The sequence below is a fragment of the Clostridium sp. Cult2 genome (assembly GCF_021655075.1).
Lineage (GTDB): Bacteria > Bacillota > Clostridia > Tissierellales > Tepidimicrobiaceae > Schnuerera.
The window spans coordinates 1-57671 of record NZ_PPXX01000050.1 but is presented as its reverse complement, the minus strand read 5'-3'; the positions used below and the strand labels follow the sequence as shown (position 1 = coordinate 57671).

Annotated in this window: 65 protein-coding genes, 2 tRNA genes and 1 pseudogene (1 of these 68 running past the window's edge); 62 read left to right on the top strand and 6 right to left on the bottom strand. The window is 31.2% G+C overall.

Annotated features, from left to right (window positions below; translation table 11 throughout):
* The 39 genes from coaE to C3E90_RS05590 all read left to right on the top strand — a co-directional run.
* Positions 1-57: the 3' end of a dephospho-CoA kinase gene (gene coaE, locus C3E90_RS05780; protein WP_236914716.1), read on the top strand. It extends 558 nt beyond the left edge of the window; the window shows 57 of its 615 coding nt (coding positions 559-615); its start codon lies off the left edge, out of view; its stop codon occupies positions 55-57.
* 18 nt (positions 58-75) lie between these two features.
* The gene (locus tag C3E90_RS05775) at positions 76-732 is read left to right on the top strand and encodes a lytic transglycosylase domain-containing protein (protein WP_236914715.1); all 657 of its coding nucleotides are present in this window, start codon (positions 76-78) and stop codon (positions 730-732) included.
* A gap of 16 nt (positions 733-748) precedes the next feature.
* Entirely contained in the window at positions 749-2575 is a 1827-nt protein-coding gene (locus C3E90_RS05770) for a peptide ABC transporter substrate-binding protein (protein ID WP_236914714.1), read from the top strand.
* A tRNA-Leu gene (locus C3E90_RS05765) sits at positions 2540-2626 on the top strand. The genes C3E90_RS05770 and C3E90_RS05765 overlap by 36 nt, the downstream gene beginning before the upstream one ends.
* A 61-nt stretch (positions 2627-2687) precedes the next feature.
* Entirely contained in the window at positions 2688-3734 is a 1047-nt protein-coding gene (locus tag C3E90_RS05760; RefSeq protein ID WP_236914713.1) for a DNA polymerase IV, read from the top strand.
* 330 nt (positions 3735-4064) lie between these two features.
* Complete coding sequence (gene rsxC, locus C3E90_RS05755; RefSeq protein ID WP_236914712.1) at positions 4065-5399, top strand: electron transport complex subunit RsxC; 1335 nt, start codon at positions 4065-4067, stop codon at positions 5397-5399.
* Positions 5400-5410: 11 nt separating this feature from the next.
* Positions 5411-6448, top strand: a complete 1038-nt coding sequence (locus tag C3E90_RS05750; RefSeq protein WP_236914711.1) for an RnfABCDGE type electron transport complex subunit D — start codon at positions 5411-5413, stop codon at positions 6446-6448.
* The gene (locus C3E90_RS05745; protein WP_236914710.1) at positions 6449-7024 is read left to right on the top strand and encodes an RnfABCDGE type electron transport complex subunit G; all 576 of its coding nucleotides are present in this window, start codon (positions 6449-6451) and stop codon (positions 7022-7024) included.
* A 22-nt stretch (positions 7025-7046) separates the two neighbouring features.
* A complete protein-coding gene (gene rsxE / locus C3E90_RS05740; protein ID WP_236914709.1) occupies positions 7047-7673 on the top strand; it encodes an electron transport complex subunit RsxE in 627 nt (208 codons plus the stop codon).
* The gene (rsxA, locus tag C3E90_RS05735) at positions 7670-8242 is read left to right on the top strand and encodes an electron transport complex subunit RsxA (RefSeq protein ID WP_236914708.1); all 573 of its coding nucleotides are present in this window, start codon (positions 7670-7672) and stop codon (positions 8240-8242) included. The genes rsxE and rsxA overlap by 4 nt, the downstream gene beginning before the upstream one ends.
* Positions 8243-8253: 11 nt before the next feature.
* Entirely contained in the window at positions 8254-9069 is an 816-nt protein-coding gene (locus C3E90_RS05730; protein WP_236914707.1) for an RnfABCDGE type electron transport complex subunit B, read from the top strand.
* A gap of 153 nt (positions 9070-9222) precedes the next feature.
* Complete coding sequence (locus tag C3E90_RS05725) at positions 9223-9603, top strand: NusG domain II-containing protein (protein WP_236914706.1); 381 nt, start codon at positions 9223-9225, stop codon at positions 9601-9603.
* A 10-nt stretch (positions 9604-9613) separates the two neighbouring features.
* Positions 9614-10138 (top strand): Gx transporter family protein, encoded by a 525-nt coding sequence (locus C3E90_RS05720; protein ID WP_236914705.1) that lies wholly within the window; start codon positions 9614-9616, stop codon positions 10136-10138.
* Positions 10139-10147: 9 nt separating this feature from the next.
* A complete protein-coding gene (locus C3E90_RS05715) occupies positions 10148-10729 on the top strand; it encodes a Maf family protein (RefSeq protein WP_236914704.1) in 582 nt (193 codons plus the stop codon).
* Positions 10730-10747: 18 nt separating this feature from the next.
* Positions 10748-11449, top strand: coding sequence for a RadC family protein (radC, locus tag C3E90_RS05710; RefSeq protein ID WP_236914703.1), 702 nt, complete (start codon positions 10748-10750; stop codon positions 11447-11449).
* Positions 11450-11489: 40 nt separating this feature from the next.
* Positions 11490-12521, top strand: a complete 1032-nt coding sequence (locus tag C3E90_RS05705; RefSeq protein WP_236914702.1) for a rod shape-determining protein — start codon at positions 11490-11492, stop codon at positions 12519-12521.
* Positions 12522-12532: 11 nt separating this feature from the next.
* On the top strand, positions 12533-13369 hold the full coding sequence (gene mreC, locus C3E90_RS05700) for a rod shape-determining protein MreC (protein WP_236914701.1): 837 nt from the start codon (positions 12533-12535) through the stop codon (positions 13367-13369).
* 16 nt (positions 13370-13385) lie between these two features.
* Positions 13386-13886, top strand: a complete 501-nt coding sequence (mreD, locus tag C3E90_RS05695; RefSeq protein ID WP_236914700.1) for a rod shape-determining protein MreD — start codon at positions 13386-13388, stop codon at positions 13884-13886.
* An 11-nt stretch (positions 13887-13897) separates the two neighbouring features.
* Positions 13898-17233, top strand: coding sequence for a penicillin-binding transpeptidase domain-containing protein (locus C3E90_RS05690; RefSeq protein ID WP_236914699.1), 3336 nt, complete (start codon positions 13898-13900; stop codon positions 17231-17233).
* A gap of 94 nt (positions 17234-17327) precedes the next feature.
* Complete coding sequence (locus C3E90_RS05685) at positions 17328-17948, top strand: septum site-determining protein MinC (protein ID WP_236914698.1); 621 nt, start codon at positions 17328-17330, stop codon at positions 17946-17948.
* Positions 17949-17967: 19 nt separating this feature from the next.
* Positions 17968-18762: a septum site-determining protein MinD gene (gene minD, locus C3E90_RS05680; protein ID WP_236914697.1), complete on the top strand. Its 795-nt coding sequence runs from the start codon at positions 17968-17970 to the stop codon at positions 18760-18762.
* A 13-nt stretch (positions 18763-18775) separates the two neighbouring features.
* Positions 18776-19054, top strand: a complete 279-nt coding sequence (gene minE / locus C3E90_RS05675) for a cell division topological specificity factor MinE (RefSeq protein ID WP_236914696.1) — start codon at positions 18776-18778, stop codon at positions 19052-19054.
* Positions 19055-19169: 115 nt separating this feature from the next.
* Complete coding sequence (locus C3E90_RS05670; RefSeq protein WP_236914695.1) at positions 19170-20045, top strand: FMN-binding protein; 876 nt, start codon at positions 19170-19172, stop codon at positions 20043-20045.
* Between the two features lie 60 nt (positions 20046-20105).
* Positions 20106-21161, top strand: a complete 1056-nt coding sequence (locus tag C3E90_RS05665) for an FAD:protein FMN transferase (protein ID WP_236914694.1) — start codon at positions 20106-20108, stop codon at positions 21159-21161.
* 59 nt (positions 21162-21220) lie between these two features.
* A complete protein-coding gene (locus tag C3E90_RS05660; protein WP_236914693.1) occupies positions 21221-21904 on the top strand; it encodes a murein hydrolase activator EnvC family protein in 684 nt (227 codons plus the stop codon).
* A gap of 91 nt (positions 21905-21995) precedes the next feature.
* Positions 21996-23840, top strand: coding sequence for a TIGR03960 family B12-binding radical SAM protein (locus tag C3E90_RS05655; protein WP_236914692.1), 1845 nt, complete (start codon positions 21996-21998; stop codon positions 23838-23840).
* Positions 23837-24556, top strand: coding sequence for a TIGR03936 family radical SAM-associated protein (locus C3E90_RS05650; RefSeq protein ID WP_236914691.1), 720 nt, complete (start codon positions 23837-23839; stop codon positions 24554-24556). Before C3E90_RS05655 ends, C3E90_RS05650 begins: the two co-directional genes overlap by 4 nt.
* A gap of 18 nt (positions 24557-24574) precedes the next feature.
* The gene (locus C3E90_RS05645; RefSeq protein ID WP_236914690.1) at positions 24575-25831 is read left to right on the top strand and encodes an Rne/Rng family ribonuclease; all 1257 of its coding nucleotides are present in this window, start codon (positions 24575-24577) and stop codon (positions 25829-25831) included.
* Between the two features lie 89 nt (positions 25832-25920).
* Positions 25921-26232 carry a 50S ribosomal protein L21 gene (gene rplU / locus C3E90_RS05640; protein ID WP_236914689.1) on the top strand — a complete coding sequence of 104 codons (312 nt, stop codon included), beginning with the start codon at positions 25921-25923 and terminating at the stop codon, positions 26230-26232.
* Positions 26233-26234: 2 nt separating this feature from the next.
* Positions 26235-26582: a ribosomal-processing cysteine protease Prp gene (locus C3E90_RS05635; protein ID WP_236914688.1), complete on the top strand. Its 348-nt coding sequence runs from the start codon at positions 26235-26237 to the stop codon at positions 26580-26582.
* A gap of 3 nt (positions 26583-26585) precedes the next feature.
* Positions 26586-26876 carry a 50S ribosomal protein L27 gene (rpmA, locus tag C3E90_RS05630; protein WP_236914687.1) on the top strand — a complete coding sequence of 97 codons (291 nt, stop codon included), beginning with the start codon at positions 26586-26588 and terminating at the stop codon, positions 26874-26876.
* A 169-nt stretch (positions 26877-27045) separates the two neighbouring features.
* Positions 27046-28320 (top strand): GTPase ObgE, encoded by a 1275-nt coding sequence (obgE, locus tag C3E90_RS05625; RefSeq protein ID WP_236914686.1) that lies wholly within the window; start codon positions 27046-27048, stop codon positions 28318-28320.
* A 20-nt stretch (positions 28321-28340) separates the two neighbouring features.
* Positions 28341-28523: a hypothetical protein gene (locus C3E90_RS05620; protein WP_236914685.1), complete on the top strand. Its 183-nt coding sequence runs from the start codon at positions 28341-28343 to the stop codon at positions 28521-28523.
* 19 nt (positions 28524-28542) lie between these two features.
* Positions 28543-28833: a ribosome assembly RNA-binding protein YhbY gene (gene yhbY / locus C3E90_RS05615; RefSeq protein ID WP_236914684.1), complete on the top strand. Its 291-nt coding sequence runs from the start codon at positions 28543-28545 to the stop codon at positions 28831-28833.
* 81 nt (positions 28834-28914) lie between these two features.
* Entirely contained in the window at positions 28915-29526 is a 612-nt protein-coding gene (gene nadD / locus C3E90_RS05610) for a nicotinate-nucleotide adenylyltransferase (protein WP_236914683.1), read from the top strand.
* Positions 29527-29534: 8 nt separating this feature from the next.
* The gene (yqeK, locus tag C3E90_RS05605) at positions 29535-30107 is read left to right on the top strand and encodes a bis(5'-nucleosyl)-tetraphosphatase (symmetrical) YqeK (RefSeq protein WP_236914682.1); all 573 of its coding nucleotides are present in this window, start codon (positions 29535-29537) and stop codon (positions 30105-30107) included.
* 6 nt (positions 30108-30113) lie between these two features.
* On the top strand, positions 30114-31070 hold the full coding sequence (locus C3E90_RS05600; RefSeq protein WP_236914681.1) for an LCP family protein: 957 nt from the start codon (positions 30114-30116) through the stop codon (positions 31068-31070).
* Positions 31071-31089: 19 nt separating this feature from the next.
* On the top strand, positions 31090-31443 hold the full coding sequence (gene rsfS, locus C3E90_RS05595) for a ribosome silencing factor (protein ID WP_236914680.1): 354 nt from the start codon (positions 31090-31092) through the stop codon (positions 31441-31443).
* Between the two features lie 53 nt (positions 31444-31496).
* The gene (locus C3E90_RS05590) at positions 31497-31877 is read left to right on the top strand and encodes a RidA family protein (RefSeq protein WP_236914679.1); all 381 of its coding nucleotides are present in this window, start codon (positions 31497-31499) and stop codon (positions 31875-31877) included.
* Between the two features lie 28 nt (positions 31878-31905).
* Here C3E90_RS05590 and C3E90_RS05585 read toward each other — a convergent pair whose 3' ends face one another.
* Positions 31906-33177: a D-alanyl-D-alanine carboxypeptidase family protein gene (locus tag C3E90_RS05585; protein ID WP_236914678.1), complete on the bottom strand. Its 1272-nt coding sequence runs from the start codon at positions 33175-33177 to the stop codon at positions 31906-31908.
* A 235-nt stretch (positions 33178-33412) separates the two neighbouring features.
* Between C3E90_RS05585 and C3E90_RS05580 the strand changes: the two genes are divergently transcribed.
* The 6 genes from C3E90_RS05580 to C3E90_RS05555 all read left to right on the top strand — a co-directional run bounded on the left by C3E90_RS05580 (position 33413) and on the right by C3E90_RS05555 (position 41529).
* Positions 33413-33949, top strand: a complete 537-nt coding sequence (locus tag C3E90_RS05580; RefSeq protein ID WP_236914677.1) for a helix-hairpin-helix domain-containing protein — start codon at positions 33413-33415, stop codon at positions 33947-33949.
* 14 nt (positions 33950-33963) lie between these two features.
* Positions 33964-34995 (top strand): selenide, water dikinase SelD, encoded by a 1032-nt coding sequence (selD, locus tag C3E90_RS05575; RefSeq protein ID WP_236914676.1) that lies wholly within the window; start codon positions 33964-33966, stop codon positions 34993-34995.
* Positions 34996-35009: 14 nt separating this feature from the next.
* Entirely contained in the window at positions 35010-36440 is a 1431-nt protein-coding gene (gene selA, locus C3E90_RS05570; RefSeq protein WP_236914675.1) for an L-seryl-tRNA(Sec) selenium transferase, read from the top strand.
* The gene (gene selB, locus C3E90_RS05565) at positions 36437-38344 is read left to right on the top strand and encodes a selenocysteine-specific translation elongation factor (RefSeq protein ID WP_236914674.1); all 1908 of its coding nucleotides are present in this window, start codon (positions 36437-36439) and stop codon (positions 38342-38344) included. Before selA ends, selB begins: the two co-directional genes overlap by 4 nt.
* A gap of 44 nt (positions 38345-38388) precedes the next feature.
* Positions 38389-39099, top strand: coding sequence for a response regulator transcription factor (locus C3E90_RS05560; protein ID WP_236914673.1), 711 nt, complete (start codon positions 38389-38391; stop codon positions 39097-39099).
* Between the two features lie 1194 nt (positions 39100-40293).
* Entirely contained in the window at positions 40294-41529 is a 1236-nt protein-coding gene (locus C3E90_RS05555; protein WP_336513010.1) for a metal-dependent hydrolase family protein, read from the top strand.
* Between the two features lie 199 nt (positions 41530-41728).
* Here C3E90_RS05555 and C3E90_RS13585 read toward each other — a convergent pair whose 3' ends face one another.
* The 3 genes and pseudogenes from C3E90_RS13585 to C3E90_RS05540 all read right to left on the bottom strand — a co-directional run bounded on the left by C3E90_RS13585 (position 41729) and on the right by C3E90_RS05540 (position 44336).
* Entirely contained in the window at positions 41729-41899 is a 171-nt protein-coding gene (locus C3E90_RS13585; RefSeq protein ID WP_442870566.1) for a transposase, read from the bottom strand.
* Positions 41900-41914: 15 nt separating this feature from the next.
* Positions 41915-42325, bottom strand: a pseudogene (locus C3E90_RS13580) (IS256 family transposase); the annotation flags it as partial.
* A gap of 298 nt (positions 42326-42623) precedes the next feature.
* Positions 42624-44336, bottom strand: a complete 1713-nt coding sequence (locus tag C3E90_RS05540; protein ID WP_236914672.1) for an IS1634 family transposase — start codon at positions 44334-44336, stop codon at positions 42624-42626.
* A 225-nt stretch (positions 44337-44561) separates the two neighbouring features.
* Between C3E90_RS05540 and C3E90_RS05535 the strand changes: the two genes are divergently transcribed.
* The 7 genes from C3E90_RS05535 (at position 44562) to C3E90_RS05505 (ending at position 47333) form a co-directional block, all read left to right on the top strand.
* Positions 44562-44658, top strand: a tRNA-Sec gene (locus tag C3E90_RS05535).
* A gap of 231 nt (positions 44659-44889) precedes the next feature.
* Entirely contained in the window at positions 44890-45099 is a 210-nt protein-coding gene (locus C3E90_RS05530; protein ID WP_236914671.1) for a small, acid-soluble spore protein, alpha/beta type, read from the top strand.
* Positions 45100-45220: 121 nt separating this feature from the next.
* Entirely contained in the window at positions 45221-45601 is a 381-nt protein-coding gene (locus tag C3E90_RS05525; RefSeq protein WP_236914670.1) for a universal stress protein, read from the top strand.
* Between the two features lie 45 nt (positions 45602-45646).
* Positions 45647-46255, top strand: coding sequence for a DUF3841 domain-containing protein (locus C3E90_RS05520; RefSeq protein ID WP_236914669.1), 609 nt, complete (start codon positions 45647-45649; stop codon positions 46253-46255).
* Positions 46255-46503 (top strand): GNAT family N-acetyltransferase, encoded by a 249-nt coding sequence (locus C3E90_RS05515; RefSeq protein ID WP_236914668.1) that lies wholly within the window; start codon positions 46255-46257, stop codon positions 46501-46503. The genes C3E90_RS05520 and C3E90_RS05515 overlap by 1 nt, the downstream gene beginning before the upstream one ends.
* A gap of 58 nt (positions 46504-46561) precedes the next feature.
* Positions 46562-47017: a hypothetical protein gene (locus C3E90_RS05510; RefSeq protein ID WP_236914667.1), complete on the top strand. Its 456-nt coding sequence runs from the start codon at positions 46562-46564 to the stop codon at positions 47015-47017.
* Complete coding sequence (locus tag C3E90_RS05505; RefSeq protein ID WP_236914666.1) at positions 47001-47333, top strand: hypothetical protein; 333 nt, start codon at positions 47001-47003, stop codon at positions 47331-47333. Before C3E90_RS05510 ends, C3E90_RS05505 begins: the two co-directional genes overlap by 17 nt.
* Here C3E90_RS05505 and C3E90_RS05500 read toward each other — a convergent pair.
* Entirely contained in the window at positions 47314-47793 is a 480-nt protein-coding gene (locus C3E90_RS05500) for a superoxide dismutase family protein (RefSeq protein ID WP_236914665.1), read from the bottom strand. The genes C3E90_RS05505 and C3E90_RS05500 overlap by 20 nt on opposite strands.
* A 74-nt stretch (positions 47794-47867) precedes the next feature.
* Here C3E90_RS05500 and C3E90_RS05495 point away from each other — a divergent pair, with 74 nt between their 5' ends.
* The 8 genes from C3E90_RS05495 to C3E90_RS05460 all read left to right on the top strand — a co-directional run bounded on the left by C3E90_RS05495 (position 47868) and on the right by C3E90_RS05460 (position 55126).
* Complete coding sequence (locus tag C3E90_RS05495) at positions 47868-48746, top strand: patatin-like phospholipase family protein (protein ID WP_236914664.1); 879 nt, start codon at positions 47868-47870, stop codon at positions 48744-48746.
* Between the two features lie 66 nt (positions 48747-48812).
* Positions 48813-49748 (top strand): DUF5700 domain-containing putative Zn-dependent protease, encoded by a 936-nt coding sequence (locus C3E90_RS05490; protein WP_236914663.1) that lies wholly within the window; start codon positions 48813-48815, stop codon positions 49746-49748.
* A 17-nt stretch (positions 49749-49765) separates the two neighbouring features.
* The gene (locus C3E90_RS05485; protein ID WP_236914662.1) at positions 49766-50113 is read left to right on the top strand and encodes a hypothetical protein; all 348 of its coding nucleotides are present in this window, start codon (positions 49766-49768) and stop codon (positions 50111-50113) included.
* A 45-nt stretch (positions 50114-50158) separates the two neighbouring features.
* Entirely contained in the window at positions 50159-50650 is a 492-nt protein-coding gene (locus C3E90_RS05480; protein ID WP_236914661.1) for a PTS sugar transporter subunit IIA, read from the top strand.
* A 168-nt stretch (positions 50651-50818) separates the two neighbouring features.
* On the top strand, positions 50819-51676 hold the full coding sequence (locus C3E90_RS05475; RefSeq protein ID WP_236914660.1) for a MurR/RpiR family transcriptional regulator: 858 nt from the start codon (positions 50819-50821) through the stop codon (positions 51674-51676).
* Between the two features lie 9 nt (positions 51677-51685).
* On the top strand, positions 51686-52576 hold the full coding sequence (gene murQ, locus C3E90_RS05470; protein ID WP_236914659.1) for an N-acetylmuramic acid 6-phosphate etherase: 891 nt from the start codon (positions 51686-51688) through the stop codon (positions 52574-52576).
* 100 nt (positions 52577-52676) lie between these two features.
* The gene (locus C3E90_RS05465) at positions 52677-54026 is read left to right on the top strand and encodes a PTS transporter subunit EIIC (protein WP_236914658.1); all 1350 of its coding nucleotides are present in this window, start codon (positions 52677-52679) and stop codon (positions 54024-54026) included.
* Between the two features lie 62 nt (positions 54027-54088).
* Positions 54089-55126 carry a MupG family TIM beta-alpha barrel fold protein gene (locus tag C3E90_RS05460; RefSeq protein WP_236914657.1) on the top strand — a complete coding sequence of 346 codons (1038 nt, stop codon included), beginning with the start codon at positions 54089-54091 and terminating at the stop codon, positions 55124-55126.
* 48 nt (positions 55127-55174) lie between these two features.
* On the opposite strand, the gene C3E90_RS05455 is transcribed toward C3E90_RS05460, so the two are convergent.
* Complete coding sequence (locus C3E90_RS05455; protein ID WP_236914656.1) at positions 55175-55939, bottom strand: SDR family NAD(P)-dependent oxidoreductase; 765 nt, start codon at positions 55937-55939, stop codon at positions 55175-55177.
* A gap of 266 nt (positions 55940-56205) precedes the next feature.
* Between C3E90_RS05455 and C3E90_RS05450 the strand changes: the two genes are divergently transcribed.
* Together C3E90_RS05450 and C3E90_RS05445 are read left to right on the top strand one after the other, a co-directional pair.
* A complete protein-coding gene (locus C3E90_RS05450; RefSeq protein ID WP_236914655.1) occupies positions 56206-56598 on the top strand; it encodes a BRcat domain-containing protein in 393 nt (130 codons plus the stop codon).
* 65 nt (positions 56599-56663) lie between these two features.
* Positions 56664-57440: a J domain-containing protein gene (locus C3E90_RS05445; protein WP_236914654.1), complete on the top strand. Its 777-nt coding sequence runs from the start codon at positions 56664-56666 to the stop codon at positions 57438-57440.
* The last annotated feature ends 231 nt before the right edge of the window (positions 57441-57671 follow it).

Here is a 57671-nt window from a genome sequence, read left to right as displayed (position 1 = left end):
AAAGACATTAAAAGTTTAGAGGAACAAGTAGAAAAAATAATAGATGAAGTAATATGATTCTCTGGAGGGTTTAATTTGACATGGATAATAAAAAAATTGCTAAAAAATCTTATCTATACAATAATAATCTTTTCATTAATCATTATGGGAGTATTCATATATATTAAAATTACATATCCATTGGGATATCTAGATTTAATTGATAAGTACTCTAATGAATTTAATGTTGACCCCTACTTGGTAGCAGCAATTATCAATGTGGAGAGTAGATATGACAAGGAGGCTATATCTCCTAAGGAAGCTAGAGGACTTATGCAAATATCAACTATTACGGGAGAATGGGCTTCTAAGGAATTATCCCTAGAAGGTTTTAGTTTGGAAAAGCTATTTGAACCAGAGACTAATATAATGATTGGTACTTGGTATTTAAAGGTTCTTTCTGAGGAGTTTGGCAATAATCTTCAATTAATTTTAGCAGCATATAATGGTGGAAGTGGAAATGTATCTAAATGGCTAGAAAGTGAAGAATATTCAAGGGATGGACTGGTTTTAACTAAGATACCTTTTAAAGAAACAGAAGAATATATTAAAAAAGTGGAAAAAAACATTAAGATATATAAAATTATTTATAAGTCTCAATTTAGTAATGCCTCATTTCATGGGGAGAATAATTTAATTGGTTTTATTCACAATTTTAGAAAAGTAATTAAAGGTTTGGTAGTATATAAATAGCTAAGGGGGAATAAGTTTGAAATACAAAAGAATGTTAATTATCCTATTAATTACTGTAACATTATTTACATTAATAGGATGTGAAAAAAATGAATCAAACAACACAACAGAGGCTTTCGAATCCAATACCGCTAATGTTAAAGAATATGAACCTGAATACGGTGGTCAGTTAATTTTACCATTGACTACTTTAAACACTTTAAATCCCCTAGTTACCGAAAATATTAGCTATTATCATTTTAGTAAACTTGTATTTGAAAGCTTATTTGAGCTGGACGAAAAATTGGATATTAAAAATCAATTAGCGGAAGATTATATTATCAAAGAAGATGGAACAATAAGTATTAAGTTGAAAGACAATGTATTATGGCATGATGGAGAAAAATTTACAGCAGAAGACGTGGCTTTTACAATAAATGCCATTAAATATGCAAAGGATGACATCACCTATAAAAAAATGTGGCATAGCATAACAGGAAACTTTTATCCTTCCAATATTAATAGGATTATAGATGTAAATGTAATTGACCCTTACAATTTAGATATAAAATTTGATATAGATTTCAGCAATAGTTTGGAAACATTAATTTTTCCAATCATTCCTAAGCATAGATTTGTAATGGGAAGAGAGGATAAAAGTTCTTATATAAGAGCATTGGATGAAGAGGATTATATTCCTATTGGAACTGGGCCTTATAAATTTTCAAATTATGATAAATATAAGGAAATCCACTTAGAATACTTCCAAGACTATAGAGAAGGTAGACCTTATATAGATAATATTGTTGGGAAGATACTAGAGGAAGATGAATTAGCTCTAACGGCCTTTGAAGTTGGTCAAATAGATTTGACTATAGCATTAGGTGTAGATTGGGAAAAATTTAATCAAAACAATAGAGTTAGAATACTTGAGTTTGTTTCACAAAACTATGAATTTTTAGGATTTAACTTTACTAATCCAGTTTTCAACGATGAAAATGGACACAGGTTAAGGAAGGCTATGGCTTACGGTATAGATAGACAAGCTATAATTCAGAGAGTATATTTAGGTCATGCTACACAAATGGATTTACCAATCCATCCTAATTCTTGGTTAATTTCGGATGAGGCAAATGTTTATGGATATAATTTATCAAAAGCAAAAGAAGAAATGGAAAAATTAGGTTGGAAGGATATAAATGGGGATGGGTTTTATGAAGACCAAAATGGAAATCAAGTTACCTTAAGACTTACAACCAATTCATATAATCCTTTGAGACTTAAAGTAGCAGATATGATAGTTGAGGATTTAAACAAAATGGGGATTCGTATTGTTAAGGATTATCCAGAAAGAATGCCAGACAATTTAACAGAAGAGATGATAGAAAACCAATGGGAGGAATTGAATAATCAGATTTTAAAAGGTGATTATGATATTATATTATTAGGGTGGAGTTTACCTTCAATACCCGAATTATCATTTGCATTCCACTCTAGCCAAATTAAATCGGGTAGCAACATCATCAGATACAGTAATGAAGCTATGGATGAAGCTTTATCAGAGGCTTTTAGTGCTGCTAATAGGGATAACAAATTTAAAACTTATGAAAAACTTCAATCTATTATTATAGAAGATTTGCCTTATTTAAGTTTATTTTTTAAAAACAAAGCATTGTTAATGGACAAAAAAATCATGGGAGACATAGATCCTACATTCTACAATATATATAGGAATATTGATAAATGGTATATTCCTAAAGAATTCCAGGAAGAAGTAGTTGAAAAAAATAGAAAATTATTTATAATAGGATTACAAGAATATATAATTGCAGAGGTGGTGGAACTGGTAGACACGTATGTTTGAGGGGCATATGGTAGTAATACCATGAGGGTTCGAGTCCCTTCCTCTGCACCAAATCATATACACAATATAGTATATGATTTTTTTATCCAATATTTAAAAGGGTGGTATAGGAATGGATAGAGAAATAATTCATATAGATATGGATGCCTTTTATGCATCTGTTGAACAAAGGGATAATCCAAATTTAATCAATAAGCCTGTCATAGTAGGAGGAGTACGCAGCAGGGGAGTTGTATGCACTGCTTCCTATGAAGCTAGAAGGTATGGAGTTCACTCAGCAATGCCAATAAAGACTGCTAAAAGATTATGTCCAAAGGGTATTTATCTACCAGTAAATATGGAAAAGTATAAAGAGGTGTCCAAAAAAATCCATAAGATTTTTGGAAGATACTCAACTAAAATAGAGCCCATTTCCATAGATGAAGCCTTTTTAGATGTGACAGGCAAAAATTCTTATACTATAGCCAAAAACATAAAAAGAGATATTAAAAAGGAACTTCAACTTACTGCCTCAGTTGGAATATCTATCAACAAGTTTTTAGCAAAGCTTGCATCAGATATTAACAAGCCTGATGGTCTAACAGTTATAAAAAAAGATAGAGTAATAGAATTCTTAAGACCTTTACCAGTGAACAGACTTTGGGGGGTTGGTCCAAAGATGGAGAGGGAGTTTAATAAACTAGGCATATATTATATTGGTGATATACAAAGATATGATGTAAAGGTTCTTATATCACTTTTTGGTAAAAGAGGAAAAGAACTATATGATTTTTCTTATGGCATAGATTCAAGACCCGTGGAAGAACATATAATCAACCAATCCTTGGGAGAAGAAGAAACCTTTCAAGAAGATATTAGAAATTCCAAAATATTAGTTAATAGATTAGAATTATATTCCATTAATTTAGCAAATAAATTGATAACCAAAGGTTATTTGATAAAGACCATTACTGTAAAAATTAAGTATAATGATTTTTCTGTGGAGACTAGAAGTATAACCTTAAACATACCTACTAATGATGAACGTACTATTTTTGGAATTAGTAAGTATATATTGTTGAATAAATTTAGTTTAGATAAGAGTATTAGACTTATTGGATTGACCCTTTCAAACATAATATACCCAGAAGATCCAATCCAGTTAAGCATGGAAATATGACAAAATATATATTAAACCAAAACAAGTATAATATTTAACAATATACAACAAAAATCATCAATAATAAAATAAAATTAATCTTTTTTCGGAAATGCAAAATATCTATAATTGCGAATATAAACGGTGAGAACCGGGGAAACCTTATCAAAAGAACCATTGTTAAAAAAATACCAATACGTCTATAGGGTATACAATCAAAAGAAATAATGTTATAATTGACAATGGAAACAAATAGCCTTAACCCTTTTTGTAGAGGATTTGCTTAATTATTGTTTATTTTTAATTGCTATTTTTAAACAACTAAAGAATAATAAAAGAGGTGGAATAAGGATGAAGCTTGAAAATCTCACTTTCAGAGGTGGGGTAAATGTACCACATTTTAAAGATTTGACAGATAATTTATCTATAGAGAAAGCAAAAGAGCCAGCTTTTGTAATAATTCCATTGCACCAACATACTGGGGCACCTTGTGAACCATTGGTAAAGGTGGGGGATACGGTAAAAGTTGGCCAAAAAATTGGACAATCTGAGGCTTTTGTATCTGCACCAGTACACTCATCAGTATCTGGTATAGTAAAAGGTATTACTACTATGCCGATTCCTACTGGTCTTACTGTGAATTGTGTAATAATTGAATCCGATGGGAAGAATGAGTTACACGAATCGATAAAACCAAAGGGAAATTTGGATGACTTATCTTCTAAAGAAATTATTAATATAATCAAAGAGGCAGGTATTACAGGAATGGGCGGGGCAAGTTTTCCAACTCATGTTAAATTATTACCTCCTTCAGAAAAGAAGATTGACACTATTCTCATAAATGGAGCAGAGTGTGAACCCTATTTGACAGCAGACCATAGAATAATGATTGAAGAACCTGAGAAGATAATATTTGGATTAAAAGCTATTATGAAGGCTGTAGGTGTAGAAAAAGGAATTATTGGAATTGAAAAAAACAAACCAGATGCAATAATAGCCCTAAGAGAAGCAAGCAAAGATGAAAAAAGTATTAGCGTAGCTTCTTTAAAGGTAAAATACCCTCAAGGAGATGAAAAAAGGTTAATCAATGCAATATTAGGACGAGTGGTTCCATCTGGTGGATTGCCAATGGATGTTGGTGCTGTAGTGTGTAATATTTCAACTACCAAAGCCATTGCAGAAGCTATTTTAGAAGGAAAACCTTTGTTTGAAAGGATAACAACTGTTACTGGCCATGGCATTAAAGAACCTAAAAATCTTCTGGTAAAAATTGGAACGCCTTTCAAGGACCTACTTGAACAATGTGGAGGATTTAATGAAGGTTCTCCAGGAAAAATCCTCATGGGTGGTCCAATGATGGGGTTGAGCCAATATTCAATTGATGTACCAGTAATTAAAGGTACAGGTGGCATATTGATATTGACAGAAGAGGAAGCAAAACCAGAACCTGTACAACCTTGTATAAGGTGTGGTAAATGTGTAGAAGTATGTCCTGTAAAATTACAACCATTATACATTAGTGGTTTTGCTTTAAAGAAAAATTTTGATAAAGCAGAAGATTTTCATGCTCTAGATTGTGTTGAATGCGGGGCGTGTTCATATATTTGTCCAGCTAAAAGACCATTAGCAGAGTCTATTAGAATGGCTAAAAGGGAAATATTGGCTAAAAGAAAGCGAAATAGTTAGGAGGATATGAAATGGATAGTAAAGTAATGGATACTTCTAAAGCTCAAGAATTAGCCTTAGAAAATAAGTTGTTAGTTTCTTCATCTCCTCATATAAGATCTAATGAATCTGTACAGAGGATAATGCTAGATGTGATTATTGCGCTTATTCCAGCTATTGTTGGTAGCGTATACTTTTTTGGAATAGATGCATTAAAATTGATTTTGATTTCTGTGGCTTCATCAATTCTTTTTGAAGCAATTATTCAGAAAATATTTGGTAAACCTATAACAATAAATGATTTTTCAGCTATTATAACGGGTATTTTAATTGCATTCAACTTACCTGCCAGTGCCCCTTGGTGGTTACCAATAATGGGTTCTGCTTTTGCAATTATTATCGTTAAGCAATTTTTTGGAGGAATAGGTTCAAACTTTATGAATCCAGCATTAGCTGCAAGGGCAATGCTTCTTACTTCATGGCCAACACATATGTCAAGTTTTACTGGAACTAGGCCCGATGTTATTGCAACTGCTACACCATTGGCAATAATGAAATATGGAATGGTAGCCGATGGAACTGCCTCTGCAACAGTTGAAGCTGCTACATCTGCTTCTCAAGCCGCAGGAGCAGAGCTTCCTACATTATGGAATATGTTTATAGGAAATATTCCAGGGGCAATAGGAGAAACTTCTGTATTGTTATTATTAATTGGTGCTGCATATTTGATAATTAGGCAAGTTATTGATTGGAAGATTCCAGTATTTTATATAGGCACGACTTTTATCATGTTGGTTTTGCTAGGGGTAGAGACTGAATTCTTACCCTATCATATTCTAGGCGGAGGATTAATACTTGGAGCTTTTTATATGGCTACAGACTATGCTTCTTCACCAGTTACTCCAGTGGGAAGAATTATATTTGGTATCGGGGCTGGAATATTGACAGCTCTTATTCGAGTTAAAGGTGGTTATCCTGAAGGAGTATCCTATTCAATTCTATTGATGAATGTAGCAACTCCTTTAATAGAGAGATTTACAAGACCTAAAATATTTGGGGAGGTGAAGTAGATGAATGAAACCTTAAAATTAGGATTAATATTATTCATCATAACTGCTGTAGCTGCCTCTATTTTGGGTTTATCAAATAGCGTAACATCTGAAAGAATTGCAGAGGCTGATAAAATAGCTAAGGAACTAGCAAAAAAAGAAGTATTAGAAGTAGCAGAGAACTTCAGCCTCTTAGACGAGGGAAGATTAAAAGAAATTATTGATTCAAATACAAATATTGTAGAAATAAACGAAGGTTATAATGGTTCGGATTTAGTTGGATATACTTTTAATATTAAAGTTAATGGCTATGGAGGAGAAATTACCTTCATGACGGGTATATCTACAGAAGGCAAAATTACTGGTTTAAAGGTATTAAACCATGGAGAATCTCCTGGACTTGGGGCTAATTCAACTAAACCTTATTTCTCCAACTCCTTTAAGAATAAATCGGTAGCTAGTGAAATAACAGCAGCCAAAAAGCCGCAGGGAGATAGTGAAGTCCAAGCTCTTACTAGTGCTACTGTAACAACAAATGCAATAGTTGATGGAGTTAATTTAGTTCGCCAAGTATATAATGAGAAATTATCTAATTAGATAATTTATGGAGGTGTAAACATTGAAGTTGTCTAAAGTTTTTTATAATGGAGTAATAAAAGAAAATCCCATATTTGTTCAATTAATAGGAATGTGTTCAGTTTTAGCAGTTACAACTTCTGCCATTAATGGCATAGCTATGGGCCTTGCAGTCACAGGTGTATTAATTGGCTCTAATGTAGTAATCTCTTTACTGAGAAAGGTAATTCCTGATAAAATTCGTATACCTGCTTTTATTGTTGTAATTGCAACTTTTGTAACTATTGTAGAAATGTTTATGAAAGCATATACCCAAGATTTATATAACGCTTTAGGAATATTTATTCCTTTAATAGTTGTTAACTGTATTATATTGGCTAGAGCAGAAGCATTTGCTTCTAAAAATAATGTTCTAGCTTCAGCAGTTGATGGATTAGGGATGGGTGTTGGATATACCATAGCATTATTGTTATTAAGTATTTTAAGAGAAATTTTAGGAGCTGGAAGCATATTTGATAAGCAACTATTTGGTCCTTCTTTTGAACCTGCAATAATTTTTATAATGCCACCAGGAGCATTTATACTACTTGGAATTTTGATAGCAGTTTTTAATAGTATTATGAAAAAGAAGGATAAAAAGGAAGCTTTGTTAAAGGAGGAAGCTAGATGAGCATTTTTACTATATTGATTAGTACTATTTTTGTTAACAATTATGTATTAGCTCGTTTCTTAGGAATATGTCCTTTTCTAGGTGTATCCAACAAGACTGAAACTGCAACTGGTATGGGGATAGCTGTAACCTTCGTCGTTACACTATCATCAATAATAACCTATGTAATACATCATTACATTTTACATTTATTGCATCTAGAATATTTACAAACTATCGTTTTTATCCTTGTTATAGCAGCGCTGGTACAATTTGTTGAAATGGTACTAAAAAAGATGAGTCCAACTTTATATAATGCATTGGGAGTATATCTTCCATTAATCACTACAAACTGTGTAGTGCTTGGAGTAGCTATATTAAATATTCGAGAAGGATTTACTTTGATACAGACAATTTTTAATGCCTTTGGTGCATCCATTGGTTTTGGCTTAGCCCTAGTTTTAATATCAGCAATTAGAGAACAGTTTGAAATAATAGATATACCAGAAGCCTTGAAGGGTTTTCCAATTGCATTAATAACAGCAGGTCTTATGTCCATTGCGTTTTTAGGATTTAATGGACTTGTATAGGAGGTAATAAGATGATAGAAATATTATATCCAATTACTGTATTAGGTGGTTTGGGACTTTTATTTGGCTCAAGTCTTTCATTGGCATCTAAGTTTTTTTCCGTAGAAATAAATCCAAAGGTTGAAGAAGTTAGAAAAGCACTACCTGGAGCTAATTGTGGCGCTTGTGGTTTTCCAGGTTGCGATGGGTTAGCAAATGCTATTGCAGAGGGGAAAGCTCCAGTAAATGCATGTAGCGTTGGAGGTAATCCGGTGGCTGAAGCTGTAGCTGATATTATGGGGGTAAATCCAGCAGAGACCATTAGAGAAGTAGCTACTGTTTTATGTCAAGGTGATTGTCATAAGGCAAAAGATAAATATATTTATGAAGGCATTAGAGATTGTAGAGCACAAAATATATTAGCAGGAGGAAGTAAATCCTGTTCCTATGGATGTTTAGGTTGCGGTACTTGTAAAGATGTTTGCGAATTTGATGCAATTGAAATTATAGATGGGATTGCAGTTATAGATAAGGACAAGTGTACATCTTGCAAGAAATGCCTAAGTGTTTGTCCAAAGGGAATAATTGAACTTGTACCTTATGATAATGAAGTAGTAGTTAAATGTAAAAGCAATGATTCAGGAAAAGTAGTTAGAGGTAATTGTAATATTGGGTGTATTGGATGTCAAATCTGTGTAAAAAATTGTCCAGTAGATGCCTTTACCTTTGAAAATTATCTTGCAAGGATAAACTATGATAAATGTATTAATTGTGGTATTTGTGCAGAAAAATGTCCTACAAATGCAATATTTTCAAGTTTAAAAAAGCCAGAAGTAGCAATTCAATAAAAAGAGCCTAAAATTTAGGCTCTTTTAATTTTAGAAGAATTCATTTATAATAAAGAAGGTAAGGTTATTATTCTAGCTTGTAAATGAAAAGTATAAATGATAAACTAATTGTAATATACACAGAATCAATACAAATACTAAAGGGTGAAAAAGTTGACAAAAGGTGATAAATACTTAATGGTTTTTATCGTAGTTATTAGTATATTATCTTTATCCTACGTAAAAAAATCAGCCTTTAATAATAAAGAAAAGTATATAAGTATACAGGTTAATGGAGAAGAAATAAAAAAGATAATATTCGATACCAATTTAATAGGGAAAACTATTCCGGTGGAAACCGAATATGGATATAATCTAATAGAGATAGATGATGAGAAGGTTCGAGTAATTGAAGCAGATTGTCCTGATCAATTAGATGTAAAACAAGGCTATATTTCAAAAGTTGGAGAAGTTATCGTTTGTTTACCCAATAGATTAGTAATTGAGATAAAGGGTATAGATGACGAAGTAGATATAGATCATATTAGCCGTTAGAGGTGAAAAGATGAAAGGTATTAAAAGATTAATTTTTTTGTCATTATTAGTTTCTATTGGGTTAGGTTTAAGCATTATTGAATCAATGATGCCAGTACCCTTTGTAGCTCCTGGAGCAAAATTAGGACTATCAAATATGGTCATATTAATAACGTTGGTAATTTTTGGCTTTAAGGAAGCTTTTATAGTGAGTATACTTAAATCCGTTATTTTTACTTTAGTTTCGGGAAGTGTAACAAGTCTATTCTATAGTCTTTCTGGATCTGTATTAAGTTGTATTTTAATGTTTATTATATATGATAATTTTTCTAATATTTTTAGTTTAATTGGAGTTAGCATTTTTGGTGCATTAGCCCATAATTTTGCTCAAGTAACAGTGGCTAGTCTAATGATGAAAAACTTTAGGATATTTTCGTATCTTCCCATATTATTATTGACTAGTTTATTTACTGGATATTTTATTGGTCTAGTTTCAATATTTGTTGTAAAGAACTTAAGAAAATCTTTCAATAATATATTTTATTCTAAAAATTAAGGTGATATTATGAACAGAATTATTCTTGCATCAGCATCTCCCAGAAGGAAAGAGTTACTATTGAAGTATAATGTAGAAACTATTATAATAGAATCTAAAATTGATGAAAAAATCTCCCAACATGAAACTGCTGAACAAGTAGCCATGGCATTATCTTTCGAGAAAGCTAATCAAGTGGCAAGAAAACTTAATGATGGAGAAATCGTTATAGGAGCAGATACAATTGTAATTTGTGAAGGGGAAATACTTGGGAAACCCAAAGATGAAGATGAAGGCAAGAATATGATGAAATTTTTGAGTGGTAAGGAACATGAAGTGATAACTGGGTTAAGCATTATAAAATCAAACTCAAACTTAAAGATAATAGATTATGAAAAGACAATAGTAAAATTTAGAGAGCTTACAGACAAAAAAATTGAAAACTATATTAAAACTAGGGAATACATTGATAAGGCTGGCGGTTATGCAATACAAGGACTAGGTAGTGTATTTGTAGAGTATATTAATGGATGTTACTTCAATGTAATTGGACTACCTATATATAAATTAGACATTTTGTTAGAAAGATATTTTGGTATAAGTCTATTATAAGAATGTAGGTGATTATATATGGTGGATAATATTATTAAAAGTTATACCATAAAGGATCTTCCATTACACGAAAGACCTAGGGAAAAGCTGATAAAATATGGGGTTGGTTCTTTATCAAATGCGGAGCTAATTGCAGTAATTATTAGAACAGGACATTTTGAAGATACTGCAATTGACTTAGCTAATAGACTTATTAGTATGGACAAAAGCGGGATTGGGTACCTTTCCCATGCAACAGTAGAAGAACTAACAACTATAAAAGGCATTGGTCAGTGCAAAGCAGCCCAAATTATAGCTGCCATAGAGTTAGGCAAAAGGATATCTAGTCGAGGGGGAGAAGACAAACTAAAGGTAGACTCACCCTTAATAATTGCTGAGTTGCTTATGGAAGAAATGAGATATTTGAGGAAAGAACATTTCAAAATTGCTATTCTTGATACTAAAAATCAAATAATTAGTATTGAAAATATATCCATAGGTAATTTGAACTCATCCATAGTACATCCAAGGGAAGTTTTTAATATTGCCATTAAACGAAGTGCAAATTCTATCATTTTAGTACATAATCACCCTAGTGGTGATCCAACACCAAGTACAGAAGATATTAATATTACACACAGATTAATCGATGCAGGGAATATAATTGGAATTAAGGTTTTAGACCATATAATAATTGGTGATAATAAGTATGTAAGCTTTAAACAGAAAAACATTATCTAAAATATTGATTTTAGCTTATAGAAAGGAAGGAGCAAAAGATATGGGAATTTTTAGTGCATTCACAAAGGATATGGGTATCGATTTAGGAACAGCAAATACATTAGTTTATATCAAAGGTAAGGATATTGTCATTAGAGAGCCATCAGTAGTTGCAATTCAAACTAATACAAAACAGGTTTTAGCTGTTGGAGAAGAAGCAAAAAAAATGATTGGTAGAACTCCTGGAAACATTGTAGCCATTCGACCTTTAAAGGATGGAGTTATTGCTGATTTTGATATAACACAAAGTATGCTTAAATATTTTATTAAACGTTCTTTACAAAGACGTTCATTATTTCAGCCTAGAGTAGTAGTATGTGTACCTAGTGGAGTAACAGAAGTAGAAAAAAGAGCAGTAGAGGAAGCAGCCATTCATGCTGGAGCTAGAGATGCTTACTTAATAGAAGAACCTATGGCAGCAGCCATAGGAGCAGGTCTTCCTGTTCATGAGCCAACTGGTAGTTTGATAGTAGATATTGGAGGAGGTACAACAGAAGTAGCAGTAATTTCCTTAGGTGGAATAGTTACTAGCAAATCCATTAGGATTGGTGGAGATGAACTAGATGAATCCATTGTGACCTATATAAAGAAAGAATATAGCTTGATGATTGGAGAACGAACTGCAGAGGATATAAAAATTACTATAGGTTCTGCTAATATAAATAACAAAGAAACTAAGATGAATATACGAGGAAGAGATTTAATAAGTGGTTTGCCTAAAACTATTGAAATAACCTCAAAAGAGATATATGAAGCTATGAGGGAGCAAATATATAATATATTAGATGCTATTAAATCCACTTTGGAAAAAACACCCCCTGAATTAGCTGCAGATATAATGGAGCAGGGTATAATGTTAACAGGAGGAGGAGCTTTGCTGGACGGTATAGATAGATTGATTATTAATGAAACAGGCATGCCTGTTCATATAGCGGAACAGCCATTGGATTGTGTAGCAATTGGCACTGGAAAAGCATTAGATAGTATAGAAATTTTGAAAAAAACTGTATCAAATAGTAAAAGAATAGGTTAAGTGGTGATATTATGTCATTTTTTAAAAAATACAAAAACAGAATGATAGTAACTGCAGTTGCTATCATTCTGATTATTGTCATTGGTATTACCAGCAGTAAAAGAATGGGATTGTCAAAAGTGGAGAGAATCGTTGGGAACATATTTTCACCTTTAGAAAAAGTTTTTTTCAACATAGGTAAAAGTGTTTCCGGTTTTTTCAATTCCATTAAGGATATTAGTACTTTAAGAGAAGAAAATGACAGGTTAAAACTAAGAGTTGCTGAGCTAGAAGAGAAAAATAGAATTCATGAAGATTTAATAGGTAAATCCGAATATTTAAAGAGTGAAAAAGAGTTAGTAGAGAATACTGATTATAATTTGATTGCAGCCCAGGTTATAGGCAAAGAGCCTGGCAATTGGTTTAATAGATTTACCATAGATAAAGGCTTGAAAGATGGTATTAAAAAAGGTGATACAGTTATACAAGGTGTGGAAATTGACGAAGGTATAATTCAAGAAGGAATTGTAGGAAGAATTGTTGAAGTAGGAGATAATTGTTCTAAAGTTATTTCCATAATAGATGAAAATAGTAAAGTTGCCTTTAAAGTGATAAGAACCCAGGATGGAGGAATAATATCACGCAGTGTAGATGGTAGATTAAATGGTTATTTATTTGATAGTAAAGCTGATATAATGAAGGGAGACAAGCTTTTTAGTTCTGGGTTAGGTGGTATATATATGAAGGATTTATATATTGGTGAGATTACAGATGTAATGAAGAAAGATGAAGATTTAACAAAACAGATTGAAATAGAGCCAGCAATTGATTTTAAAAAATTATATAAGGTTTTTATCATATCTAATTAAAATTGAGGGATTTAAATTGATTATATTTGTTACATTATTGATAATCATAATTAACTTCATACTACAATCTACAATACTACATTATTTTAGTATATTTGATGTGGTTCCAAATACAGCTCTTGTAATTATTGTCATAATTGGACTGTTAAGAGGGAAAAAAGCTGCCAGTATTGTAGGTTTGTTAGCTGGGTTATTACAGGATATAATTTTTAGCCCTGTAGTTGGAATAAATGGATTTATATATTTTTTTATTGGATATTTTGTTGGTATGGCTGAAAACAAGCTATCTAAAGACAATATATTAATACCTTTTTTTATAACTTTAGTTTCCACTATATGCTATCATTTGTTTTATTATCTGTTTATGTTCTTTTTATCTCATAATATATCTTTTCTCGACTTTTTTAAAAACATTATCATTATCGAAATGATTTATAATAGTTTAATATCTATTATATTATACAAATGGTTTTCTAAGATTTTTGTCATTCCTTCAATCAGGTTCAGAAGGAGATAGGGGTGTAAGAATTGAAAATAATAGAAAAATTAAAAAACCGATTCAATATATTAATTATAATACTAACAACTATTATGCTAATCCTTTCTTTTAAATTGGCTACTTTAACTATAGTAGAGGGAGATTACTATAGGGATATCTCTGATAATAAGAGATTAAAGGAGATATATATTACAGCGCCAAGGGGTGAAATCAGAGATAGATATGGTCGTCTATTAGCTGGTAATAAGCCTAGCTTTACTGTACAGCTATTAAAAGACGAATTAAACATTAAAGATAGGGATAAAAAAAACAATACACTTTTAACCTTAGCCAGATTGCTTGAAGAGGATGGGGTTATCTATGTGGATGATTTTCCCATTAAATTTAATATTTTTGATTATAGCAGCGAAGAAGTTTATGAACAAGAAAGCATGGCTCCATCAGAGAAGGTAATTGATATAATAATATCTAATAATTTGCTACCCCAATTATTAAGTACTTACTATATTCATCCAGACTATAGAGAGCATTATCAATTTTCGACTGTAAATAAGGCTATCAATGCTCTTGAAAACAAAGGAATAGATATGCCTATTGAAGTAGAATTAAGTGAAGAAGGATTAAAATTGAATTTTGATGATAATAAAGATATTGAAAATTGGAAAAGCAACCACCAAATTAGTAAAGAAGCTACAGCTAAAGAAGCAGTACTTAAATTAATAAACAATGACAAGAATATTATTAGGAAGATAATAGATCATCCTATATCTAGACAAATAGTTTTTAATATATTAAAAGAAAATAATTTAGATAACGGCTTAATATTGAAAGAGTACTCAATTACCTATGACGAAGAATATTTAGAGCAGAAAAGAGCTCTTATGAAAACTTTTCAAGATATTACCTTTAAAACTAGCCCAAAAGATGATTTTGTCAATATAGTTATTAAAACTTCATTAGTAGATTTATTGGAAAAGACAATTGAAGTTGAAAACGAAAAGGGGAAAGTTGAAAGAATTGTACCTGGGGAGATATTGATAAAAATAATAGAAGACAATGATTTAGAATCTCCTGTTACAATAGATATTGATGAAGAAGTTAATACGGTATTGTATACCCATATAGATGAAGGTTTGTCTAATACTAATGCTCCAATAGATACTTTAATAGATTTTACAAAGGAGAACAATCTGTTAAAAGATTTCATAACTGATGATAAAATTAAAGGTATAGCCCAAGAGTTGATATTGGAAAAAGGATATAACCCCAAAATATCTGTTTCAAAATGGGAATATGTATCCTTGGTAAATAAAAACGATTGGTTTGAAAAGTTTAAAATTCCTAAAGATACAAGTCCAAAAGAAGCTTTTTCCTATCTAATGGAATATTATAAAATAGATGAAGGATTAAGTAGATATGAATCTAGAGTCATTATGAGTCTATATAATCAATTAGATAAACAAGGTCATAGGGCTTATCAACCTATTAATATTGCCTATGGAATAAAAGACGCCACTGTGGCTAAAATAGAAGAGGGTCTTATGGAAATGCCTGGCATTCAAGTGTCTATTGAACCAGTAAGATATTATCCCGAAGGAGAAACAGCAGCCCATATACTAGGTTATTTAGGGAAGATATCCCAGGGGAATGAAATTGAAAAATATGTAAAGGAAATGAAATATTCTCCAAATGATATAATAGGGAAAACTGGTATTGAAGAGAAATTCGAGTCAGAACTGAGAGGAGAAAATGGAGTAAAAAGGGTAGAAGTTGACGTTTTAGGAAATACAACCAATGTTATAGATGAGGAAAAAGCAACACCAGGAAACATCATATACTTGACTATGGATTTAAAGCTTCAAAAAGTGGCAGAAGAGGCTTTAAAACATACACTTGAAGAAATACAAGTGGGAGGAACATTTAAAAGTAAATGGGGAGATTATAAGTTTGGAACCAGTAGGAGTAAAAGAAGACCCTATATAAATGCTACCTCTGGTGCAGTAGTAGTTACTGATGTAAAAACAGGGGAATTGTTGGCATTGGCTAACTATCCTGCTTATGATCCTAATCTTTTTTCTACTGGAATATCTAGCACAGACTGGGCAAGTTTATTCCCTGAAAATGAAGAAGATTTATTGGCCCCAAGGCCTTTATATAATATAGCTATTCAAACAGCTATACAACCTGGTTCCACCTTTAAGATGGTTACCGCCCTTGCAGCTTTAGAAAAGGGTTTTAGCCCTACAAAGACTATAAGAGACATGGGGAAGGTGGATATTGGACCCCAATCATTTGGTTGTTGGCTTTGGAACAATAATAGGCGTACTCATGGACCTGTAAATGTCTATGAAGCCCTTAGGGATTCTTGTAACTATTATTTCTACTCTCTTGCATTAGGTAGAAATCAAAAGACTGGAGAATCTTTAGGTATAAGAGTAGACATTGAGGATATAGCCAATATTTCCACGAAGCTAGGATTAAACGATAAAACCGGTATAGAAATTAATATACCTAGAGAAGCATCAGGTGGAGTGCCAAACCCACAAAGTAAAATAATGGTTACTAAGAGTATTTTGAAAAGGTATCTAAATAATAATATAAGATTTTATATAAAAGAAGATGAAGAGCTTACTAATGAAGAAATAGATGAAATAATTGAGGAAATATTAAGTTGGCTAGATATGGAAGAAATGCTAACTAGAAATGAGGTAATTAGGCGATTAGACTCTATGGGAATAGAACCAGAAAAACGACTTGAGGGAGAAGGAGAAGGCTTAGCTGATAAAATCAAATATACCTATTTAAATTTTGCAGGATGGGATATTACTGATACTTTGAATGTAACTATTGGACAAGGCCAAAATGCTTATACTCCAATTCAAATGGCTAATTATATTGCAACATTGGCCAATGGAGGGTATAGACATAAAGTTACTACTATAGATACTATAAAAAATTTCGATAATACAAAGACAATATTTAAGAGAGAAGTCAACCCTGAAAGAATTGAATTGAATGATTATGAAAATTTAGAACATGTAAAGGTTGGAATGAGAAAGGTAGCTACAGAAGGTACTGCAAGAAGTCTATTTGATAAATTCCCCATATCTGTAGCAGCAAAAACTGGAACAGCTGAAAGAACAGGTATAAATCCAGCCACTGGAGATACCTATGATGATTACGCTTGGTTTGTTGCATTTGCGCCTTATGAAGAACCTGAAATAGCTATTTCTATAGTTCTATTTCAAGGTGGAAGTGGTGGATATGCTGGACCTATTGCTAGGGAAATTATTGCTGAATATTTTGGACTTAATAGTACCGGTGAAAAGGAGGCATTACCCTTTGAGATTGAATTGGCAAGGTAATTTGTAGGCCTTCCAATTCAATTTTCTAAATTAGAAGGATTTTCTTAAACTAATAGAGAATATATAGAGAGAAGTAATAGTGGAGGTAATACCATTGAAAGAAGGATTAGTAAATTTTAGAGGAATTAAGGAAGGAATTTATATTTATATTAAAGAAGGAGATTTTCATCATATTAAAAAGGAATTAGACAAAAAATTAGATGAATCTATAGATTTTTTTAGAGGAGCTAATCTTTTAGGGATTAAAGGAGAAAATATTACCGAAGATGAAATTAATCAATTATATGAAATTATTAAAGATAAGTATAAGTTACATATATCAGAAGATGGATTACCATCCTATTTGGAAGAAGAAAAACCTTATGAAGGTATATATGAGGGAATGACAAAGTTTATAAATACTACAATAAGGTCTGGGCAAGTAGTTGAATACGATGGAAACATTGTTATAATAGGGGATGTAAATCCTGGAGCTCTAATCAAAGCAAGAGGAAATATAATAATACTGGGAACTTTGAGAGGAGTTGCTCATGCTGGGATAGATGGAAACTACAAAGCAATAGTGGCTGCTTATGATTTGCAACCAACACAGCTTAGGATTGCAAATATCATTGGAAGAAGGCCAGATGGAGATATAGTTACTTCTGAGTTGCCAGAGGTTGCTAAGATTTATGATGGGGAAGTTCTTATTGAGCCATATTTACCGAGAAAATAATGAAGAGGAGGAAGGAAAAATGGGAAAAGCAATTGTAATAACATCAGGAAAAGGTGGAGTAGGAAAAACTACCACAACTGCAAATATAGGCACAGGATTAGCCATATTAGGTAATAAGGTTGTAGTAGTAGATACAGATATAGGACTTAGAAATCTAGATGTTGTGATGGGATTAGAAAATAGAATAGTATATGATATAGTCGATGTAGTAGAGAAAACCTGTAGGTTAAAACAAGGCCTCATAAGAGACAAGCGATTCGAAGGCTTATTCTTATTACCTGCTGCTCAAACAAAGGACAAGACTGCAGTAAAACCCGAACAAATGATGGAACTAATAAATGAACTAAAAGAGGAATTTGACTATATTATCATAGATTCACCTGCAGGAATAGAACAAGGTTTCCAAAATTCCATTGCTGGCGCAGATGAGGCTTTTATTGTAACTACACCTGAAATTTCAGCTGTAAGGGATGCGGATAGAGTAATTGGGTTATTAGAAGCTCAAGGCCTTAATAATCCTAAACTAATTATCAATAGAATAAGACATGATATGGTAAAAAGAGGAGATATGATGAATGTAGATGATATTATAGATATATTAGCAGTAGATTTACTAGGCGTTATTCCTGATGATGAAGCCATTGTAATCTCCACTAATAAGGGAGAACCAGTAGTAACTGAAGATGAACCTTTATCAGCAAAAGCATTTAAAAACATATGTGACAGGATTATTGGAAAGGAAGTAGAATTACTCAATTTAGAAAATAATGAAGGTAAATTCAGTAAGTTAATCAAACTACTATTTAGCAAGTAAAGGGGGAGTAGTCTTGGATTTATTCAAATTTTTCGGTAAAAGTAAGCAAAGTAGCAAAAATGTGGCTAAAGAAAGATTGAAATTAGTATTAGTTCATGATAGATCTGATTTGTCTCCAAAATTTTTAGAAATGATTAAAGGGGATATGATTAGAGTAGTAAGAGAATATGCAGAAATAGACGAAGAAGGGTTAGACATTAAATTAACAAGAATGAAAAGGGAATCAGACAATATGCCAATGTCTGCTTTAGTAGCTAATATACCCATAATTAAAGTGAAGGACAATGATTAGCATTAAATGATTGTTAATAATCAAACAATAGTTGTAATTATTGGTTAATTTAGATATAATGTACTAGGGTTTTCATGTACTTACCTAATTATTTAAAAATTTTGGAGGGATACGAATGAAAAGAAGGTTAAGCTTATTAATTTTAGCCACAGTATTAATTGCGGCTTTACTTGCTGGATGTGGTAACCAAGAAAAAGAAACAGCAGGTGGAGATGCAAATGATACTCCAACTGCAGATGAAGCAGTAGGGAACTTACAAGATGGTACTTATTTAATTAAAGATCCTGTTAGCGACCATGGAAACTATGGTATGGTGAAGATGGAAGTTGCAGATGGTGAAATTTCTTCATTTAGTTATGTTGAAATATTAGCTAATTCAGGAGAAGAAAAAAATGAAGGAAATTACAAGTATCAAGAAGGGCTAGAAGTAATTAAAAACCTTAATGAACAATTCAATGAGAAGAAGGATTTAGATGAAATTGATTTTGATGCTGTATCAGGAGCTACTCATACCAAGGAAGGCTTTAAAGATATAGTCAGTAGACTATTAGCTCAAGCTGAAAAGGGTGAAACCTATACTCCAGTATATACTGATGGAGAATATACAGCAAAAGCAGAGGAAGCTAGCCATGGTTGGTTAGGAGAAGTAGTAGTAGTAGTAAAAGATGGACAAATTGTTGGAATAGATTATTTTGAATCTGCAGTAGAAGATATGGAAAGCAACAAGGTAGTATTTGATGAAGATAACAAACCAGTTACTGACAGCGATGGAAAGCCTAAAACGGAACCAGTTGAAGTTAAAGCAGGAGATAGAAAATCTGTTGATAACTATGCCTACTTAGATTCCTTTGACGTGATTAAAGGGGTTCAAAAATTAATAATTGACAACAATGGTACAGAAAACCTTGATGTAGATTCCATTACAGGAGCTACAAATACTAGAACTACTATGATTGAATTAGTTGAAAAAGCATTAGAAAGTGCAAAATAGAAATAAACCCTAACGTAATGTTAGGGTTTTTCTAAATATTGTTAAGAGAGGATAGTAATTATGAAGCTAAAAAGGGCTTTGATTTTTATAATAATAGCTGTAACAATTGCTTTAACCATTATAGGTTGTCTAAAAAAGGACAATGATGGACCTTTAACCAGAACAGAATTCTTAATGGATACGGTTATCACATTAAAAATATATGACCAAAAGGACAATAAAATACTAGATCAAGCCATTGACAGATTAAAAGAAATAGAAGAAAGAATGAGTAGAACTATAGAGACTAGCGATGTAAGTATGATAAACAAAAATTCTGGAATTAAACCTGTGAAAGTACATGAGGATGTATATTATGTAATCCAACAAGCAAAACGTTTTGCAACGATTACAAATGGAGCTTATGAACCAACTATAGGTCCTTTAGTAGATTTGTGGAATATAACTGGTAGGGATGAAGAAGAACGAGATTCCATACCTATAGAAGAAGAAATTAAAAAGAATATGAATCTAGTAGATTACAATGATTTGGAATTAATGGATGATAATCAAGTATTTTTAAAAAGAAAAGGAATGAAATTAGACTTAGGTGGAATAGTAAAAGGTTATGCAGCTGATGAAATTAAAAAGATATTAATGGATAATGGAGTGAAATCAGCGATTATAGATTTAGGAGGAAATGTCTATGCAGTAGGAGAGAAAGAAGACGGGGTATTTTGGAGGATAGGAATTCAAGATCCTTTTCAAGTAACAGGAAACTATTTAGGTATATTAAATATAAGGGATAAATCCATAGTAACATCAGGAGATTATGAAAGATTCTTCATATATGAGGGGAAAAAATACCATCATATAATCGATGCTAAAACTGGCTATCCATCAGAAAATGAAGTGGCAGGTATAAGTGTAGTATCTGATAAATCCATTGATGGAGATGCATTGTCTACAGCTTTATTTGTTCTAGGAGTAGATGAAGGAACCAAAATAGCTAATGAACTAGAGGGTATAGAAGTTATATTTATTACAAAAAATGGAGAAGCTTATGTCCACCAAAATATATTCGAACAATTCTCATTAAAAAACATGGATTTAAAATTGATTAAAAATCCAAACTAATAAGTAATAAAACCCACCATTAATAAATATCATAATAGTAGATTAAGGTGGGTGAAATTATGTATAAAAGAAGATATAATATTAGGTACAAAGGGATTCTTAATTATTTAAAGAGAAGATTTCATTATAAAAGACAATTGAATAAAATAATTGGTGTTTTAATAATTTTAATTCTGATTCTTATATTAAAAATTTTAAATAATAGCATTTCTTCTAATATAATTCAAATAATTCATAATGGCATAAATTATGAATTTAGTATAAAAAAAGATGGAAAAGTAATATTGGATTATGGTAAAAAAATATTGATGATACCAGAAAAGACTTTATCTGTCTTAAACATAACCAATTCCTCTAAATATTCACCTCCAATAGAAGGTGTAATTTATAATCCTTTTGGAGAAACTAGATATTTAGATGGAAGGACTAGTTTTAACAATGGAATAGATATTATACCAGATGAAGAAAAAGAGCCAATTTCTATTGATAAAGGAGTTGTTAAATCTATTGAAGACAGGGAATCCAAAGGTTATTTTGTCACAATAGAACATGATGATATTGTAACCGTATATGGATATTTAGTATCTGTCTATGTAACAGAAGGAGAAACAGTAGAGATGGGGACTAAAATTGGCACCTTAGGTACCAACAAAGATGGAAATAAGTACTTGCATTTTGAAGTTTGGGTAGAAGGTTTACCAGAAAACCCAATAAACTATGTAAATTTTAAAAAGAAACTATAAAACTGTCTAAGACAGTTTTGTTTTTATTCTATTCAAAAAAATAAAAAGATGATAAGATAGTACTATAGTACAAATGAAAAGGTGGTATCAGATGATAGATATTGAAAAATTCAATAAAGTATTAAAAAGAGTAGAAAAACCAGCAAGGTATATAGGTATGGAGGTAAATTCCACTAAGAAGAATTTAAATGATGTTAATGTTAAATTTGCCTTTGCTTTTCCAGATATTTATGAAGTAGGTATGTCTCATTTAGGTCTTCATATACTATATAATCTACTAAACCATGAAGAGGATATTGCATGTGAAAGGGTATTTGCTCCTTGGGTAGATATGGAAGAAGAGATGATTAAGGAAAATATCCCTCTATTTACTTTAGAGAGTAAAGAACCTGTAAAAAATTTCGACTTTTTAGGTTTTACATTACAATATGAAATGAGTTATACAAATATAATCAATATGCTCCATTTAGGAGATATCCCTATCCTTTCTAAGGATAGAGATGAGGATAGCCCTTTTATAATTGCTGGGGGACCTTGTGGATATAACCCAGAGCCCATAGCAGATATCATTGATTTTTTTGTTGTTGGAGAAGGAGAAGAAGTTACTCTGGAAATACTAGAAAAATATAAAGAGCTTAAAGAGAAAAAGGGCAGTAGATTAGACTTTTTAAGAGCAGTTAGTAGGATCGAAGGAGTATATGTACCAGCATTTTATAAGGTGTCCTATAAAGAAGACAACACCATAGATAAGATGGAACCATTAGTTGAAGGAGTGCCAAAAATTATAAAGAAGAGGATAATAAAGGATTTAAATAAAGTCTATTATCCTGAAAAACTAATTTTACCTTATATTGAAACAGTTCACGATAGGATTCCATTAGAGATATTTAGAGGTTGTACAAGAGGTTGTAGATTTTGTCAAGCGGGAATGATTTATAGGCCTGTTAGAGAAAAAGAGGTAGATAGATTATTGGAATTAGCAGAAAAGCTGGAAAAGAACACAGGATATGAAGACATTTCCTTAACTTCCCTAAGCTCTTGTGATTATTCTGAACTCCAATTATTAATCTCAAAATTGATGGATAGATTTGAAGAAAAAAGAGTTGGTGTTTCATTACCTTCCCTAAGATTAGATTCCTTTAGTATAGGAGTCCTTAAAGAGATTCAAAAGGTAAGAAAAACTGGTCTTACTTTTGCACCAGAAGCAGGTAGTCAAAGGCTAAGAGATGTAATCAATAAAGGGGTTACAGAAGAAGACCTAATTACAGCTATGAATTTTGCCTTTAATGAAGGATGGTCTACCATTAAATTATACTTTATGATTGGCCTTCCCACGGAAGAAGATGAAGATATAATAGGAATTAAGGATTTAGGTTATAAAGTAAAAGACATATTTTTCAGTCTCCCTAAGGATAGAAGAAGGGGTAATTTAAAAATCACCTTAAGTGCTTCTTGTTTTGTTCCTAAACCTTTTACTCCTTTTCAATGGGTAGGACAAAATTCTATAGATGAATTCTATGATAAGATTAATCTACTAAAGGATAATATTAGAGATAAAAAGATTACATTTAATTATCACGACCCTAAGCTTAGCTATCTAGAAGCAGTTCTTGCTCGAGGGGATAGAAGGCTATCAAAAGCTTTAATTAGAGCTTGGGAAAAGGGATGTAAATTTGATGGCTGGTCTGAGAAATTTGATTATGACAGATGGATGGAAGCTTTTAATGAAACTGGAATTGATGGTGATTTTTATGCATTAAGGGAAAGACAGTTGAAAGAAATACTCCCTTGGGATTTTATAGAACCTGGGGTTACTAAAGAATATTTAATCAAGGAGTATGAAAAAGCAAAAGAAGAAAAATTAACTAGAGATTGTAGACTAGGTTGTACTAATTGTGGTATCAATAAAAGCTTTACAGGTGGTGTTTGCAAATGATTCTAAGAGTAAAGTTTACAAAAGAAAACTATTTGAAATTCATATCCCATCTAGATTTAATGAGGTTGTTTCAAAGAGCTTTTAGAAGAGGACATATACCTATAGAATACTCTAAAGGATTTAATCCTCAACCTAAATTCTCTATAGCTAATCCTTTAGCACTAGGAATTGAAAGCATTGAAGAATACATGGACATAGATTTAAATAATAAAATGCCTATAGAAGATTTTATTGATATAATGAATAAGGAATTGCCAGATGGAATCAGGGTTTTAGATGCTAAGTATATAGAAGATAAAAAATCCATTTCAGCCCTTATTAGTTGGAGTTTTTATAAAATTAAATTTAAATCTAATAAATTAAATAGCAAAGAAGAATTCCAAGACATGGTAGATAACTGGTTAAGAGAAGAGGAAATCATTATTAAGAAGGTTAGACGTAAGGGTAGAAAGATAACTGAAAGAGATCAAGATATTAAGTTTTTTATTGGCAATATAGTTATTGAGAATTTTAGTAATGAGAAAAACTCTAATTCAGAATCTACAATAGTAATCCATTGCCTGCTAAAGGCAGGAGACAATGGAAACCTTAAACCAACAGATTTTATTGAAGCCATGGAAAAGTATCTTAATATAGGAATAGATTTTGATACTATAGATATAAAAAGACTCCAACTTTTTGCTGAAGAAAAGGGTAGAATTGTATCGCCAATGTAGAAAATTAGGAGAGGTAATATGAATTATATTTTTATTGATTCAAAGGATAGTACTGAAATAATAGGAATAGTAGAAAACAATAGGCTTGTAGAGTTCTATATAGATGAAAGAGATTACAGGAAGGAAGCAGGTAATATCTATAGAGGACGGGTAGTCAATGTATTACCAGGTATGGAAGCAGCTTTTGTGGATATAGGTGAGGGTAGAAATGCATATCTATATGTAAAAAATGCTGTACCAAAGGAAATGATTAATCAAAATGAACAAATTAACATTGATGATGTAGTAAGTAATGGAGAAGAGATAATTGTTCAAGTAATAAAAGAAGCTTCACAAAACAAAGGGGCTAAAGTTACAGCACATATTACCCTACCAGGAAGATTTGTTGTATTAACACCCTTTTCTGACAAGATAAGTCTTTCAAGAAAAATTGATAATGATGAAGAGATTGAAAGATTGAAACAAATTGGGAAAGATATGCAAAAAGATAATATGGGGCTTATATTTAGAACTAAAGCTTTTGGCGTGGAAAAGGAATTATTAATGGATGAATATAATATGTTAATAGATATTTTTCGAAAGATTGAGAGGGAGAGAAATTTTTTACCCTGTCCTAAATTGATATATAAGGAAATAGATTTATCACATCAAATTATTAGAGATGCTTTTGGCCATAAGATTGATAGTATAATCCTAAATGATAAAGAAAAATACGATAGTTTACTTAGTTTTCAAGGTGTTGTTTTTCCTAAGTTAGAAGGGAAGATATATTATGATAAAGATTTCAATATATTTTCTCAGGATAATATTATGAAGGGAATTCAAATAGCATTAGAAAGAAAAGTATCCTTGAAGAGTGGTGGGTATATAGTTATAGATGAAACAGAGGCATTGACTGCTATTGATGTTAATACAGGTAAATTTATAGGCGATAAAAATTTAGAAGATACAGTAGTTAAGACTAATTTAGAAGCAGCTGAAGAAATTTCTAAGCAGATTAGACTTAGAAATATTGGTGGAATTATAATAATCGATTTTATAGATATGAAAGAAGAGAAGGATATATCTGTAGTTTTAGAAAAACTACAGGACTATTTAAGCCATGATAGAAACAAAGTAAATATAATTGGAATTACTAAATTAGGGCTAGTAGAGCTTACTAGAAAGAAAGTAAGGAATAGCTTGAGTTCAAAGTTTATAACAAACTGTCCTTATTGTAATGGAAGAGGCAAAATTTTAGATAGAAGTATTGACAAAACAAAGTTTTTCTGGTAAAATTTTTGTTTGTAGGTAGCCGCTCAGTGTGGGTTTAAAGCTTAGTCACCTAACATTGGCGAGACTGGTTAGAGGAGGTGCACAATAATATGTATGCTGTAGTTGAAACAGGTGGAAAACAATACAGAGTTCAAGAAGGAGACATAGTATTTGTTGAAAAAATTGACACCAACGAGGGAGAAAAAATAGATTTATCGAAAGTGCTTCTTGTTTCAAAAGAAGATGATTTAATCGTAGGGAAGCCTTATGTGGAAGGCGCAAAAGTAGAAGCAACTGTACTAGAACAAGGAAAAGCAAAGAAGATTATCGTTTTCAAGTATAAGTCTAAGAAGAATTACAGAAAAAAACAAGGACATCGTCAACCTTATACAAAATTAAAGATTGAAAAGATTGTTGGTTAAAAATGATAAAAGTAACTATTTTTAAGGATAAAAAAGGTTATATCGGAAGGTATAATATTTCGGGACACGCAGGTTACGATATTAAAGGCAAGGACATAGTATGTGCAGCAGTTTCAGTTCTTGCACAGACTACATTGGTTTCTTTAGTTGAAGTTTGTGGGGTCCCAGAGAAAGAAATAGACTATACCATAGATGAAGAAAATGGTATTATAGATGTAACCATTTCTAAGGTTATAGATGATAACCTTAGAATGAAAACTGAAATAGTGTTAAAAACTTTAGAAGTTGGGATAAAATCAATATTAGAAAACTATCCGGAGTATGTAACTCTCAAATATAGGGAGGTGTAGAAAATGATAAAACTAAATTTACAGTTGTTCGCTTCAAAAAAGGGAGTAGGTAGCTCTAGAAACGGAAGAGACAGTGAAGCTAAAAGGTTAGGCGTTAAAAGAGGCGATGGTCAATTTGTTTTAGCTGGCAATATTCTTGTAAGACAAAGAGGAACTAAAATTCACGCTGGTAATAATGTAGGTAGAGGTGGAGACGATACTCTATTTGCTAAAGTAGATGGTGTTGTAAAGTTTGAAAGAAAAGGTAGAGATAGAAAACAAGTTAGCGTATATACTAGCGAAGAATTAGCATAAATTTCTAAAGCTTGCCAATATGGTAGGCTTTTTTTTCTGAATAAATATTAGAATATTTTTCACCTTCTAGAATAGAATAATATTTATATTGGTGAGATTAGCATTTTATTTGTTGACAGCCAATTATAAGTTGGTATAATTAAATTACAAAATGATAGAGGATGATATTATGTTTATTGATATAGCTAAAATCAATTTAAAGGCTGGCAAAGGTGGAGATGGAGCGGTGGCCTTTAGAAGAGAGAAATATGAGCCAGCAGGAGGTCCCTATGGAGGTGATGGGGGGAATGGAGGCAATATTATTTTACAAGGCGACGAAGGAATAAGAACTTTAATGGATTTCAGGTATAAACGTGTTTATAAAGCTGAAAATGGAGAAAATGGTAGGACTAAAAAACAATTTGGTAAAAAAGGACAGGATTTAATACTGAAAGTACCAGTAGGAACTCTAGTAAAAGATGAAGGTACTGGGAAAGTAATAATAGATATAAAAGAGCATAACCAAAGCTTCATAATCACCAAGGGAGGCAAAGGAGGAAAGGGTAATGCTAAATTTGCCACTGCCACTAGGCAAGCTCCAAGATTTGCTGAACCAGGGATGAAGGGAGAAGAAAGAACTGTTATATTGGAGTTAAAATTATTAGCAGATGTAGGTTTAATTGGTTTTCCCAATGTAGGTAAATCAACAATATTATCCATTTTATCTGAAGCAAAACCTAAAATTGCAAATTATCATTTCACTACACTAAAACCAAATTTGGGAGTAGTTAAAATAGATGAAGAAAAAAGCTTTGTAATTGCTGATATTCCAGGGTTAATTGAGGGAGCTCATGAAGGTGCTGGTCTAGGCCATGATTTTTTGAGACATGTAGAAAGGACTAAGGTCTTAGTTCATGTATTGGATAGCTCTGGTATAGAAGGTCGAAACCCAATAGAAGATTTTTATAAAATAAATGATGAATTAATTCAATATAATCCGAAACTAAAGGATAAACATCAAATAATTGTTGCCAATAAAATAGATATACCCCAGTCAGAAGTATGGATAGAAAGTATAAAAAAAGAATTTGAGCCTATGGGATATAAAGTTTTTACCCTATCTGCAGCAACTATGGAAGGAATTAACAAATTAAAATATGGTATATGGGAAGCTTTAAAAGATATAGAAACTGAATATGAAACCTTTGATGAAAAGGTAGATATAACCATTGGAGAGCCTGAAGAAGAGCCAATTATTGTTAAGAAAGAAAATGGAGTATATGTTGTGGAAGGTTCCTTTATAGAAAGGTTATTATATTCAACTAACTTTGACAATCATGATTCTTTAAGATATTTTCAAAACATTATAAGGCAAAGAGGTGTTGTGGATAAATTAAAAGAGCTAGGAATTGAGGAAAGTGATTCAGTATTTATCTGTGGATATGAATTTGAATTTTTTGATTAAATGGAGGGTTCGTGATTAAAATGGACTGTTTTAATTGTGGTAATTGTAAAGAAAACCAACCAACATATTATTGTCTAGCAAAAAATGAAGTAGTAATTAACAAAAACTATAAACCATCGGAAAAATCCAGAACAGGATGGAAGAAAGGTACCAAGAATTATGAGTCCCATAGAAGATTGTCTAGAAAAGAATTGGAAGTTTAAAATTAAAGGAGTGTAACAATTGTTAACAGGTAAACAAAGAAGTTATTTAAAAGGTATTGCTAATACCATGAACCCAATATTTCAAATTGGAAAGAATGGTATTACAGAGAACTTTATTAAGCAAGTAGATGAAGCCTTAGAAGCAAGGGAAATTATTAAAATAAAAGTATTGAATAATAGTTATTTAGATGCAACTAAAGTAGCTAATGATTTAGCTGCAAGCACTAATGCAGAATTTGTACAAAGTATAGGAAATAAACTTGTTTTATATAGGGAATCTAAAGAGAATAAAAAAATCCAATTGCCTTAATATGTAAAATTAATATAAACTTCAGAATTGATGTTTCTGAAGTTTATCTATTATAAGATAGAAAACAGGAGGGTGAGAAACTTGGCTAAAGAAAAGATTGGAATTATGGGAGGTACTTTTGATCCGATACATAATGGCCATTTAACATTGGCGGAATATTCCAGGACTACATTTAGTTTAGACAAAATACTTTTCATACCAACTGGGAAACCTCCCCATAAAGATGATATAGATATTTCGTCTAATAATCACAGATATGATATGACTTTACTTGCTATAAATTCTAACCCTTATTATTTTTTGTCATCTATAGAGATTCATAGGGAAGGTACTACCTATACAATCGATACAATAAAATATTTGAAATCAAAATATAATAATACAAAGTTCTATTTTATTTTGGGTTCAGACTCTTTATATCAAATACATAAGTGGAAAGATTATAAGGAACTATTAAGTTCCTGTAATTTTATTGTAGCTAAAAGAAAATATTTGGATAACAATAAATTAGAAGAAAGGATAAAGGAGTTAAGTGAATTATATAAAAGCAATATGAATATATTAGAATCTCCTCTAATAGACATCTCCTCTACTGAAATTAGGAATAGGATAAAAAATCAATTATCTATAAAGTATCTAGTTCCTGAATCGGTAGAATTATATATAGAGAAGAATAAACTATATAAGGAGTAGAAGACTACATGGTAGAACAATGGATTTATGAAAAACTAAAAAAAGATATTGGAATAAAAAGATTCAATCATTCCATAGGGGTTATGAATACCAGTATGAAATTAGCCAAACATTACGATTGTTCAATTGAGAAAGCTAAGATAGCTGGACTTTTGCATGATTGTGGCAAACTTCAAGGAGAAATAAATTTGTTGAAAATGGCTAATGATTTTGATATAATTCTAGATAATGTCATGAAAGTAAATAAAGAGCTTATTCATAGCCCATTAGGTGCCGAAATAGCAAAAAAACAATATAATATAAAAGATAGGGAGATATTAGATGCCATTCGTTTCCATACTACTGGTAGAGAAAATATGAGGCTGTTAGAAAAAATAGTTTATATAGCTGATTTAATAGAACCAAGTAGAGATTTTCAAGGTGTAGAAGAAATTAGGAAATTAGCCTATGAAGATATTGACAAAACTCTATTATTTTCAATAAATAACACATTGAAATTCATCCTTAAAAAAGGAAATCTAATACATCTAGATACTATTAAAGCAAGAAATCATTTATTAATTAACAAAAAGATGGAGTGAGGTCCGTTGAAAAAGACATTTTTAAAAAGTTTTTTTATTTCTTTTATTATATTTTCATTAGTATGGAGTGGCTTTATATATAAAAGCGTTATTAAAGCTACCAGTGATGCAGAAGAAGATGAGTACAAGGAAACTTTTATCGATAGATTGGTTGAGGGGAAAGATGATATTACATTTTTGTTATTAGGTGTAGATTCTAAAGATGTAAGTAAAAGCTCTGGTGCTAGAACAGATACTATGATTTTATGTAGAGTTGATAAATCTACCGGAGATATATCCATGCTTTCTATACCTAGGGATACTAAAGCTAGAATACGAGGTAAAAAATATGAAGAGAAAATTACTCATGCCCATGCTTATGGTGGACCAGAGTTGTCTGTAAAGGCGGTAAAGGATTTATTAGGTATAGATTTGGAATACTATGTTAAAGTTGATTACAAAATAGTAGAAGAAATAGTAGAGCTAATTGATGGAGTAGAAATAGATGTTCCAATGGATATGAATTATGAAGACCCAACAGCAGATCCGCCATTGTATATCCATCTAAAAAAGGGTCCTCAGAAATTAAATGGTGATAAAGCGTTACAGTTCTTAAGATTTAGAAAAGGATATGCTGACCAGGATTTGGGAAGGATTAAAGCCCAACAACAATTTATAAAAGCAGCTGCTGAAAAGGCTTTAAGACCAGCAAATATTGTAAATATTCCTCAAATGATAAAATCCTATTATGACAATGTAGATACTAATATACCTTTAGATATTATAATGAAATTTGCCATGAAAGCCAAAATATTTAATACAGAAGCAATGCAAATGGCTACATTGCCTGGAGAAGGGAAATATATTAATGGTATATCCTATTTTATTCCCGATGAGGAAGAAACCAGTAAACTAGTTAAATCTTTATTTACTGAATACAGAGCTGTTGAAAACATAGAAAATAGTGATAATGAAGTTAATTAATAGACCAGGAGGTAATTTAGTGAAGGATATAGATGAAAGAATATCTATTATTGTTAAAGCCTGTTATGATAAAAAAGGCTTCGATATAAGAGCATTAGATATTAGAAAATTGACCCCTATTTCTGATTATTTTATATTGGCAAGTGGTAATTCCACTACCCAAGTATTATCCATTGCAGAAGAAGTTGAAGAAAAGATGATTAAAGCAGGACATGAGCAATTAGGCAAGGAAGGTAAAGAAAGTAGTAGATGGATTTTATTAGATTTTGGAGATATAATTGTCCATGTTTTCCATAGGGAGGACAGGGAGTTTTATAGCTTAGAAAAACTATGGGCTGATAGTGATGAAATAGCATTAGACCATATGTTTTAATAGATTAATAATGGGCGAGATTGTCTATTATCTAAATTACAAGGAGGTAAACTATGAAAACAAAACCGATAGCAACCAGTAAAGCTCCAGGAGCAGTAGGACCTTATTCCCAAGGTGTTAAAACTGATAATTTAATATTCACTTCTGGACAACTACCCATAGTACCAGAAACAGGTGAATTATTAAAAGGAGATATAAAAAAAGAAACTAGATTATGCTTAGAGAATGTTTTAACTATAGTGGAAGAAGGAGGAGCAACATTAAAGGATATAGTGAAGGTAAACATATACATAAAGGATATGAATGATTTTCCATTAATCAATGAAGAGTATGAAGACTTTTTCAAAGATCATAAACCAGCTAGATCCTGTGTGGAAGTAGCAAAACTACCTAAAGATGGTGATATTGAAATTGAAGCTATAGCAGTATTATAAAAAAAAGCAGCATTGCTGCTTTTTTTATTTAATGAAATGAACTAGGGATTTTATATAAAGAACGTCTTCGTCTTCTACTTTTTCGACGCTTAATAATAGCCATTAACCTATATAAAACAAACACACCAATTAATAATATGTACCATTTACTTAAAATCCTTCGAAATATACTTATAGGAGGTATTCTTTCCACATCTAAAGTGGATATGATATCTGCTTGTCCCAAAAGCTCATCCTGTAAATAATATTCAACTTTTCCTAAAACTTGGCCTTTCTCTATTGGAGCTTCAATTTCATCATTAACAAAAATTTTTCTATCTATTCTATCCAATGAACCCTTAGGTATGGAAAGGGGTAAATCTTCCTTTATAATGCCTGCAACAATGGGGTTAATAGCCTCTTTTACTTCAATATTATCAACGAAAATATTTTTTGTGGCTACATTAACCTTTTCAAAATTGTTAAATCCATAGTTTAGCAATTTATGTATATCCGAAAATACTTCATGACCATTAGACTTTAAGACTACAGCAATTAAATTTTGATTTCCTCTTTTGGCGGAAGCTACCAAACAATTATGGGCTTCTGATGTATAGCCAGTTTTTACCCCATTAATACCTTCATATTTAATGGGAACAGCTTTTCCATTTACATCTATTTTTTGATTGCTATATAATAGTCTATTGGCAGATTTCAAATATCTTTCTTCATCCTTTTTATTGGTTACAGGTATAGTATAGGTATAATTGGATACAATTTCCCTAAAAGTGTCATTTTTCATGGCGTATTGTGCTATTAGACTTAAGTCATAAACCGTAGTTAGATGGCGTTCATCGGATAGCCCATTGGGGTTAATAAAATGGGTATCTATAGCACCTAATTCCTTGGCCTTATCGTTCATAAGTTCCACAAATTCATCAATACTACCAGAAATATGTTTTGCAATAGCTAGTGCAGAATCATTGGCAGATTCAATAAGTAATGCATTTAATAAATCAACAAATTTTAATTGTTCTCCTGGCTCTAATGCTATATGACTTCCTTTAGTAAGACTTACCACTTCTTCATCAACGGTTACAATATCACCCATATTACCATTTTCTATTGCAAGTATTCCAGTCATTATTTTTGTGGTACTTGCTGGGTGTAATTTCATATGAGGATTTTTTTCGAAAAGAATTTGACCAGTGTCTGAGTCAATAAGTATAGCACCTTCACCAGAAAGGTTTAAGCTATCTGCAAAAGAGATGCTATATGTAACAAATATCAGGAGAAAAATGATTAATATGATTTTTTTCAAATAGCTCCCTCCTTATGTTCAATTAATTATTAGTATATCAGAAATTAAGGAAATATTTAATAGAGAATCTATATTTTTTAAAGAAAAGAAGGGAATTCTATCTAAATATAGAATATTATACTATATAAATATATGGAAAGGGTGAAGTTCAAATATGTCCTACTTTTCAAAAAGGGAGCAAGTCCTTGTAATTATAATAATAGTCATCGTTTTTTTAATTTCAGGTTTCAATTTTATGAACAAAAAGTTCTCATTAATCAAAAAAGATTACAATGAAAATATTCATGATGTAGAGGAATTATTTATAAATTTAGATGAAGAAATAGAGACAATTGAAGATAATCAATATATAATGGTACATATAAGCGGGGAAGTCTATAATCCGGGTATAATAGAATTAAAATTAGGTTCTAGGGTTATAGATGCAGTAAATTTAGCTGGAGGATTGAAAAAAGACGCAGATTCAGATAGAATAAATTTAGCTAGGAAATTATCAGATGAAGAGAAAATCCATATTCCTAAGATTGGGGAAGAAGATATACCTATTGAAACTACTAATCTAAATCATACTGATAATAAAGGTAAAATAAATATAAATAATTGTACTAAAGAAGAATTAATGTCATTACCAGGTATAGGTGAAGTTCTAGCTGGAAAAATATTAGAATATAGAGAACAACACCTATTTAAAACCATTGAGGACATTATGAATGTATCTGGTATAGGTGATAAAAAATTTGATAGTATCAAAGAATTAATTACAACAAAATAAAGGATGTGAAATATATGGACAAAAGATTAACCCAATTGACCAAAAGCTCTGGCTGAGCAGCTAAAATCGCTCCCGATATATTGGCACAGGTTTTGTGTCAACTACCAAAAACTTATGACGATAATTTAATAGTAGGATTGGATACTGCAGACGATGCTGCAGTCTATAAGATAAATGACGAATTGGCTTTGATTCAAACTTTGGATTTTTTTACCCCCATTGTAGATGACCCATATGTATTTGGACAAATAGCAGCAGCTAACTCTTTGAGTGATGTATATGCTATGGGTGGAGAGCCTAAACTAGCCATGAATATAGTTTGTTTTCCTAACTGTTTAAGTCCCGATGTTTTAGTACAAATATTAAAAGGAGGACATGATAAAGTAACAGAGGCAGGAGCAATATTAGTAGGAGGGCATACGGTAGAAGACGATGAACCTAAATATGGATTATCTGTTGCAGGATTTGTAAATTCCAATAAGGTCTTAACCAATAGCAATGCCAAACCTGGCGATTTACTAGTGCTAACCAAACCTTTAGGTGTTGGAATAATAAACACAGCTATTAAAGGGGGGTTAGCAGATAAAGAGTCCTATGATGAAGCTGTTCATGTAATGTCCACCTTAAATAAATACGCAAAAGAAGCTGTAGATAAGGTAGAAGTAAACAGTGTAACGGACATTACTGGATTTGGATTATTAGGGCATAGCTTAGAGATGGCAGAAGCTAGCTCAGTAACTATTAAAATCAATTATAAAAATGTACCAATAATTTCAAAAGCTATAGAATATGCACAAATGGGCTTAGTGCCTGCAGGAGCCTATTCTAATAGAGGACATATAGGAGATAATGTAAAGTTTATAAATGAAATACCAAACGAAATTGAAGATATATTGTTTGACCCACAAACATCAGGAGGATTATTAATATCCATATCTAAGGAATATATAGATGATTTGTTAAAGAAATTAGTTAATATTTCAACTAAATATGCAATAGTGGGCGAGGTTGTAGAAAAAGAAGATTATTATTTAATAGTAGAATAAAAGAGAGGGATTGTATGAATCAAAACAAAAATCTATTCAAATTAATTCCTAAGGTAGATGAATTATTAGAAGTGGATAGCATTAAAAATTTAATGAACACAATGCCACGAAAAATAGTAGTAGATTCTATTAGAGAAGAAATAGACCAGTTGAGAAAGGATATAAGGATTAAATCTTTAGGAGAAGATGAAATAAAGGGAAGGAATATCCATCTACCAGAATTAATAGTAGATAGAGCAAATAGGAAAAATTCTTATAAATTAAAAAGGGTAATAAATGGAACAGGAGTAGTAATTCACACAAATATTGGCCGCTCCTTGATTAGCGAAGATATTATGGAAAACATCAAGGATATTGCCATTAATTACTCCAATTTAGAATATGATTTGGATAAAGGAGAAAGGGGCTCAAGATATAGCCATCTGAAGGATATCATTGTGGAAATAACAGGTGGAGAAGATGCTATGGTTGTGAACAACAATGCTGCAGCAGTTCTATTAGTATTGAGCACCATAGCCAAGGATAAAGAAGTTATAGTATCTAGAGGAGAATTAATAGAGATAGGTGGTTCTTTTAGAATACCAGATGTAATGGAACAAAGTGGAGCAATATTAAAAGCAGTAGGTACCACAAACAAAACCCATTTATGGGATTTTGAAAAGGCTATAACAGAGGAAACAGCAGCATTGCTAAAGGTTCATACTAGCAATTACAGAATATTAGGATTCACTTCTTCTGTTTCTGCAGAAGAGCTATATCCATTGAAGAAAAAATATAACCTACCTTTAATTGAAGATTTAGGAAGTGGAGTTTTAATTGATTTATCAAAATTTGGCCTAGAGTATGAACCTACAGTACAAGAATCAATAAAAAAGGGAGTAGATGTAGTAACCTTCAGTGGAGATAAATTATTAGGAGGACCTCAAGCAGGAATTATAGTTGGGAAAAAGAAATATATAGATGCTATGAAGAAAAATCCTCTAACAAGAGCTTTTAGAGTAGACAAATTTACCATATCCGCTTTAGAAGCCACTCTTAGACTTTATCTTGATGAAAAAACTGCAATAGAAAAAATACCAACATTAAAAATGTTATCTATGGATATTGATGAATTAGAAAAAAAGGCAGTAAAACTATATAATAAAATTATTGAAAGAATCAGTATTAAAAACTGTAAATTAGAAATAGTTGATAGCTATTCAGAAGTTGGTGGTGGTTCCTTGCCTTTAGAAAAAATACCAACTAAATGTATTTTGTTGAGCTTAAACAATCAGAGCATTACAGATTTTGAAAAAGCCTTAAGAGAATACAAGATTTCAATAATCGCAAGAGTTTATAAGGATAATATCTATATAGATTTAAGAACTGTAAGGGAAAAAGAATTTGACATAGTAGTAGATGGATTATTACATGGATTTAATAGAGTGAAAGGGTGCATTATATGAAGCATATTATAGTTGGAACAGCAGGCCATATAGACCATGGTAAAACTACACTCATTAAAGCCCTAACTGGTAGAAATACGGATAGATTAAAGGAAGAGAAAAATAGGGGTATATCAATTGAATTAGGTTTTACCTATTTTGATTTGCCTAGTGGGAAAAGGGCAGGTATAATAGATGTTCCAGGGCATGAAAAGTTTATTAAGAACATGCTTGCTGGAGTTATGGGAATGGATATTGTATTATTAGTTATTGCAGCAGATGAAGGTGTAATGCCACAAACCAGCGAACATCTAGCCATATTGGATTTATTAGGAATTGAAAAGGGTTTTATAGTTTTGACTAAATCTGACCTAGTAGAATCAGAGTGGTTAGAACTGGTAAAAGAAGATATAAGGGAACAGGTTAAGGGAACCTTTTTAGAAAGCACTCCAATAATACCTGTTTCTTCAGTTAAAAAAACAGGTATACAAGAAGTTATTAGATTAATAGATCAGTTGACTTTAGAAATTGATGATAGGGAAACAGATGATATGCCAAGGCTTCCTGTGGACAGAGTTTTTACAATGGCAGGATTTGGAACTGTGGTAACGGGAACTTTGCTATCAGGAAAGTTAAATGTGGGAGACGAGATTCAGATATTTCCAGGGGATAAATTGGCAAGAATAAGAACTTTGCAAGTTCATGACCAGGATACTAAAATTGCTTTTGCTGGTCAAAGAGTAGCCATAAATATGGCAGGTATAAAAAAAGGAGAAGTTCATAGAGGAGATGTAATTGCGCCTAAAGATTCCATGAAGGAGACTTTAATGCTAGATGTTAAGGTTAAATTATTAAAGGATATGGATAGGTCAATTAATAATAGAACTAGGCTTAGATTATATATTGGAACTAAGGAATTGCTTTGTAGAATAATTCTTTTAGATAAGGAAATATTAAATCCAGGAGAAGCAGCCTACGCTCAACTAAGGTTAGAAGAAAAAGTAGTTGCAAAGAGAGGAGATAGATTTATTATTAGATTCTACTCCCCTATGTTTACCATAGGTGGTGGAAAGATATTAGAGCCTAATCCTACTAAAAAACAGCCCTTTGATGATGAAGCCATAAAAGAGCTCGAAATAAAAGAGGAAGGTGAATCTATAGACATCATTGAAAAAATAATATTGGACAAAAGCAAATACTTTCCTACTATTAAGGAAATTTCTACAGCTACTGCCATGTTAGAAGAAAAGGTAAGAGATGATGTAAGTAAATTAGTAGAATCAAATAAAATGATATTATTCAGTTTGACTAAGGATTTACATGTAATTCATGTAGATTTCTTTAATGAATTAAAGGAAAGAATAATAGAAGAAATAGAATCTTTCCATGAAAGATATCCTCTTCGTATAGGGATATCAAAAGAAGAATTACGTAGCAGGTTTTTAAATAATGCTCCTTCTAAGGTTGGTGAAAGGTTCATTGATTTACTCGTAGAAAAAGGATTCTTAGAGCAAGAAAAGGAGACTGTTCATAGGACAGGATTTGAAATTGAATATAGCCCTATTCAATTAAAGATTAAAGATAGTATAGTTAAAATTCTCAAGGAAAAAATGTTTACACCCCCAAGAAAAGAAGAATTGATTAAAATGACTGGGTATGATTCCATTGAAGTAGAAGAAGTAATAAATTCTCTAGTCAATAGTGGCGAAATAATAAAGTTAAATGAAGAAATTTTTCTATATAATACGGTTTATGAAGAAAGTTTAAGACTATTAAAAGAATATATTAAAGATAATGATTTTATTACAGTTGCTCAGTTTAGGGATATATTAAACACCAACAGAAAAGTTGCTTTAATATTACTGGAATATTTTGATCAATTCAAAATAACAAAAAGGGATGGAGATAAAAGAACTATCGTATAAGATAAAAGATAAACTCTATTTCCTTTGATTATGGAGTGATATTAATGAGTACTAGAATTATTGTAATAAATAGGGACAAACTATTTGTAAAAGGATTAAAATATAGCCTAGAACAAGATAATTATGTTGTTGAATCAGCCTTCAGCATAAAAGAGGCTATGCAAAAAATTAAAAAGAGAGATTACGGTTTAGTCATATTAGATTTAATTCTCCCTGATGGAAATGGTTTGACATTTTGTCAGACTATTAGGGATAACTCTCAGGTACCTATTATAATTTTAACAGAGAAAAAGGAAGACATTAATAAGATTTTAGCTTTAGAATATGGTGCTGATGATTATATAACTAAACCCTTTAATATCTTGGTTTTGAAAGCAAAGATAAAGGCAATACTAAGAAGAGTAAATATGAAGAATTATCAAATCGATAATCAAACAATTAAAATAGATGACATTACAATAAACACCTTAGGAAGGAAATTAATAATCGGTGATGAAAGTATTTCTTTAACAGGAAAAGAGTTTGACCTATTTTATTTATTAGTGTCCAATCCTGGAAAAGTATTTACAAGGGAAGAGTTGTTAGAAACCATTTGGGGATATGAGTATTTCGGAGATTTAAGAACAGTAGATGTGCATATAAGAAGACTTAGAGAAAAGATTGAAAAAGATTGCAGCAATGTAGAGTATATTCATACTAAATGGGGAGTAGGATATTATTTTAAAAGCAAGAAAGCAAGTGCTGCAATAGATTAATGATTTAAAAGTAGCGCCATTAACCCGTCAACAGGCTTTAAACATAATAAGGATACAGCGGAAACTATAGGTATTAAAGATAATGTTGGCACGCATACCTTGAGAAAGATTTGGGGATGTCATGCATGGAAAAGTGGATATAATCCTGCCCTGATCATAGAAACATTGAATCATATCAATCTGAGGGTATAGCAGGGCAGGAATGTAGAACGCTATGGAGCTGTACTAGAGCTGGTTTAAGGGACCATGAAAGTAAGATAATCGAATTTGTTGACGAATCAGGATATTACAAATAATTATTTAATCAAGGACCGATATAGCTTTCCTCCTTGACAAAATAATTATTAGCAATTTGAAATAAACCCAGCATTATTCAGAGATAATTTTTCAGAGGTCGTGTCACATATGTTTGACTTCTCTAGAAAATATATAAAAGAAGTTTTAAAAAACTATTGAAATCTTAAATTGAATGTGGTAAACTTAATTCAGTGAAAAATGTTTAGCAGATAACAATTTAATAATTTGAGTGAAGAGTGAAGAGTGAAGAGTGAATAAGCGTTGACATCCATTGTCAATGGCGATTGTTGATTCTTTTTTTGTTTTTAAATATATAAAATCTGTAAATAAAAAAAGAGAAGCAGTTGTAAAATATGGAAGTTAACGATTTCCTTTAAAGCATTATAAATTCTAGCTAGGATTGATACGTTAAAAAACTATAAATAAAAATTGCTTATGTCTTAAGGTACTTTTTATAGGTAGTTGCAGAATGTAGTTTTAAGAATTGTCTATAGTTATCCACAAGGGAAAAACAAAAACATATTAAAAACTAGAGAATGTCAATCAATTAAAAATATTTATATGAAAAATCAGGATGCAACTATAAATGTGTTTCAAGAGGAGGAATTAAGGAATTAGCGTCAAAAAAATCTTTAATATCCTGAGGCCTAAAATCATTATCTAGATGATGATTGCTATCAAAGAAATTAACATCTCTGATAAGACCAAGAGCATTAGTAGAAAGAACACATTTTAAAAAATATCCAAAATGACTATTAAGATAAGTAAAATTGGCATCAGGATTAGAAAGAGAATATTATGGTACTTGAAATTTGTTATTCAATTTTAAAAAATAAAATATGCTTAGAAGTTTTAATAAGAAGTACTTCTAAACATAGTATACAAGGAGTGTAGATATTGAAAATAGCTTTTATTGGAGGATTAATGATTGACGGAACGGGATGTGAACCCGTATCTAATTCAGTTTTACTTATAGATGGTAAGAAAATAGAATATGCAGGTCCCAACATAGAAATAGGAGAAAATTATAAGAAAATCGACATAAGAGGCAAAACAATAATGCCGGGGATTATAGATACTCATCTTCACTTTAGTGGCAATCTTACTGATGATGATAATCAATGGGTGATTGAAGACAATATACAGAAAACAATAGTTGCAGTGGCACAGGCTAGAGAGGCTCTAGAGCATGGACTCACATCTGTAGGAGAAATCTCACGTTCAGGTATTTATCTGAGAGACATGATAGAGCAAGGAATAGTACCAGGGCCAAGAATAGTTTCTGCAGGGCTTGGGTTCTGTAGGACAGCTGGTCATGGAGATTCTCATAGACTTCCTCTTGAATACAATGACCTTTCACATCCGTGGGCAGAAAGAGTAGATGGACCTTGGAATCTTCGTATGGCAGTAAGAAAAAGATTAAGAGAAAATCCTGATGCCATTAAAATATGGTCTACAGGAGGGGGAATCTGGAGACATGATAAGAAGGCTGATACCCACTATACTATGGAAGAGGTACAAGCAGTAGTTGATGAGGCAAATATGGTGGGACTTCCAGTATGGTCACATGCTGAAGGTTTTGATGGAGCTGTAATTTCTTGTAAGGCAGGAGTTGACGCTATAATTCATGGACAGGAACTCAATGAAGAATGTCTTGAAATAATGAAAGAAAAGGACATAACATTTTGTCCTACACTTCAATTTTTCTTTGAATGGTTCACAGTCTATACGCCACCCTATAGACCTATATTAGACAATTATGAGGGTGATACTACGGCAGAGAAGGAATTGAATAGAATTATTTCTAATCTTAAGAATGCTAATTCCAAAGGAATAAGAATAACAATAGGATCTGATTCATTTTGTAGCTCATTAACCCCATATGGTAAATTTGCAATAACAGAAATGTATACATTAAAAAAGGCTGGATTGACAGAGATGGAGATTATAGTGGCTGCCACAAAAAACGGTGCTGAAATGTTAAAGATAGATGATATTACAGGCACACTTGAGGCAAATAAATTTGCAGACTTACTTGTAATAAATGCAAATCCTCTTGAGGACATTCATAATATCAATACAGACAACATGGATATTATAATGAAAGAAGGAAATATTATAAAAAGAAAATAGATAATTATTTTCTTTATTAATGGTAAATGGGGAAGCTATCCCAAATAAATAGTCAGTAAGATAAATACTAGTTAAAGAGCACTATATTTGAACTGATATATTAAGTAGCAGTAGTTGCTCTGGAGATTGTGGTTAAGTGTGATTTTTGCTTACCCACAAGCCCCAGAGCTTTTTTATATCCTGTATTCAAAGTATATTCTTAGTTGTGATTTAGTTGTGATAGTAATTTATCCCAAGACCGTATTCTACTTGTCCATTTTAGTGATGCATCTGCCATTGCTAAATATAAACTTTTAATTAGTGAAAAATCATTAGGGAAGATCGATTTATTTTTTGTTACTTTTCTTAATTGTCTATTAAAAGCTTCTATTAATTCTTTTATATCTTTATATGATACAAATTTTGTCGAACTACTTATTTGATGGATTATGCATTTCTGGATCTCGATATTTGGATATATTGCCTCTATAGCTTGGGTAAACCCTGGTAAATTGTCAGTAGAAACTATTAGCATATTTCCTAATCCTCTGCTTTTAAGTTCACTTAAAGCCATTAACCAATACTTGGAGCTTTCATTTTCTCCGTCCTATCTCCCTATTACTTCTTTAAATCCTTATTTATTGTATTTTAAAACTGTATATACTGCCTTTTTTACGATTACCCCATTATCTCTCACGTTGTAATGGATAGCGTCTGAGAACACAAATTGGTATACCCTATCTAATGGCCTTGATTGCCATTCTTCAATTGTTGGAAGAATTTTATTTGTTATCTTAGAAACCATTCTTTCTGACAATCCAAATCCATTTTGGACTTGACTTCTTAAATAAGTGTTGATAATTAAACATTTAACCTCAATATTTTAGTATCCTTTTCTCTTGAAATTATATAATATAGTAAGGAAAGTGTTGAATTTCAAAACATCAAATGAAGTGATAGAAAATAAATAAAAAAGTTTTTAAAAACTATTGAAATATTTAAATGAATGTGATAAACTCTCATATTTGACAGTTGAAGAAAACAAAAAGCTTGGAAGCCCTTATGGATGGTGGGTTTCAAGCTTTTTATTATGCTTACAAAACTGCGTAATATTTCTATTTTTTTGTTCTCTTAAAAATATTTTTCATCTGTTTTTTAGAAACTATTTGATAATCGGTTCTAAAATCAAAAGCTTCATGTAAATCATCTGTTAAATCATCACGAGTATAAGTTGGAACATATCCTTCTCCCTTAATTTCATAAAAATCCATCTCTTTTAATTTTTTAAGTATTTCATGACAAGTATATTTTTCTTCAAGTTTCTTCTCTAAAATTCGATATATTATTAGAGAGATAAAGCAGGTTATAAAATGTGCTATTATCCTATCATCACGGCTTAAATATACAGGTCTTGCCTTAAATTCAGATTTCATAATCCTAAAGCATTCTTCTATTTCCCAACGCCTTTTATTAACTTTTACAATTTCATGGACATCATCTTCTAAATTGGTACATATAGCATAAAAACCATCAAATGCTTCTTCAACGGTAATTAATTCTGTGTTTATGTTGTATATTTCTTTTTCAGCAATTTCACCATCAGGAGTACAGTAAGTCTTTTGAATAAATCTTTTATAGTCATTTTGGCTGGATTTCTTCAATTTTCCAGGATTATTATCAATTGTCTTTTGCGCTCTTTCAATTTGACTATTTCTAATCTTTCTTTGATAGTTTCTATATTTGATAGAATAGGTTACAATTATTTTTTGCTCAAGGCCATTTTCTTTAATCCATCGTTCTTTGTAAAAGATCTTATCTTTATATTTTTCCTCATCAAGCTTAGAAACATCATAGGTTTTTATGTCATTATTAAGATGCCATCCATCTGGATCAAGAGCCCATTCCTTAAGATGTTTTTTTAATTTCTTAACCGACTGAGTAGTGATAAATGCCCTATCGTTTTTATCATTAAATTTTTGGTTAGCAGTGGAAGCAAGGCCAGCGTCAGTACACACAACAAATTTAGAAAGATTAAAATCAGGTAAAATTTGTTTTTCTAAGGGTGTAAGGGTAACTTGTTCATTAGTATTACCCTTATTAATATTAAATGCCAAGGGAATACCATTGCCATCCATAAAAAGGCCCATTTGAACAATTGGATTAGATCTGTGTTCTTTAGAAATACCATATTGTTTTAATCCATCTTCTTGTTCTATTTCAAAGAAAAAATTAGTACAATCATAATAAAGAATGCTGGTATTTCTTTTAGAAACCTTCAAACTACTCTCATATAATTTAGCTTGAATAAAATCAGATTCTTTTGCAATAACCTCAAGACCTCTATAAATATGTTGTAATTCAAAATTTGGCCTCTCAATAAATTTTTCAGATAATTGATTTGTTGTAAGCTTAGAAGCAGGGAATAAGATTCTGCCATATATTAACCGTGAAAGAATAGAGTTTAAATCAAAGGTAAATTTATATTTTTTTGAAATTTCCTCACTAATCTTATGTAATCCAAGAGCATAGTAGATTTGTTGAATAAACAGATATCCACCATTGAATAGGCGCTGTACATCTTTCTCAACAGTCTTAGCAGGAGAGTATTTAACAATTACATCCCGCCTATTTTCTTTATCCTTCTTGTTAAGTTCTTCAATATACTTCTTGGCCCATTCAATAGGATCCTCTCCATTTAATTTTTCTTCTAATTCTTTAACAGTTCCAAGTTTTTCTACAACCTTACTCGAATGTTTTCCGTTTTCATAAGTTGATTTAATTACATAAAGGGATGTAGAATTTTTAGATTTTGATATTGATAATCTCATAACAATAAACCCTCCAATCCTTTATATTATAACACATTACCCAACATTACTCAATATAAATTTATAAAATTTGACAAAAAAATAAAGCCTTTTCAATGGCTTCAGCGATTATTTTATTCTTCAACTGTCAAAGACCCGGATAATAACAGTTAAAAAAATATACACCTTGACACGAAACAAAAATATGCTATACTATACTAGTATCAATTATTACACAAATTTAATGGGGGTAGATGGGTGCTGGTGTGCCCTCTGGTCTTCAAAACCAGCGCGAGGGGTTAGGAGCTTCTTGGGTGGGTTCGATTCCCACATACTCCCGCCACATAAGCAATATTAAAGCTTTAATCAATTCATTATTTGGAATGGTTAGAGCTTTTTATTTTTCAAAACCAACTAAACCACCATGCAATTAGAATATATTGGAAATAATGGTAAATAGTGAATTTACTTTGAATTAAATTATATTTTACCATTATCCTTAAATTGGTTAGTATTTATATTCCATACTTAGACAAAATAAAATAGATAAATTCTATTTTAAGAGGTGAGCTAAGTGGATAGAAAACCTGTTGATTCTAATGCTATAAAAGCATTGCAAGAAATGAAAATGGAAATAGCTAAGGAATTAGGCGTTACAGATACTTTTACTACTGATAATAAATTAGACCCAGTAACCAATATATTCACAGCTGGTCCCGTAGGAGGACTTATGACCAGAAAATTAGTTGAAATGGGAGAAAAAGAATTAATGGATGAAGAATAGGATTGACAATCCTATTCTTCATTTTTCAATTTGGTTAGATAAATTATTATAGAATAGGTATCATTTTTTTAAATTCATGTTATAATGAAAAGGGTATCACTCTTTTAAAGGGGGATTTCGTATGAAAAATGCAAAAGTTATGGTATGTGTTACCCAGCAAAAAACTTGTGAAAGGTTAATATTACAGGGTTATAGATTAATTAAATCTAAAAAAGACAAGTTATATGTAGTACATGTAGTAAACGAAAGAGAAAAATTTTTAGAATATGTTGATGATGGAGAGGCTTTAGAATATTTATTCAATGTATCTAAAAAAGTAGGGGCAGATTTAACCGTACTTAGATCAAAAGATGTTTTAAAAGCTATGATAGATTTTGCTAAGGACAATAATATCACTCATATTGTTATGGGAACTCCTCCAGATACCAAGAAAGCTAAAGAGCTAAGCATTGGATTACAATTACAAAACGTTTTATCAGATGTTCAATTTACTATATTGTAAAAAGACAGCAGGAAAGGTTCTTGCTGTCTCTATTTTTGAAGGGAAGTGAAAGAAATAATCAATAATAGAGGCAATTCAAAAAAAGTAACTCTTTGGACTAGACAGGATATTAAAAGTTTAGATGATTTAAAGAATAATGGAGTAATTAGAATTAAAAGAAAACATTTAGAGGAAAAGTTTGAAGAGATAGCTGATTATATTATAGGGCTTTATAATTGGTTTACAAATGTTGCAATCAAGATGGTACCTAAGCCTAAAGAGGTAGAATTTCCTATATGGTGTTCAATTAGTGAAGAAAATATGTTAAGACCAACTTTAGATACTGTTGTTTATGTGTTGGAGGTAGATGAGTCTGAAATCATCTATTTTGATGGGATGAAATGGGATTATGTATTGAATCATTTATATATACCGAAAGATGAAAAAGACGAAGAAGAATATTTAAAGGATATAAAAAGGAAAGGATTTAAAGATGCTTTTTCTGTTATGGATGAGAAGATTATTCATTTTTATCCTGAAGAAAGAAAAAGGATAATGGATAGTTGGATGAGAGTATTTGAAATTGACGAATGGAATATACTTAGAGTCCAGGCCAATATTTGGGAGATTAGACCTGAGATGGTTAAAGATATATTGCATTATAAGGAAGTTTAATGCTTGATATTTGTGAAAAATCCTATTGGAGTAAAGGTTGTGGCACCCAAGCTTTGGTAGTATTTATAAACTATTTTATAAACCATGGAATTAATGAAATCTATACACAAACATGGTCAGGAAACTATAGAATGGTAAATTTGGCTAAAAAGATTGGATTTGTGGAGTGTGAACGTTCAAAAAATTCAAGGCTTATAAGAGGAAATATGTATGATGGCCTAACTTTTAAATTAGATATGGTTAGATAAAAAGATTTTTATAATACGAAAATATATTAAATCAACACAAACAAAATAGGAGGCTACAATGAGTATCGCTAAGAAATTTGCAAGAAGTATATTAATTATTTTTATTCTCTTGTTTCTGATTATTTTTATTGTTCCTAGAATAAGGAGCTATGTTACTAAAACTAAGATAATCAATATAGTTAAAAATAATCAGGAATTATTAAATGACTCAATTAGCAAAGGTTCATATAAAGAAATACTAAGTATTAATGGTGTTAGGGATGTGGATATATATACAACTGATAGGGGTAACATATATATTGAATTCTTTTGCAGTGGATTTGGAATTGTTCCAAGTAGTCTTTATTATGGATTTTATTATCATGGTATTGATGAGCCTATGGGATTTCAGGGTTCAAGTCTCAAATTTGAACAACAAGGGCATGGCTGGTACTGGCGTGAGATAAATGGAGATAACTATAATTACACTGAAAAGATAATAGATAACTGGTACTTTTATGTGGCAGGCTTCTAGGCGGGAGTGCGAGTATGAAAAAGAAGTATTTGAATACATACAAGAATTTATTGAGTATAATTCGGAAATTAATGGGACAGGCGGACTTGATAGATATGATAATTATAATGAATGGTTATTAAAGATTGAAAAGGATTTGGATTTATCAAATATCCCAGATGATAGGGTCCCTGCAATGTGTAGTTATCAATATGTAGGGGCGGTCTTTGACCACCAGATTAATGATTCAATATTTATATTTTGTGTCATCAAACAATATAATTCTCAAGGTCAGATTAAAAACCTGACCTTTTCCCCTAATAAAGCCTACATATAACGCCACAAGCCATTCTCTTTCCTGCATTTCCAGCAGGTTGTGTCCTATAATCATCAGGATTCTGATGAATTATTACCGACTTTCCAATAACATCCCTAGGTTTAAACTTATCTGTAAAAAAGCTCATCCTAGCATAGCCATTGTTTGAAAATATTACAGGAAAATCCCCAGCGTGATTTCCGTGGGGCTGATTTGTTGGATTATAGTGTCCACCAGCAGACTCAAATGGATTGTTAGGATCTTTAATTTCACAAACACCAAATTCATGTATATGGAATCCAAAAGGACCTATAGGATTATTACTATTGCCAGTAGGTTGATATAAAGGTAGTCCCCATACTTCTAAATAGACTTCTGTACCCCCTGCCACATCGTCAAAAAATATGTTACCATATATATTAGGGGCCAGATTTCCGCCTAATATTTTTGCGTAAGCGGTAATTTTATTTTTATAATTCATATTGACTCCTCCCTTCAAAATTATTTTATGCAGAAGGGTTCAAATAGGTGTAATATAATAATGGAGGCGATAAGATGCATGAAAAATTAGGACTAGTCCTTGAAGGTGGTGGCATGAGAGGTGCCTATACTTCAGGGGTATTAGGAGCTTTTATGGATGAAAATATTAAATTTCCTTATGTAATTGGAGTGTCTGCTGGAGCTAATAATGGAGCTAATTTTGTAGCAGAACAAAGGGAAAGAAATAAAAAGGTATTTGTAGATTATGTATCCCATAAAGATTATTCAGGATTTAGACATTTCATAAAGGGGAAAAGCTATTTTAATATGGAATTTTTATTTGACACTCTCCCTAATCAGTTAATACCTTTTGATTACGAAACCTTTTTTGATTCTCCAACTATATTTAAAGTCTGTGTTACTGATGTTGAAACAGGATGTCCTAAATATTTTGAAAAGAGCCAATCTAAAGCCTATGGTAAAGAATTTATGAATAAAATATTGAGAGCATCTAGTAGTTTACCAATTATTTCACCTCCTGTTGAAATAAATGGAAAGCTATATTTTGATGGTGGAATTACCGATTCTATTCCTATAGAAAAATCCATTGAGGATGGAAATCCATATAATGTAGTGGTGCTTACTAGAAATAGAGATTATATTAAGAAAGAACAAAAACTAGGGATTTACTCAAAACATTATTTAAAAAAGTATCCTAAAATAATGAAGGCCATTGAAAATAGACATATTAAATATAATATTACATTAGAAACCATTGATAAATTAGAAAGAGAAGGATATATTTTTGTTTTCAGACCAATTGCTTCACTGATGGTTGATAGATTGGAAAAGGATACATCCAAATTGAATTCCCTTTATAATCAAGGTTATACAGAAACATTAGAAAAGATGGATGATTATAAAAAGTGGTTAGAGAACATTTCTGAGGATTAAACACTCATACCCCATTCCTAATAGTCGTATATATTTAATATAGACCATTAGAAATGGGGGGATAAGGTGGTCATCAATATAAGATTTATAGAGCTGCTTATTAAAATATTGGAGAAGGATTTTTTGGATGAAACCCTATATAATCAATTTATTAAAACAAAGGGAATAAAAGGGTTTTTAAATCACCAAAATAGCTTTGGAAAAATAATTGAAAGAGACTATATCAAAGAAGAGTTAATAAAAGTTATTGATGATAAACACTATGAAGATGTCTATGAATTTTACAAGCTGAAAGATAATATTGTACAATTAAAATCGGATATTCAATTTATTAATGAAAATAATGATTTAATCATAAAAACAGTCCTAAAGGAAGTGTATAAAATAGTTCCAAAGGAGATACCATTTAAATCCAAAATCTATCTCTATTGTGGAGGAATTGATGGAGGATTTACTATCAATAGAAAAGATATATTCATTAATTATGGAAAATATATTGGAGAAGGGGAAGAGTTTATTAAAGTATTAATCCATGAAATGTATCATAGTAGAAAACTACCCATAGAGAACAGAATTATATTTCTATTTAAATTAATAACTAGGAAAAACAGACTTTTATATGAAACTATTGGTAAAACTATTGAAGAGGGGATAGCTTGTCTTGCTCAACATGGTCCTAATCTGAAAAAAGACGATTTGACAGGTAACTTAACTAAAAGACAATTATTGTTAGCTAAAGAACAATTTGAACTTATTAATGATATTTTAATTAACATAAAATCAGGTAAAACTTGCAAGAAAGGGAAAAAACATTTGAATATATATGTAATAGGTTATTTAATAGTAAGCGCTATTTATAAAGAAAAAGGAGTATTTATTTTAGATGATTGGACACTAGACTTAAACTTTAGAAGGATTATTAAAGAGTATGTAGAATTATGTAATGGAAATGGGATACCACCGGGCTTTACTGATGAGGTAGTTGAGTGGCTTATTAAATGAAATGGGGAATTATTTTGATGAGGGAAATATTTGAGAAGTATAAAAATAACTTTAGTAAATTTTTAATTGTTGCTATTGCTATAATTTCAATTTTCTTAGGAACAATGCAAAATTATTTGGTATACTATGATGATAATATAGGTTTTTCTCTAAAACAGGGTATAAAAATAGGGAAAAGATATTTTTTCAAAATATTAGGCCTATTGATTATTTCAGTAATAATAACTAATTTTATCGGCGGTGATATATTTAAAACAAATACTATGACTTTGCCCATAGGCGAATTGTTAACTACTTTATATTCCGTTTATCTAAATCTTTATCTAATGAATTTATGTAAAAATTGGGGACGGATTAATCAATAGTGGTATAATATTTATAATAAACTCGAAAGAGGTGATGCTGTTTTGATGGGCTTTTTTAAAAAAAATAAACCAATTGATATTCTATCTCCCATGTCAGGCAAAATCATTTCATTAGAAGAAGTAGAAGACAAAGGTTTTTCAGAAAAAAGGCTAGGGGATGGTATTGCAATTGAAATTTCTGATGGGAAGGTAATAGCACCTTTTGATGGCGAGATAACTAGTACCTATAAATCAAACCATTGTATTGTTATCAGATCTGAAGAAGGTATAGAATTACTAATTCATATAGGATTGGAAACTATAAAACTAAAAGGAGAAGGATTTACACAGCATGTAGCATTAATGCAGAAGGTAAAACAAGGAGATATTGTCTTAGAAGTAGATTTAGAATTATTAAAAAAGAAAGGGAAATCCTTAGTATCACCAGTAATAATAACCAATATGGGAAGAATAGAATCCATTGAAAAAGCAGTTGGAAACGTGGAAAAAGGCCTTTCTAAGATACTTAATGTAACTTTGAAAAGAAGTAAATATTAATAGTGGTAAGGCAAGGGAATTCTAGGTCCTTTGTCTTATTATTTTGGCAATCATGAAAAATAATTTCAAAAACAAGATAAAAGCTTGAAAAATAATTTCACATATATTATAATTAAAATAACAAAAGAATTGGAGTGTTTTAGATGTATATAATTGGGGTTGATATTAATGGATAATTCAATTCTTACAAAGATGGAGCAAGGGATGAAAAGTTTTAGGCCATCTGAAAAGAAAATAGCAAAGTATATTCTAAATAATTCTAAAGAGGCGAGAGACCTATCCATTATAGAAATGGCAAAAAATAGTTGTACTAGTGAAGCTAGTGTAGTTAGGTTTTGTAAGACTTTAGGTTTAAAAGGCTATCAAGACTTAAAGATAGCTTTATCTGTGAATTCAATGCAGAACTCAAAAAATGAAAAAATTCTTCATGAAATAATCAGGGTAGATGATTCAACAAAAACCATATTAAACAAATTATCTGCAGGTAGTATTCAAGCAATTCAAGACACTTGTGATATTGTAAATACTGATAGTTTAGCTGATGCTATTGAGGCAATTGACAAATGTGAAAAAATCCATCTTTTTGGAATTGGAGCCTCATCTGTTGTGGCCCTTGATGCTCAATATAAATTTGCAAGGATAAATATTCCCTCTATTATGTTTATGGACCATCATATACAAATAACATCAGCAGTTCATTTAAATGAGAAGGATGTGGCTATAGGAATTTCATATTCGGGAAGAACTATGGAAGTAATAGAAGGTCTCAAAACAGCAAGAGAAAGAGGAGCTACTACCATATCCATAACTCAATATGGGAAATCACCTATTCAAGATGTTTCTGATATTGTTCTATTTACTGCAAGTGTAGAAAACAATTTTAGATCAGGTGCAATGGCTTCTAGAATTGCTCAACTATTAGTTATTGACAGTCTTTTTATAGGAGTTGCATGTAAACGTTATGATAAAGTTATTGAATACTTGAAAATTACAAGAGAAGCGTTAGAAGATAAAAGGTATAAATAGGAGGCAAAAATGAATTTAATTACAGAAAAATCCAATATAAAATCTAAAAATATAGATAAAAAATCGGTTATAGAAGTATTAGAGATTATAAATGATGAAGATAAACAGGTAGCTTATGCAGTAGAAAAAGAGTTACCCAAAATAGCAAAAGCCGTAGAAAAAATAATTGAATCATTTAAAATTGGAGGAAGACTAATATATATTGGAGCAGGAACAAGTGGAAGATTAGGTATTCTTGATGCTTCAGAATGTCCACCTACCTTTAGCTCAGATAAAGACCAAGTTATTGGAATAATAGCAGGGGGAAGGGAAGCTGTAACGGAAGCAATAGAAGGAGCGGAAGATGATTTAACAGCTGGCAAAAAAGATTTGCAAAATATTGGTTTAACAGAAAGGGATACGCTTGTGGGCATTACAGCCAATGGGAATACCCCTTATGTATTAGGAGCAATTGAATATGGTAATGCAATAGGAGCTACAACTATTGGTCTATCCAATAATGAGAAAAGTAAACTTATTCAAATAGCTAATATATCTATTACACCAATTGTAGGACCAGAGGTAATCACTGGTTCTACCAGATTAAAAGCAGGAACTGCACAAAAAATGGTTTTAAATATGCTATCTACAGCTTCTATGATTGGAATAGGAAAAGTATATAACAATTTGATGGTAGATTTAAATCCTTCCAATGTTAAACTGATGGATAGGGCAAAAAGAATAATTATGGAAGCCACGGGTATAGAAGAAAGCAAAGCCATTGAATATTTAAAACTTTCAAAGAATAAACCCAAGATTGCAATAGTAATGATAGAAACAGGGTCTAGTTACGAAGAAGCAGTTAATCTTCTTGAAAAGCATAATGGATTTATATACAAAGCTATGGATAAATATGATTAACAAACTAGGGGGCAATTGGGATTATATGAAGGATTCATATATATAAACTTCGAAAGGGGTGAATAGAGAACATTTTTAATAATAAAAGGAGGTAGAAAAAGTGAGTGATAAGATTAGTAGAATTTCATCTGAGATTATCAAAAATGTAGGTGGAGAAGAAAATATCCTTAGTTTTGAGAACTGTATGACAAGATTAAGAATTGCCCTTAAAGACAAATCTTTATTTAAGAAAGAATCCTTGGAAAAAGTCGATGGAATAATGGGAATTGTAGATTCAGGTGATCAAATTCAAGTTGTTGTAGGTCCAGGAGTTGCTTCAAAAGTATCGGATAGAATTAGGTCAACTACTTCTATATCCATAGAGGATGTTATAGAATTTGGTGACGCTGCTACAGTTAAAAAACAAGTAAAAGAACAATATAAAGTAGCTCCAAGTGATACTTTAAAGAAAATTTCAGATATATTTATTCCATTAATTCCAGCGTTCATTGGATCTGGATTGATAATGGGAATTAATAATATTCTTATAAAAACAACTAATATCAACCCGAATATTACTGGGTTATTAGGAGTTTTTTCTGGAGCAGTATTTGGATATATGGCAATAATGATTGGAATGAATGCAGCTAGAGTATTTGGTGGTTCTCCAGCTATTGGAGGTTTAATGGCAGGAATTACAATTTCTCCAGGTTTATCAGGATTAACATTGTTTGGAAGAGATTTAGTACCTGGTAGAGGTGGAATAATAGCAGTATTATTGGTTGTATGGTTTGCATCAATGATTGAAAGAAGATTGAGAAAAGTTATTCATGAATCGGTAGAATTAATTTTAACGCCATTATTAACAGTTTTAATTTCAGGGTTTGTAGCTGTAATCATATTACAACCTATAGGTGGAGCTATTTCTGATGGGATAGGAATTGCAGTTACTGGAGCTATAGAAAAAGGTGGGATATTAACCGGTGCATTATTAGGTGGAACATTCTTACCTTTAGTTATGACAGGATTACACCAAGGTTTAACTCCCATTCATGCAGATTTATTACAAAACACAGGTGTAACAACATTGTTACCAATTCTTGCAATGGCTGGTGCTGGACAAGTTGGAGCAAGCTTTGCAGTATACTTTAAGACTAAAAATGAAAGACTAAAAAAGACAATTAAGAGTGCATTACCCGTTGGAATCCTTGGTATTGGTGAACCATTAATCTATGGTGTAACTTTGCCATTAGGGAAACCTTTCCTTGGAGCATGTATTGGTGGAGCAGTAGGTGGAGCCATCGTAGCACCTTTTAAAGCTGGAGCAATGGGAATGGGCATATCTGGTTTACCTTTATCAATTCTTATTGACCAAGGCAATGTTAAATATTATCTATTAGGAATTATTGGAGCTTATATTGGAGGATTTATTGCCACTTATTTAATAGGTTTCAAAGATCCAGTTGATTAAATATATATAAAATTCAAGGTGCATTTATGCACCTTGAATTTTATACAAGAGGGGTGATTTAATTGTTAGGGATTTCCGTTTATGCAGGTATGGAAAATAGTATAGATGAAATATTGAAGTATATGGAAAAAGCTCATAGTTTAGGAATAAATTTAATGTTTACATCTGCCCATATACCAGAAGTAAAAGAAAATTTTATAAAAGATTTTGAAACCATATTAAAATTAAGTACTGAACTTGATTTTATCAATATTGTAGATATTTCTAAGGGTTACTTTAATCAATTAGACCTTAGAAGATATAAAATTGATTATATCAGATTGGACTTTGGTTTTACATTAGAGGAAGCTGCACAAATGACAGGAGAATATGATTTTGGTATATCTGTAAATGCTACAACTTTTGATAGAAAACAAATTGAACAATTTGTTAAATATGGGGGAAAATTAGATAAAATAAATGCAAGCCATAATTTCTACCCTAGAAAAGATACAGGTATTTCTGAGGAATTGTTCATTGAAAAAAATCAAGTATTTAAAGAATATGGTATAAAAACTATGGCATTTGTTCCTAGTAACTATAGAAGAAGAGGGCCTGTTTATGAAGGATTGCCTACTTTAGAAAAACATAGAAACCTTCATCCAATTGTTTCAGCTCAACATTTATTACAATTGGGAGTTGATTCAATTATAATTGGAGATTCTATGGCTTCATCAGAAGAATTAAAAATATTATCTTCTATTAGAGATGACATTACTTTGCTCCCTATAGAATTAAATGATAATTTAACAGAAGTAGAATTGGATTTATTGAGACAGGTTCATACTAATCGTTCAGACCCGGGAGAGTTTGTTATCCGCTCTCAAGAATCTAGATTAATAAAAAAGGAAGACATTACTCCTAATAATAATGGTATACCTAGACATAAGTATTCCGTAACAATTGATAATGAAAAATATAATAGATACGAAGGAGAGCTTCAAATTTTACAAAGGGACTTACCTGCTGATGACAGGGTAAATGTAGTAGGAAATGTGAAAGAAGCAAATCTTTTGGTTAATACTTTAACTCCTAATCAAAAGTTTAAGTTTATTTTTTAACAATTAATAATAAAAAACTCTAGTCTATGAGACCAGAGTTTTTTATTATTAATACGCTGTCCAACCACTGTCAGCAGTAATACATTGACCATTTACGAAACTTGAATCGTCAGAAGCTAAGAATAGAGCTATATGGGCTATTTCCATACCAGTTCCACTTCTTGGATTACCACCTACATTTGCCATTACAATATTAAGGCCTTCTTGATTTACATTTTTCATGAAATCACCAGTTGCTATTTCAGTTTCAACACCGCCAGGGCAGATTGCATTACATCTTATATTCTTTTTAGCATACATATATCCTGTATTCTTAGTTAACCCTACTAATGCATGTTTTGAGGCTGTGTAAGCTGCTCCAGCTCTTGCACCATATAATCCACCAATAGATGAAACATTAATAATATTACCGCTACCTTGTTCTAGAAATATCTTTATTGCTTTTCTGCTGGTATAGAAAGGTGCATATACATTTAGACTAAAAACTTTTTCTAACATACTATCATCTACATCTCCAACAGGACTAAAATCATCCATTATACCTGCATTATTTACTAATATATCCAATTTACCAGAATCATTGTATACAAAATCGATAATTTTTTCAGCCTCTTCTTTATTCATTAAATCTGCACCATAGGGTATTATTTTACCTTCTAAATTTTTTGCGCTACTTGCCAACTCTTCAAGTCTTTCCACTCTTCTAGCTACAGCATAAACTGTTGCACCTTCCTTTGCGAATAGATAAGCGGTATCTTTACCCATTCCTGCACTAGCACCAGTTACTATAGCCACTTTACCTTGTAATTTCATATAAAAGCCTCCTCATAGTTAAAAATTTAACAATATTTTGTCTCGTTTTATATATATCCAATAATTATTCATATAAACATATAATTAGATTTTTATAAGATTATAATATTTATACCCATTAGGATTATATCTATTATAATTTTTGTAAATCATAGTTTTATGGCTCACTAATAATAGGAAATAACTATCTTTTTCGTATAAAAGAATATATAATAAATATTAAGCTATATTTTGTAGCTTAATATTTATTATAGGGGTAATGTCAAATGAATTGGTTCAGAAAGTTTATGGTTGGAAGATATGGTGGAGATCAGCTTTCTATGGTTTTACTTATATTTTCAGTATTATTAACACTAATAGGTCAGTTGACTAAGATTCCATTGTTATCACTTATAGGCTATATTCCTTTAGGCATTAGTATTTATAGAATGTTTTCAAAGGATATATCCAAACGAAGAATGGAAAACTATAGGTTTGCTATGTTTGTAAGCCCCCTTTATTCTAGGTTTAAGAATATTCAGAACCGGGCAAAAGATAGAAAGACCAATAGATATTTTAAATGTCCAAATTGCAAGTCTAAACTAAGACTTCCAAAAGGTAAAGGTAAAATCATGATTACTTGTCCAAAATGTAATACAAAGTTCTCCAAAAGAACATAACTAATTTGATATATAAACTAGGATGAAATAAAGAAACTTTTTAATAAGGAGAGGTTAAACTATAGATGGATATATTTAAAAGGGTATTAGGTAAAATTTTATATGGTGTAGCCAAAGTAGTATCAGTAGTACTAGATGCTTTCATAAAGTTAATAGAAACAATAGTAATATTTGTTAGAAACATTGCCAGAGGTTTTGCTGCTTTAATAGGTATGGGTGGATGTTTAATACTTATGCTATTGGCTGGACCTTTTGGTATTGTAATATTGATGAATCCTGTTGTTCTTTTGACAATATTATTTTTTGTCGTGTTCCCAATCCTGGGAACTAAGTTTGTATCCTATTTAAAATATCTAAGATATACTATAACTGAGTTTTTATTCGATAGAGCTAATTATCTAATAGACGGGATAGGATATCAATTTAAAACCTTTAGCGAATATAAAAACGCTTATAAAAAGATGGAAGAAGAAAGAAAAAGAAGAGAAGAACAAAGACGTTTTGCAGAGCAGCAAAGGGAATGGGAAGAAATGTTTAGACAATGGTATGAATATCAAGATTCCCAAAGAGGAAGTAACTATGGTGGACAGGGTAGCTATGGATACAATTATGTAAATCCAAGTGTGGAGTTCAAAAACAAATACGAAAAAAGTTGCGATTTATTAGGTGTAGGATATGATGCGGATAAATATGAAATAAAGCTAGCCTATAGAAAAAAGGCAAAGGAATATCATCCAGATTTGAATAAATCACCAAATGCAACAAGTATGTTCCAACAGATAAATGAAGCCTATGAATTTTTAAGTGATGAGAATATAGAAAGGTATACAAGTATAAGATAGTTATAATGATAGGAGTAAACCCAAATACTTAGGAATTTCCAATTAATCATTTGCAAATAATTTCTATACATGGTATACTTTATAAGTTAGTTGTAAAAGAGGCACCCAAAATTCAAAGATTTAATGGGGGACAAATATCAATATTATAATCAATATTATATAAGAAATTGTTTACTAACATAATAAGACTATGTTAGTTTTTTGTTTTATAATGATAATTAATTTATAGGA

Bases quoted from the DNA above. Each gene is read 5' to 3' on its own strand.
- C3E90_RS05475 (WP_236914660.1), top strand. From the start codon at position 50,819: ATGGATAATTCAATTCTTACAAAGATGGAGCAAGGGATGAAAAGTTTT.
- C3E90_RS05505 (WP_236914666.1), top strand. From the start codon at position 47,001: ATGTGGCAGGCTTCTAGGCGGGAGTGCGAGTATGAAAAAGAAGTATTT.
- yqeK (WP_236914682.1), top strand. From the start codon at position 29,535: ATGGTAGAACAATGGATTTATGAAAAACTAAAAAAAGATATTGGAATA.
- C3E90_RS05620 (WP_236914685.1), top strand. From the start codon at position 28,341: ATGGACTGTTTTAATTGTGGTAATTGTAAAGAAAACCAACCAACATAT.
- C3E90_RS05705 (WP_236914702.1), top strand. From the start codon at position 11,490: ATGGGAATTTTTAGTGCATTCACAAAGGATATGGGTATCGATTTAGGA.
- C3E90_RS05510 (WP_236914667.1), top strand. From the start codon at position 46,562: ATGAGTATCGCTAAGAAATTTGCAAGAAGTATATTAATTATTTTTATT.
- C3E90_RS05455 (WP_236914656.1), bottom strand. From the start codon at position 55,939: ATGAAATTACAAGGTAAAGTGGCTATAGTAACTGGTGCTAGTGCAGGA.
- selB (WP_236914674.1), top strand. From the start codon at position 36,437: ATGAAGCATATTATAGTTGGAACAGCAGGCCATATAGACCATGGTAAA.
- C3E90_RS05730 (WP_236914707.1), top strand. From the start codon at position 8,254: ATGATAGAAATATTATATCCAATTACTGTATTAGGTGGTTTGGGACTT.
- C3E90_RS05450 (WP_236914655.1), top strand. From the start codon at position 56,206: ATGAATTGGTTCAGAAAGTTTATGGTTGGAAGATATGGTGGAGATCAG.
- rpmA (WP_236914687.1), top strand. From the start codon at position 26,586: ATGATAAAACTAAATTTACAGTTGTTCGCTTCAAAAAAGGGAGTAGGT.
- C3E90_RS05515 (WP_236914668.1), top strand. From the start codon at position 46,255: ATGCTTGATATTTGTGAAAAATCCTATTGGAGTAAAGGTTGTGGCACC.
- C3E90_RS05590 (WP_236914679.1), top strand. From the start codon at position 31,497: ATGAAAACAAAACCGATAGCAACCAGTAAAGCTCCAGGAGCAGTAGGA.
- C3E90_RS05670 (WP_236914695.1), top strand. From the start codon at position 19,170: ATGAAAAGAAGGTTAAGCTTATTAATTTTAGCCACAGTATTAATTGCG.
- obgE (WP_236914686.1), top strand. From the start codon at position 27,046: ATGTTTATTGATATAGCTAAAATCAATTTAAAGGCTGGCAAAGGTGGA.
- C3E90_RS05635 (WP_236914688.1), top strand. From the start codon at position 26,235: ATGATAAAAGTAACTATTTTTAAGGATAAAAAAGGTTATATCGGAAGG.
- C3E90_RS05580 (WP_236914677.1), top strand. From the start codon at position 33,413: ATGAACAAAAAGTTCTCATTAATCAAAAAAGATTACAATGAAAATATT.
- C3E90_RS05500 (WP_236914665.1), bottom strand. From the start codon at position 47,793: ATGAATTATAAAAATAAAATTACCGCTTACGCAAAAATATTAGGCGGA.
- rsxA (WP_236914708.1), top strand. From the start codon at position 7,670: ATGAGCATTTTTACTATATTGATTAGTACTATTTTTGTTAACAATTAT.
- C3E90_RS05645 (WP_236914690.1), top strand. From the start codon at position 24,575: ATGAATTATATTTTTATTGATTCAAAGGATAGTACTGAAATAATAGGA.
- C3E90_RS05480 (WP_236914661.1), top strand. From the start codon at position 50,159: ATGGGCTTTTTTAAAAAAAATAAACCAATTGATATTCTATCTCCCATG.
- C3E90_RS05720 (WP_236914705.1), top strand. From the start codon at position 9,614: ATGAAAGGTATTAAAAGATTAATTTTTTTGTCATTATTAGTTTCTATT.
- C3E90_RS05525 (WP_236914670.1), top strand. From the start codon at position 45,221: ATGAAAAATGCAAAAGTTATGGTATGTGTTACCCAGCAAAAAACTTGT.
- C3E90_RS05485 (WP_236914662.1), top strand. From the start codon at position 49,766: ATGAGGGAAATATTTGAGAAGTATAAAAATAACTTTAGTAAATTTTTA.
- minD (WP_236914697.1), top strand. From the start codon at position 17,968: ATGGGAAAAGCAATTGTAATAACATCAGGAAAAGGTGGAGTAGGAAAA.
- C3E90_RS05665 (WP_236914694.1), top strand. From the start codon at position 20,106: ATGAAGCTAAAAAGGGCTTTGATTTTTATAATAATAGCTGTAACAATT.
- rplU (WP_236914689.1), top strand. From the start codon at position 25,921: ATGTATGCTGTAGTTGAAACAGGTGGAAAACAATACAGAGTTCAAGAA.
- murQ (WP_236914659.1), top strand. From the start codon at position 51,686: ATGAATTTAATTACAGAAAAATCCAATATAAAATCTAAAAATATAGAT.
- C3E90_RS05650 (WP_236914691.1), top strand. From the start codon at position 23,837: ATGATTCTAAGAGTAAAGTTTACAAAAGAAAACTATTTGAAATTCATA.
- C3E90_RS05445 (WP_236914654.1), top strand. From the start codon at position 56,664: ATGGATATATTTAAAAGGGTATTAGGTAAAATTTTATATGGTGTAGCC.
- C3E90_RS05715 (WP_236914704.1), top strand. From the start codon at position 10,148: ATGAACAGAATTATTCTTGCATCAGCATCTCCCAGAAGGAAAGAGTTA.
- rsxC (WP_236914712.1), top strand. From the start codon at position 4,065: ATGAAGCTTGAAAATCTCACTTTCAGAGGTGGGGTAAATGTACCACAT.
- C3E90_RS05560 (WP_236914673.1), top strand. From the start codon at position 38,389: ATGAGTACTAGAATTATTGTAATAAATAGGGACAAACTATTTGTAAAA.
- mreC (WP_236914701.1), top strand. From the start codon at position 12,533: ATGTCATTTTTTAAAAAATACAAAAACAGAATGATAGTAACTGCAGTT.
- C3E90_RS05660 (WP_236914693.1), top strand. From the start codon at position 21,221: ATGTATAAAAGAAGATATAATATTAGGTACAAAGGGATTCTTAATTAT.
- C3E90_RS05540 (WP_236914672.1), bottom strand. From the start codon at position 44,336: ATGAGATTATCAATATCAAAATCTAAAAATTCTACATCCCTTTATGTA.
- C3E90_RS05745 (WP_236914710.1), top strand. From the start codon at position 6,449: ATGAATGAAACCTTAAAATTAGGATTAATATTATTCATCATAACTGCT.
- C3E90_RS05760 (WP_236914713.1), top strand. From the start codon at position 2,688: ATGGATAGAGAAATAATTCATATAGATATGGATGCCTTTTATGCATCT.
- selA (WP_236914675.1), top strand. From the start codon at position 35,010: ATGAATCAAAACAAAAATCTATTCAAATTAATTCCTAAGGTAGATGAA.
- C3E90_RS05655 (WP_236914692.1), top strand. From the start codon at position 21,996: ATGATAGATATTGAAAAATTCAATAAAGTATTAAAAAGAGTAGAAAAA.
- C3E90_RS05495 (WP_236914664.1), top strand. From the start codon at position 47,868: ATGCATGAAAAATTAGGACTAGTCCTTGAAGGTGGTGGCATGAGAGGT.
- C3E90_RS05750 (WP_236914711.1), top strand. From the start codon at position 5,411: ATGGATAGTAAAGTAATGGATACTTCTAAAGCTCAAGAATTAGCCTTA.
- radC (WP_236914703.1), top strand. From the start codon at position 10,748: ATGGTGGATAATATTATTAAAAGTTATACCATAAAGGATCTTCCATTA.